The 57,671-nt window shown below is 60.3% G+C and carries 48 protein-coding genes and 1 riboswitch (1 of these 49 running past the window's edge); of the genes, 24 read left to right on the top strand and 24 right to left on the bottom strand.

Going from position 1 to position 57,671, the window contains the following annotated elements; all coding sequences use genetic code 11:
• On the top strand, positions 1-2,062 hold a 2,062-nt coding region (locus tag VFG26_RS00440), incomplete at its 5' end, for an autotransporter outer membrane beta-barrel domain-containing protein (RefSeq protein ID WP_325021088.1).
• Between the two features lie 11 nt (positions 2,063-2,073).
• On the opposite strand, the gene VFG26_RS00445 is transcribed toward VFG26_RS00440, so the two are convergent.
• Positions 2,074-2,568 (bottom strand): invasion associated locus B family protein, encoded by a 495-nt coding sequence (locus tag VFG26_RS00445; protein ID WP_325021090.1) that lies wholly within the window; start codon positions 2,566-2,568, stop codon positions 2,074-2,076.
• A 283-nt stretch (positions 2,569-2,851) separates the two neighbouring features.
• Positions 2,852-3,100, bottom strand: coding sequence for a hypothetical protein (locus VFG26_RS00450; RefSeq protein ID WP_325021092.1), 249 nt, complete (start codon positions 3,098-3,100; stop codon positions 2,852-2,854).
• Between the two features lie 484 nt (positions 3,101-3,584).
• Between VFG26_RS00450 and VFG26_RS00455 the strand changes: the two genes are divergently transcribed.
• The 6 genes from VFG26_RS00455 to VFG26_RS00480 all read left to right on the top strand — a co-directional run bounded on the left by VFG26_RS00455 (position 3,585) and on the right by VFG26_RS00480 (position 11,194).
• The gene (locus VFG26_RS00455; RefSeq protein WP_414653246.1) at positions 3,585-4,712 is read left to right on the top strand and encodes an NAD(P)/FAD-dependent oxidoreductase; all 1,128 of its coding nucleotides are present in this window, start codon (positions 3,585-3,587) and stop codon (positions 4,710-4,712) included.
• A 259-nt stretch (positions 4,713-4,971) separates the two neighbouring features.
• A complete protein-coding gene (locus VFG26_RS00460) occupies positions 4,972-6,048 on the top strand; it encodes an ABC transporter ATP-binding protein (protein ID WP_325021096.1) in 1,077 nt (358 codons plus the stop codon).
• 30 nt (positions 6,049-6,078) lie between these two features.
• Positions 6,079-7,242 carry a spermidine/putrescine ABC transporter substrate-binding protein gene (locus VFG26_RS00465; protein WP_325021098.1) on the top strand — a complete coding sequence of 388 codons (1,164 nt, stop codon included), beginning with the start codon at positions 6,079-6,081 and terminating at the stop codon, positions 7,240-7,242.
• A gap of 99 nt (positions 7,243-7,341) precedes the next feature.
• Positions 7,342-8,208 (top strand): ABC transporter permease, encoded by an 867-nt coding sequence (locus VFG26_RS00470; protein WP_325021100.1) that lies wholly within the window; start codon positions 7,342-7,344, stop codon positions 8,206-8,208.
• The gene (locus tag VFG26_RS00475) at positions 8,208-9,041 is read left to right on the top strand and encodes an ABC transporter permease (protein ID WP_325021103.1); all 834 of its coding nucleotides are present in this window, start codon (positions 8,208-8,210) and stop codon (positions 9,039-9,041) included. The genes VFG26_RS00470 and VFG26_RS00475 overlap by 1 nt, the downstream gene beginning before the upstream one ends.
• 218 nt (positions 9,042-9,259) lie before the next feature.
• Complete coding sequence (locus VFG26_RS00480; protein WP_325021105.1) at positions 9,260-11,194, top strand: DEAD/DEAH box helicase; 1,935 nt, start codon at positions 9,260-9,262, stop codon at positions 11,192-11,194.
• 107 nt (positions 11,195-11,301) lie between these two features.
• On the opposite strand, the gene gdhA is transcribed toward VFG26_RS00480, so the two are convergent.
• Positions 11,302-12,645, bottom strand: a complete 1,344-nt coding sequence (gdhA, locus tag VFG26_RS00485) for an NADP-specific glutamate dehydrogenase (protein ID WP_325021107.1) — start codon at positions 12,643-12,645, stop codon at positions 11,302-11,304.
• A 294-nt stretch (positions 12,646-12,939) separates the two neighbouring features.
• Between gdhA and VFG26_RS00490 the strand changes: the two genes are divergently transcribed.
• Positions 12,940-13,296 (top strand): excalibur calcium-binding domain-containing protein, encoded by a 357-nt coding sequence (locus VFG26_RS00490; protein ID WP_325021108.1) that lies wholly within the window; start codon positions 12,940-12,942, stop codon positions 13,294-13,296.
• 189 nt (positions 13,297-13,485) lie between these two features.
• Here the strand turns inward: VFG26_RS00490 and VFG26_RS00495 are convergent, their stop codons facing one another.
• Positions 13,486-13,686 (bottom strand): hypothetical protein, encoded by a 201-nt coding sequence (locus VFG26_RS00495; protein WP_325021111.1) that lies wholly within the window; start codon positions 13,684-13,686, stop codon positions 13,486-13,488.
• An 89-nt stretch (positions 13,687-13,775) separates the two neighbouring features.
• Between VFG26_RS00495 and VFG26_RS00500 the strand changes: the two genes are divergently transcribed.
• A complete protein-coding gene (locus VFG26_RS00500; protein ID WP_325021113.1) occupies positions 13,776-14,084 on the top strand; it encodes a hypothetical protein in 309 nt (102 codons plus the stop codon).
• Positions 14,085-14,091: 7 nt separating this feature from the next.
• Here VFG26_RS00500 and VFG26_RS00505 read toward each other — a convergent pair whose 3' ends face one another.
• Positions 14,092-14,463, bottom strand: coding sequence for a hypothetical protein (locus VFG26_RS00505; protein WP_325021115.1), 372 nt, complete (start codon positions 14,461-14,463; stop codon positions 14,092-14,094).
• Between the two features lie 476 nt (positions 14,464-14,939).
• Between VFG26_RS00505 and VFG26_RS00510 the strand changes: the two genes are divergently transcribed.
• Positions 14,940-17,288 (top strand): TonB-dependent siderophore receptor, encoded by a 2,349-nt coding sequence (locus VFG26_RS00510; RefSeq protein ID WP_325021117.1) that lies wholly within the window; start codon positions 14,940-14,942, stop codon positions 17,286-17,288.
• Between the two features lie 254 nt (positions 17,289-17,542).
• Positions 17,543-17,806, top strand: coding sequence for an EF-hand domain-containing protein (locus VFG26_RS00515; RefSeq protein WP_325021119.1), 264 nt, complete (start codon positions 17,543-17,545; stop codon positions 17,804-17,806).
• Positions 17,807-17,919: 113 nt separating this feature from the next.
• Here the strand turns inward: VFG26_RS00515 and VFG26_RS00520 are convergent, their stop codons facing one another.
• Positions 17,920-18,288, bottom strand: a complete 369-nt coding sequence (locus tag VFG26_RS00520; protein WP_325021121.1) for a hypothetical protein — start codon at positions 18,286-18,288, stop codon at positions 17,920-17,922.
• Positions 18,289-18,858: 570 nt separating this feature from the next.
• Between VFG26_RS00520 and VFG26_RS00525 the strand changes: the two genes are divergently transcribed.
• The 3 genes from VFG26_RS00525 to VFG26_RS00535 all read left to right on the top strand — a co-directional run bounded on the left by VFG26_RS00525 (position 18,859) and on the right by VFG26_RS00535 (position 25,295).
• Positions 18,859-21,732 (top strand): autotransporter outer membrane beta-barrel domain-containing protein, encoded by a 2,874-nt coding sequence (locus tag VFG26_RS00525; RefSeq protein WP_325021123.1) that lies wholly within the window; start codon positions 18,859-18,861, stop codon positions 21,730-21,732.
• A 755-nt stretch (positions 21,733-22,487) separates the two neighbouring features.
• Complete coding sequence (locus VFG26_RS00530) at positions 22,488-24,863, top strand: TonB-dependent receptor (protein WP_325021125.1); 2,376 nt, start codon at positions 22,488-22,490, stop codon at positions 24,861-24,863.
• 141 nt (positions 24,864-25,004) lie between these two features.
• On the top strand, positions 25,005-25,295 hold the full coding sequence (locus tag VFG26_RS00535) for a hypothetical protein (RefSeq protein WP_325021127.1): 291 nt from the start codon (positions 25,005-25,007) through the stop codon (positions 25,293-25,295).
• A 51-nt stretch (positions 25,296-25,346) separates the two neighbouring features.
• On the opposite strand, the gene VFG26_RS00540 is transcribed toward VFG26_RS00535, so the two are convergent.
• Positions 25,347-26,174 carry an LssY C-terminal domain-containing protein gene (locus VFG26_RS00540; RefSeq protein ID WP_325021129.1) on the bottom strand — a complete coding sequence of 276 codons (828 nt, stop codon included), beginning with the start codon at positions 26,172-26,174 and terminating at the stop codon, positions 25,347-25,349.
• Between the two features lie 74 nt (positions 26,175-26,248).
• Positions 26,249-26,857 (bottom strand): HupE/UreJ family protein, encoded by a 609-nt coding sequence (locus VFG26_RS00545; protein ID WP_325021130.1) that lies wholly within the window; start codon positions 26,855-26,857, stop codon positions 26,249-26,251.
• Between the two features lie 206 nt (positions 26,858-27,063).
• Positions 27,064-27,288: riboswitch (cobalamin riboswitch) on the top strand.
• A gap of 237 nt (positions 27,289-27,525) precedes the next feature.
• On the opposite strand from VFG26_RS00545, the gene VFG26_RS00550 reads away from it, so the two are divergent.
• Positions 27,526-29,562 carry a TonB-dependent receptor plug domain-containing protein gene (locus VFG26_RS00550; protein WP_325021133.1) on the top strand — a complete coding sequence of 679 codons (2,037 nt, stop codon included), beginning with the start codon at positions 27,526-27,528 and terminating at the stop codon, positions 29,560-29,562.
• 84 nt (positions 29,563-29,646) lie between these two features.
• A complete protein-coding gene (locus tag VFG26_RS00555) occupies positions 29,647-30,198 on the top strand; it encodes a hypothetical protein (RefSeq protein ID WP_325021135.1) in 552 nt (183 codons plus the stop codon).
• Positions 30,199-30,201: 3 nt separating this feature from the next.
• Here the strand turns inward: VFG26_RS00555 and VFG26_RS00560 are convergent, their stop codons facing one another.
• From VFG26_RS00560 to VFG26_RS00575, 4 genes are all read right to left on the bottom strand, one after another.
• On the bottom strand, positions 30,202-30,846 hold the full coding sequence (locus tag VFG26_RS00560) for an adenosylcobinamide amidohydrolase (protein WP_325021988.1): 645 nt from the start codon (positions 30,844-30,846) through the stop codon (positions 30,202-30,204).
• Between the two features lie 255 nt (positions 30,847-31,101).
• Positions 31,102-32,010: a glycosyltransferase family 2 protein gene (locus VFG26_RS00565; RefSeq protein ID WP_325021137.1), complete on the bottom strand. Its 909-nt coding sequence runs from the start codon at positions 32,008-32,010 to the stop codon at positions 31,102-31,104.
• Between the two features lie 221 nt (positions 32,011-32,231).
• Positions 32,232-32,891, bottom strand: coding sequence for a hypothetical protein (locus VFG26_RS00570; RefSeq protein ID WP_325021139.1), 660 nt, complete (start codon positions 32,889-32,891; stop codon positions 32,232-32,234).
• Between the two features lie 16 nt (positions 32,892-32,907).
• Positions 32,908-34,308, bottom strand: a complete 1,401-nt coding sequence (locus VFG26_RS00575) for a selenium-binding protein SBP56-related protein (RefSeq protein WP_325021141.1) — start codon at positions 34,306-34,308, stop codon at positions 32,908-32,910.
• 303 nt (positions 34,309-34,611) lie between these two features.
• Between VFG26_RS00575 and VFG26_RS00580 the strand changes: the two genes are divergently transcribed.
• Both VFG26_RS00580 and VFG26_RS00585 read left to right on the top strand, forming a co-directional pair.
• Complete coding sequence (locus VFG26_RS00580) at positions 34,612-34,776, top strand: hypothetical protein (protein ID WP_325021143.1); 165 nt, start codon at positions 34,612-34,614, stop codon at positions 34,774-34,776.
• The gene (locus VFG26_RS00585; RefSeq protein WP_325021145.1) at positions 34,773-36,227 is read left to right on the top strand and encodes an FAD/NAD(P)-binding protein; all 1,455 of its coding nucleotides are present in this window, start codon (positions 34,773-34,775) and stop codon (positions 36,225-36,227) included. The genes VFG26_RS00580 and VFG26_RS00585 overlap by 4 nt, the downstream gene beginning before the upstream one ends.
• Positions 36,228-36,253: 26 nt before the next feature.
• Here the strand turns inward: VFG26_RS00585 and VFG26_RS00590 are convergent, their stop codons facing one another.
• The 3 genes from VFG26_RS00590 to VFG26_RS00600 all read right to left on the bottom strand — a co-directional run bounded on the left by VFG26_RS00590 (position 36,254) and on the right by VFG26_RS00600 (position 38,344).
• Complete coding sequence (locus tag VFG26_RS00590) at positions 36,254-36,595, bottom strand: hypothetical protein (RefSeq protein ID WP_325021146.1); 342 nt, start codon at positions 36,593-36,595, stop codon at positions 36,254-36,256.
• A gap of 171 nt (positions 36,596-36,766) precedes the next feature.
• Positions 36,767-37,297 (bottom strand): MOSC domain-containing protein, encoded by a 531-nt coding sequence (locus VFG26_RS00595; RefSeq protein ID WP_325021148.1) that lies wholly within the window; start codon positions 37,295-37,297, stop codon positions 36,767-36,769.
• A 93-nt stretch (positions 37,298-37,390) separates the two neighbouring features.
• On the bottom strand, positions 37,391-38,344 hold the full coding sequence (locus VFG26_RS00600) for a polysaccharide pyruvyl transferase family protein (RefSeq protein ID WP_325021150.1): 954 nt from the start codon (positions 38,342-38,344) through the stop codon (positions 37,391-37,393).
• Positions 38,345-38,522: 178 nt separating this feature from the next.
• Here VFG26_RS00600 and VFG26_RS00605 point away from each other — a divergent pair, with 178 nt between their 5' ends.
• Entirely contained in the window at positions 38,523-39,368 is an 846-nt protein-coding gene (locus VFG26_RS00605) for a glycosyltransferase family 25 protein (RefSeq protein WP_325021152.1), read from the top strand.
• Between the two features lie 173 nt (positions 39,369-39,541).
• Positions 39,542-42,127: a TonB-dependent receptor gene (locus VFG26_RS00610; protein WP_325021154.1), complete on the top strand. Its 2,586-nt coding sequence runs from the start codon at positions 39,542-39,544 to the stop codon at positions 42,125-42,127.
• Between the two features lie 218 nt (positions 42,128-42,345).
• On the opposite strand, the gene VFG26_RS00615 is transcribed toward VFG26_RS00610, so the two are convergent.
• The gene (locus tag VFG26_RS00615) at positions 42,346-42,717 is read right to left on the bottom strand and encodes a hypothetical protein (RefSeq protein ID WP_325021156.1); all 372 of its coding nucleotides are present in this window, start codon (positions 42,715-42,717) and stop codon (positions 42,346-42,348) included.
• A 297-nt stretch (positions 42,718-43,014) separates the two neighbouring features.
• Between VFG26_RS00615 and VFG26_RS00620 the strand changes: the two genes are divergently transcribed.
• Positions 43,015-43,743: a DUF2076 domain-containing protein gene (locus VFG26_RS00620; RefSeq protein ID WP_325021158.1), complete on the top strand. Its 729-nt coding sequence runs from the start codon at positions 43,015-43,017 to the stop codon at positions 43,741-43,743.
• Positions 43,744-43,770: 27 nt separating this feature from the next.
• Here the strand turns inward: VFG26_RS00620 and VFG26_RS00625 are convergent, their stop codons facing one another.
• The gene (locus tag VFG26_RS00625; RefSeq protein ID WP_325021160.1) at positions 43,771-43,935 is read right to left on the bottom strand and encodes a hypothetical protein; all 165 of its coding nucleotides are present in this window, start codon (positions 43,933-43,935) and stop codon (positions 43,771-43,773) included.
• Positions 43,936-44,214: 279 nt separating this feature from the next.
• Here VFG26_RS00625 and VFG26_RS00630 point away from each other — a divergent pair, with 279 nt between their 5' ends.
• Complete coding sequence (locus VFG26_RS00630) at positions 44,215-44,448, top strand: general stress protein (RefSeq protein WP_325021162.1); 234 nt, start codon at positions 44,215-44,217, stop codon at positions 44,446-44,448.
• Positions 44,449-44,517: 69 nt separating this feature from the next.
• On the opposite strand, the gene VFG26_RS00635 is transcribed toward VFG26_RS00630, so the two are convergent.
• From VFG26_RS00635 to VFG26_RS00665, 7 genes are all read right to left on the bottom strand, one after another.
• Positions 44,518-44,955 (bottom strand): diacylglycerol kinase, encoded by a 438-nt coding sequence (locus VFG26_RS00635; RefSeq protein ID WP_325021164.1) that lies wholly within the window; start codon positions 44,953-44,955, stop codon positions 44,518-44,520.
• A gap of 84 nt (positions 44,956-45,039) precedes the next feature.
• Positions 45,040-46,461 carry a coniferyl aldehyde dehydrogenase gene (locus VFG26_RS00640; protein ID WP_325021166.1) on the bottom strand — a complete coding sequence of 474 codons (1,422 nt, stop codon included), beginning with the start codon at positions 46,459-46,461 and terminating at the stop codon, positions 45,040-45,042.
• A 359-nt stretch (positions 46,462-46,820) separates the two neighbouring features.
• Complete coding sequence (locus tag VFG26_RS00645) at positions 46,821-48,071, bottom strand: response regulator (protein WP_325021168.1); 1,251 nt, start codon at positions 48,069-48,071, stop codon at positions 46,821-46,823.
• A complete protein-coding gene (locus VFG26_RS00650; protein ID WP_325021170.1) occupies positions 48,052-50,691 on the bottom strand; it encodes an ATP-binding protein in 2,640 nt (879 codons plus the stop codon). Before VFG26_RS00650 ends, VFG26_RS00645 begins: the two co-directional genes overlap by 20 nt.
• Complete coding sequence (locus tag VFG26_RS00655; RefSeq protein WP_325021171.1) at positions 50,684-51,958, bottom strand: class I SAM-dependent methyltransferase; 1,275 nt, start codon at positions 51,956-51,958, stop codon at positions 50,684-50,686. The genes VFG26_RS00650 and VFG26_RS00655 overlap by 8 nt, the downstream gene beginning before the upstream one ends.
• 273 nt (positions 51,959-52,231) lie before the next feature.
• A complete protein-coding gene (locus VFG26_RS00660) occupies positions 52,232-53,356 on the bottom strand; it encodes a response regulator (protein WP_325021173.1) in 1,125 nt (374 codons plus the stop codon).
• Between the two features lie 302 nt (positions 53,357-53,658).
• Positions 53,659-55,059 carry a glutamine synthetase family protein gene (locus VFG26_RS00665; protein WP_325021175.1) on the bottom strand — a complete coding sequence of 467 codons (1,401 nt, stop codon included), beginning with the start codon at positions 55,057-55,059 and terminating at the stop codon, positions 53,659-53,661.
• Between the two features lie 500 nt (positions 55,060-55,559).
• On the opposite strand from VFG26_RS00665, the gene VFG26_RS00670 reads away from it, so the two are divergent.
• On the top strand, positions 55,560-56,666 hold the full coding sequence (locus tag VFG26_RS00670; protein WP_325021178.1) for a polyamine ABC transporter substrate-binding protein: 1,107 nt from the start codon (positions 55,560-55,562) through the stop codon (positions 56,664-56,666).
• 115 nt (positions 56,667-56,781) lie between these two features.
• On the top strand, positions 56,782-57,671 hold the 5' portion of the coding sequence (locus VFG26_RS00675; RefSeq protein ID WP_325021180.1) for an ABC transporter ATP-binding protein. It continues 307 nt past the right edge of the window; 890 of the gene's 1,197 nt are visible here — the first part of the coding sequence; the start codon lies at positions 56,782-56,784; the stop codon falls past the right edge of the window.

The following is a 57,671-nucleotide window of genomic DNA, read 5'->3' on the forward strand; positions in this document are numbered from 1 at the left end:
CGATATCACGTCTACGGGTTCCTTCGCTATTTTGGCGTGGACGGGCGGCGCTGGTACGATCGACGTGACGAGCGCAGGCGATATTCAAGCCTATGGCCCAGCCATTTTTGCTTGGGCCCGCGACGGTGACCTGACGATCGATAGCACCGGTAATGTCACGTCCGATTCAAATGCCGGCATTCGCGCAGAAAGTTCAGGTTCCGGTGACATCACGGTGACCAGCGCCGGCAATCTCCAAGCCAAGACATCAGGGATCTACGCCCGCGCCGAGGGCGCGATTACGATCGAAAGCACGGGCGATGTGATATCGGGCCGAGATGGCATCTTCGCCGCGTATGGCGCAACGATCGACGTCAAGCTTTTGGGTGGGACGGTGCACGGCGTCCAGGACGGCGTTGAGTTTGCAGACGGCGGGACCAACACGCTGACCAATTACGCCGCGTTGTCGGGCGGCGCGCTTGCGGTGCGCGGTAGCTCGGGCGACGAGACGGTTCATAACCACGGCACGATCTCCGGCAACATCAATCTCGGAACCGGCCTAAATTCGTTTTTCAACGAGACGGGCGGCGTCTTCCGCGCAGGACAAAGCGTCGACCTCGGCGCCGGCAACACTCTGACGAACCGTGGCGCATTATCGCCCGGCGGCGCGGGTTCGATCGAGACCACGGTGATCACCGGCAATCTCGTCCAAACGGCCGCCGGCATCTTCGTCGTCGACATCGACGATGCAGGACAGGGCGCCGATCGCGTCAGCGTTACCGGCACAGCAGACTTTGCGGGCTTCGTGCGCACCAACTTCATGAGCATCGAGAACGACGCCGGGTCCGTTCTGATTGCCGATGCGGACGCACTCACCAGCACCGCAACTGTCGAAAAGATCCGCGGACTTGAATTCTCACTCGATGTGCTGGGCGAGGGCAGAGAGCTTTGGCTCAACTGGCGGATCTCGCAAATCCTCGAACTCATCTCTGGTCCGATGACGCCGAACCAGGAGGCGACCGCGATTTATCTCACCGCGCTGCAGAGCGCGGGGCCGGACGCTGCACTTAGGGCGTTGCTCGGCGCGTTGCGGGGATTGCCCAACGAGGCAGAGCTCCTCGCGGCGATCGATCGTCTGCACGGCGAGCACTACCTGAGCCAAGTTCACGGCACGGTGCACTCGAACCTGTTGTTCCTCAGCAGCGCGATGAGCTGCCCGACGGTGGACGGCGGCATTGGTCCCGTGACGGAAGGCGAGTGTTATTGGGCCAAGGTCGGCGCGCGGCGGTCGGATTGGGACCGCACCTGGACCAACATTGGCGGCCGCGAGGATGTGGCGAGTGTGTCGGGCGGCCTGCAGGTGGCCATTTCGGAGCACTGGCGGCTCGGCTTTGCTGCTTCCTACGAGAGCACCGACGCATCGACCAACAATGCTGCGTCGTCTGAGGGTGAGCGTGTGCAGGGCGCGGCGCTTCTCAAGACGCACTGGGGGCAGACGACGTTTGCTGGCGCGGCGTTCGGCGGTCACGGCTGGTTCGACACGACGCGGAGGATCGGGCTTGCCGGTATCGCTACGGCCGAGGGCGATCATGAGATCGCATTCGGCGGCGTGCATGCGCGCTTTGCTCATGTTCTGTCGAGCGGCAGCAGCTGGTATCTGCGGCCGATGATCGATCTCAACGCCACCTACCTCGATTTCGGCGGTTTTACCGAGACTGCCGGCGGCGCAGCGGCGCTTTCGGTGAGCGATAACAGCGACTGGGTTCTTTCGGCGAGCCCCGCGATCGAGATCGGTGCGGAATGGCGGCGTGCCGACGGGCTGCTTGTGCGGCCCTTCGCACGGGTCGGCGTCACTTTCTTCGACGATGCCACCTTCGCGCTGACGTCGAGCTTTGTAGGCGCGCCTGAAAGCGTTGCACCTTTCACCGTGCGATCAGAGTTCGATCAGACATATCTCGATATTGGCGCGGGACTGGATGTGCTCGGGCTCGGCGGCATCGACATCAAGCTCAATTACGACGGCCGCTTCTCTGATAAATCCGAGAGCCACGCGGCGGGCATCAAGGCGGGCGTGAGGTTCTAGGATCCGCGTATTCAGAGCTTCTTGGCGGCCTCGTCGAGGCCTTTGAGCGTGACGGGAACTGTGACCTTCTTCTTGTTGAGGTCCTGGAAGGTGACCGCTAGGCTCGCGCCTTTGAGAAGCGAAGCGAATTTCGCCGGCGGCATCGAAGACGCCGCGTAGCAGCCCTGAGCGTCGCAGGTCTGGATGTCGAGTGTCTCACCGGCGGCGCCGTCCACCGTCGTTGTGACGCCAGCAGGATTGAAGATCCCGTGCGGCAGATGGAACAGCAGCGCCATCGCACCGCTGTCATCGGCGCGACGCACCGATATCTGGAGCAGGCGCTGGCGGGTCTTGGCCACAATGATCGTCTGCATGGCTTTGCACGCCATGCCTTCGCCGCTGTCCGCGCACGTCACCGTCCAGCCGGGTGCTTTCTGATTGACATTCGCGCCGGATTGCTCTGGCGCAGCCTTCGCTGCGCCTGGGGTTCCCGCGGCTTTGTTTTGCGCTCGTGCAGGTTCGATCAATAAGATGGGCGCCGCGAAAAGGGCCAAGGCCAAGGATCCCCGCCCGAGCCAAGAAATGGGTTTCAATGTTACGTGGCCCTCATGGTGCTCCCGGCGTCTAACCGGCTTTATGCTGTGTCGGAAGCGATTATACGGCGGGACGGCCGCGTGTCCAAAGATTGTCTCGAAATGGCTGCGCCGAATGCCAGTAGACAGCCAGCGCAGGTCCGCGTTGGCGTTGTTCTAGAAGGTTGACGTGGAGGACGTTTGTTTAGATGCGCCGGCTGATCCGCTGAAACAGCGATTACTTTGGGAGTATGCTGAGCGGTATCACGGCTGCCGCGCCGGGCTCTGATTGAGCAGCGTTCGCGATACACCAATCTATATCTTCTTCCGTCAAATCAAAGAGAGCAACGATCCGCCGTTCGCTTTCTGGCCGGATCATGATGGATTTTTCGCCATCGATCTTACCCCGGTATTCCAGCGGAGTGGCATCCCACGCCGATTGAATGCGACGGCTGCGAAGCAAAGCATTTTCCGATCGCTCGCCCATATCTGCTCCATTCGACGGGGCGCATGGTTCCACGAGATATTGTAGGCAGCAAAAAGAAAGTCTGTACAGGGAAGAAATGCGCAAGCGGAGGTGGGCGGACCTGTAGAAGGGCTTTGCGATTGCGGGTGAACTTGAATCCATTCCAAACGCCACGCGGACGACAACGCCTAGGATGTGGGGATACCCCCCCCCGCTTTATTAACGAAGGTGCGACTCTTTCGTACGGTGGAGAGATCGCCGAGGCTTCGGCGCGATTAGGCGACGCGCTTTCCACTCATCTTGTTGGAGAGGACCTAGCCGTTATGCGTCACAGGGGGCGTCAGCCGCTAGACGGCAATTCGCGTGGTTGCCGCGCGCGATGGAAACGTATTGAAGCAGGCATCTCCTCGACAACCGAACGAAGACAAATTGCGCAGCAGGGTCCGTGAGCACTAGAGCATTCGATCGTTATGACGCAATCATCCTTGGCGCCGGCGCGGCAGGGATGATGTGCGCCCTTACAGCGGGCCAGCGCGGCCGCAAAGTTCTTCTGATCGATCATGCCGGCGAGCCGGGAAAAAAGATTCTGATCTCCGGCGGGGGGCGCTGCAATTTCACCAATCGTGAAACTCCGGCCGAGCGGTATCTGTCGGCCAACACCCACTTCGCCAAGTCGGCGCTGCGGCGCTATCGCCCAGACGACTTCATCGCGATGGTGGATCGGCATCACATCTCGTGGCACGAAAAGAAGCTCGGGCAACTTTTCTGCGACGGGTCGGCCAGGCAGATCGTTGCCATGCTCCTTGATGAGTGCGCCAAAGGGCAGGTCGAGCTGAAGCTTGGACAGAGCGTCCGCGACGTTGAGCACGCCGATGGGGTCTATCGCGTCAGCTTCGGGGATGAGACCGCCGCTGCGCCCGCATTGGTGATCGCAACGGGCGGCCTCTCGATCCCGAAAATGGGTGCAACCGGGTTCGCTTACGATCTTGCCCACAAGTTCGGCCTCACGGTTGTTGCGCCCCGGCCGGCGCTCGTGCCGCTGACGCTGGGGAAAGAGGACACGCTGTTCCAATCCTTGTCGGGTGTCTCGGCCGATGTCGTTACGCGATGCGGCGGCGTCGCATTTCGCGAGGCAGCACTCTTCACCCACAAGGGATTGTCGGGGCCGGCGGTCCTGCAGATTTCTTCGTACTGGACGCCCGGCGAGGAGATCGCGATCGACTTTTTACCGCAGCTCGGATCGTCGTGGCTCATCGAGGCAAAGCGCAGCCATCCTCGTTCCGCGCTGCGTTCCGTGCTAGCGCAGGCGTTGCCCGCGCGTCTGGCGGAAGCTTTGGCTGAGCGCATAGGGCTTGCCGGTGAACTCGCAAATGCGCCCAACCGAGCGCTTGAAGAGATTCAGCGGCGGCTTGCCAGTTGGCGCTTTCGCCCAACCGGCACGGAAGGCTACGCCAAAGCCGAAGTCACGGCCGGCGGGATCAGTACCGGCGAACTCTCTTCGCAGACCATGCAAGCGCGGAATGTGAGTGGCCTTTTCGCCATCGGCGAAGCTGTCGATGTGACCGGCTGGCTTGGCGGCTACAATTTCCAATGGGCTTGGGCCAGCGGCTGGGTGGCCGGTCAAGCTCTGTAGGCTGTTCGAGCCCGCGATGCCTTTGCCAGCGGCCTAAGGACCAGTTGGTTTTCGAGCAGGGGCGACTGGCATTTGCGCCACCTTTATCCGCACGCCTGAACAGCGGGCACATTGATGAATGGTTCGCCCGTTGAGGCGCTGGCGGAAAATTGCAGTTGCGATAATCGGGGTGCTTTGCTTTATCTGTGAGGAAACAAGGTTGACTGCAAAGATCGCACACGGCGCTACTGGGGCTTAAGAAACCGACCGGGAATCCTGTTTGCAAAATGACATCGAGTTCCGTTCGGTCACCAAGAGCTATGGTGCCGTGACGGCGGTTTCGGACGTCGATCTGCAAGTACCGAAGGGAGCCTTTCTCGCGCTTCTCGGTCCTTCGGGCTGTGGGAAAACGACGTGCCTCAGGATGATCGGAGGCTTCGAGCAGCCGACCTCCGGCACGGTGTTGATCAGCGGACGGGAGATGAACGGCATTGCGCCGTACCACCGTCCGGTCAACATGGTGTTTCAGCATTACGCGCTGTTTCCGCACCTCAATGTCGAGCAGAATGTTGCCTACGGCTTGAGGCAGATGCGCCCGCGCCTCGCGGCTTCCGAAATTGCAAGCAAAGTGGCGGGGGCCTTGGAGATGGTGCGCCTCGGCGGCTTCGCCCAACGGCGCGTTCATGAGCTTTCCGGCGGGCAGCAGCAGCGGGTTGCGCTGGCGCGCGCAATCGTCAACAAGCCCGCCGTTCTCTTGCTCGACGAACCCATGGCAGCGCTCGACAGAAAGCTGCGCACCGCCATGCAGATCGAGCTGCAGACGCTGCAGCGTGAACTCGGCATCACCTTCGTTCTGGTCACGCACGACCAGGAGGAAGCGTTGTCGATGGCGGACGCCGTCTGTGTGATGAACGCGGGCCGCATCAGTCAGCTCGGCACGCCGCAGCAGGTCTACGATCATCCTGCCGATCTGTTCGTGGCGGACTTCGTTGGCAAAACCAATCGTGTCGCCGCGCGTCTCGAAGCCGACGGCAAGACTTTGCGGCTCGCCGACGGTTCGGCAATCGACGTCGGCGCACGGCCGGGCCTCGTGAACGGCGACGCGATCCTCGCCATTCGTCCTGAAGCCATGCGCATCGATCTCCATGGCAAGCCAGGCGCCACGGGCTTTCATGGCACGGTGACGAACCGGATATTTCTCGGCTCTGCTGCGGAGTATTCGGTCGCCGTCCCGGGGCTTGGTGATTTTCTGATTACAGCAGACCGCCGCACCTTGCGCGAAGGCGAATTGGCCGAGCCGGGACAGGCGGTCTTTCTCGGCTTCGATCCCACTGCCGCTCATCTTTTTCCGGTTTAAAGCGCCGCCTGACCAAAGGGGAAACACGCCATGACCAAGAAGCACAGGGAAAATCTGCCGATCTCGCCTGACGACTTCATGCACGAGTTCATGCGCTTCAAGCGTGGCTCGGTGACCCGGCGTCACTTTCTGGGCATCACGGGGCTCGGCGTGGCGACAGCGGTGATGTCGCGCATTCCGGGGGCGTTCTCCTCGAGCGCTTATGCGGCTGGCGAACTCGGCACGCAGATGTCGATTGCCACTTGGCCGAACTATCACGACCCGGCGACGTTCGAAAACTTCAAGGCCGCAACTGGCGTCGCGGTCGAGGTCAATGTCTTCGGCTCGAATGAAGAGATGTTGGCCAAGCTGCAAGCCGGTGCGACGGGCTGGTCGCTTTTCGTGCCGACCAACTACACCATTTCGACCTATCACAAGCTCGGGCTCATCGACGAACTGGACATCTCGAAGCTGCCCAACTTCAGTGCTGCTAGCGAAAATCCGCGCTTCACCAAGGAAGGGCAGATCGACGGCAAAACCTATGCGTTGCCGAAGAACTGGGGCACGACCGGGTTCGCAGTCAACACATCCAAGATCAAGACGACGATGAAGACCTGGAAGGACTTCTTCGAGGTTGCTCAGACCGAAGCCAATAACCGTGCCATGGTGCACGATTATCAGCTGACGACGATCGGCAGCGCGCTGGTCGCGCTGGGCTATGGCTTCAATTCGATCAAGCCGGACGAACTCGCCAAGGCGGAAGAGCTGCTCATCAAGGTCAAACCGCATCTCTTCGCGATCAACAGCGACTACCAGCCGGCGATGCGCGCGACCGATGCCTGGATGACCATGTGCTGGACGAACGATGGCGCGCAGCTCAATCGCGACGTGCCGGCCATCGATTACATTCTCGGGACCGATGGCGGTGAGATCTGGACCGATTACTACGCCATTCCGAAAGATGCTCCGAACAAAGCGGCAGGCTATGCGCTGCTCAACTATCTGATGGATCCGCAGAACGCGGTGAAGGAGCATATCGCCAACGGCGCGCCGACCACCGACAATCGCGTGATCTCGCTGCTGCCGAAGGAGATCGTGTCGAACAAGATCGTCTATCCGGATGAAGCCGCTTTGACGCCGCTCGAATTCGGTGCGGCGGTGACGCTGACGGATCCCGCTCGGGCCGAATTGATGGCGCGGTTCAAGTCTGCCTGAGGACGTAGCAGCGCCTTTGAGGGATAGGTCCGGTTCTCGCTATTCTCGCGGGAGCCGGCCAGCCTCAGTTCAAGCACTGTCACGAGAGCACTTATAAAGATGGCACTTTCGGCCGAGAACAAGCGACGATTGGTGACTGCGGCCCTGGTCGGGCCCGCCGCGGTATGGCTGTTTACATTTCTCGTGCTGCCTTTCGCGGCCGTCGTCATCTTTGCATTCGGCGAACGTGCGCCGGAGGGCGGATATCAAGCGGCCTTCACGTTCGCGCAGTTTGCAAATCTTGGCGCGCGCTCGGCAGCATTCGTCAACACGCTGACGCTCGCTCCGCTTGGCGCGCTGACATGTCTGCTGATCGCCTATCCGGTCGCCTATTATCTCGCGATCAAAGCCGATCCGAAATACCGGATGCTGCTTATTTCCCTGATCGTCATACCGTTCTGGACGAGCATGCTCGTGCGCACCTACGCCTGGATGTATTTGCTGGGCGCGCGCGGTATTCCGCATCTCTTTGAACTGGTCGGCATCGATGATGTGCGGTTGCTGAACACGCCGGGCGCGGTCCTGCTCGGCATCGTCTATGGCTATCTGCCGCTGATGATCCTGCCGATCTACGTCAGCCTTGAAAAGCTCGACCGGCGTTTGCTGGATGCTTCGGCCGCTCTTGGCGCCAAGCCGATCTCGACTTTCTTCGGCGTCACGCTGCCGCTATCGCTTCCGGGCGTCATGACCGGCCTGTCGCTCGTCACGATCCTGCTGCTTGGCGAATATCTGATCCCGCAGCTTCTCGGCGGCGGCAAGGTTTTCTTCATCGGCAATGCTTTGGTCGATTTGTTTCTGCAATCGCGGAATTGGCCCTTCGGCTCGGCAATTGCGGTGACGCTGGTCGTGGTGGTCGTCGCCGTGCTTCTCGTTGCCATGCGCATTGCGTGGCGCGTCTCCGGCACCCGGCAGGTGGATCTGATCTGATGCGTGCGTTCGTCTTCGCCCTCTATCTTTTTCTATACGCGCCGATCGCACTCGTGGTGCTTTTCTCTTTCAACTCCGGGCGCAATGCGAGCGAGCTCGTTGGTTTCTCGGCGCAGTGGTATGGCCGGGCGCTCTCCAATCCCTTTCTAATGGATGCGCTTTGGACCAGCCTCATCGTCGCCTTTACCAGCGCCAGTCTTGCCGCGATCTTCGGCACCATGGCTGCGATGGGCCTGGAGCGCCTTGGGCCGCGGACGAGAGCTGTGTTCGATGGGCTTCTGTCGGCGGCTATCGTCGTACCAGGCGTTGTGATCGGCATCGCGACGCTGGTGGCGCTCGTGCAGCTGTTCGGGCTGTTGAACCCCGCGATTGCCGCCATTTGGCCGGGCAGCGATCCGCCGAAGTTTGGCCTTGGCTACGGTTCGATCATCGCCGCGCATGGGCTGTTCACCATGGCTCTGGTGACAATGATCGTGAGGGCACGCTTGGCAAGCCTCGGCCGGGACATTGTGGACGCATCGAGTGACCTCTATGCGACCCCGTTCACCACGTTCCGGGAAATCGTGCTGCCGCAGATTTTCCCGTCGATTGCCGCAGGGTTCCTGCTCGCCTTCACGTTCTCCTTCGATGATTTCATTATCGCCTTCTTCGTGGCGGGGTCCAAAACCACGCTGCCGATTTATGTCTTCGCCTCGATCCGGCGCGGCATCACGCCCGAGATCAATGCGATTGCCACTATCGTTCTCGTTGCCTCGCTCGTTCTCATCGTCATCGCCCGGGTCCTGACGCGTGAGAAGAAGGTCAAGGCTGGAGAAATGGGCGCGACAGCCTGAGGCGGGGCGGGGAGGACAGGCCTGAGCCGCCGGTTCTGCACCACCGCCGCCGTGGCAGCTTCCGTTCCTCGGCCCGGCCTACATGAGAAGCGCGCCAACCTGCCAGCTGGCGGAAACGCCCAATACCGGCTAGGCAACCTCGATCACGATATTTTTGGCGACGCTCGCCTGACACTCGAATAGAGCCCGGCGGCTTCCATCATTTGAAAAGACCCATCATGACCTTCCCGTCGGTTCATCCCGCGCTCGGGCGCGCCATCGTTGCGCGCGGCTACTCGGCGCCGACCGCTGTACAACTCGCGGTTCTCGACCCCAGCATGGCGGGGCGTGACTTGCTCGTCTCTGCCCAGACCGGCTCCGGCAAAACGGTAGCCTTCGGTCTCGCCATGGCGCCGACGCTGCTTGGAGACGCGGAGCGTTTCGCCCAGGCAGCCGAGCCGCTGGCCTTGATCATTGCGCCCACGCGCGAGCTTGCGATGCAGGTGCAGCGGGAGCTCGACTGGCTCTATGCCGATACCGGAGCCAAGATCGTTACCTGCGTCGGCGGCATGGACGCGCGCGCGGAAGCCCGTCAGCTCGGCTTCGGGGCTCATATCGTGGTCGGCACGCCCGGGCGCCTGCGGGACCATTTGGAACGCCGCCGGCTCGACCTCACGAAGCTCGCAGCTGTCGTGCTCGACGAAGCCGACGAGATGCTGGACCTCGGCTTCCGCGAGGATCTCGAGTTCATTCTCGATGCGACTCCGGAAGGCCGCCAGACGCTGCTGTTCTCCGCCACCATGCCGCGCGAGATCGAAGCGCTGGCGCGGCGCTACCAGCGCGAGGCCGTCCGCATCGAAACGGCAAAGCGCAACGAGCAGCACGCCGACATCGAGTATCGCGCCATTCGCGTCGTGCCGGGCGACGTCGAAAACGCCATCGTCAACGTGCTCCGGTTTCATGATGCCAGCGCCGCGATCGTATTCTGCTCGACGCGTGAAGCGGTGAAGCGGACGCACGCGCGCCTGTCGGAGCGCGGCTTCTCCGCCGAGGCGCTATCGGGAGAGTTGACGCAGAACGAGCGCACGCATGCTCTGCAGGCGCTGCGCGATGGGCGCGCTCGTGTTCTCGTTGCGACCGACGTGGCCGCGCGCGGGCTCGACTTGCCGGCGCTCACGCTCGTCATTCACGCCGATCTGCCCAACGATGCCGAGACGCTGCTTCACCGTTCGGGCCGCACGGGCCGGGCCGGCAAGAAGGGGCTCTGCGTATTGATCGTTCCATTCAACCGGCGGCGCAAGGCCGAAGCCTTGCTGGCAGGCGCTAAGCTCAAGGTTACATGGGGCGCTGCACCGACGGTCGAGGAGATCCGCGCGCGCGATCAGGAACGCTTCCTCGCCAGTTCCATCTTCACCGACCCCGCGACGGAGGAGGACCTGAAGCTTGCGCAATCGCTTCAGGCGAGCCGTACGGCGGACGAGATTGCCCTTGCTCTGGTCCGCATCCATCGCGCCCAGCTTCCGGCGCCGGAAGACCTGACCGAGGATACCGGTCCGCCGCCACGTCGCGATGATCGTACCCGCGCGTCCCGAGACCAGGCGGGCACGCGGGGGCCGGACAGCCGCTCGCCGCGCGCCGTTCGCGATCACGGCCGCGAGATGGTGTGGTTCCGTGTCGATATCGGGCGTGAGCGTAATGCCGAACCGCGCTGGCTGCTGCCTCTGCTCTGCCGCGCGGGCAATGTGACGAAGTCCGAGATCGGGTCCATCAAGATCTTCGATCGCGATACGCGCTTCCAGGTCGCCGCTGAAGTCGCAGACACGTTTGCGGATGCCGCGCGTTCCATGAAGCCCAATGAGGGGCGGATCTCGCGCATCGGCGCGTCCATGGGAGATGATGCCGGCCAGCGAGAGTCTTCGCCTTGGAAGCGCAAAGATCATGAGGCTAACGACGCGAGTTCGTCAGACGCGCCGGGGGAATCCCGCGGCAAGGCACCATGGCGGGATCGAAACAAAGAGAAGTTCCGCGCCAATCCGCATCGCAAGCGTGACGGAGCGCGCGCTCATTCCAACGGCGCTGAACCACAAACCGGTTCGCCGAAGTTCACTGGTGCGAACAAGCCCGGCTCGAAGCCTTTTCATAAGAAGAAGCAGCGCTCCGGGGCGAAGCCTTAAGTTTGAAGGCAGGGCAGGCGGGCCAGCCGCGCTGAACCGCCGGGCGGCGAGTTTCCTCGCCACTCGTGGATGTTGAAGACGCTTGCGCAAAGTTCGAGCGCGTTCGTTTAGATCACACCAAGCGCGCGTACGGCTTCGGCGACGCGCGTGAAGCCCGCGATGTTGGCACCGAGCACATAGTTGCCGGGCGCGCCGTACTCATCCGCCGTCCGCGCGCACCTGTCGTGGATGCCGTGCATGATTTCTCTGAGACGCGCTTCCGTCGTCTCGAAGCTCCATGAATCCCGCGATGCATTCTGCTGCATCTCGAGCGCGCTGGTTGCGACGCCACCGGCATTCGCAGCCTTGCCCGGCCCGAACAGCACGTTGGCATCGAGGAACGCGCGGACCGCCTCGGGCGTGCAGGGCATGTTGGCGCCTTCGCCGATTGCGATCATGCCGTTCTTGATCAGCGTCTTCGCATCCTGGCCGGTGAGTTCGTTCTGCGTGGCGGACGGCATGGCGATATCTACGGGCACATCCCAGACGCGGCCGTTGGGAATGTAGATCGCGTCTGAGCCGCGGAGCTTCGCATAGTCGGCAATGCGGCCGCGGCGGCGTTCTTTGACTTCCTTCAGCGTTTCGAGATCGATGCCCTTCTCTTCGACGACATAGCCGTTCGAGTCGGAGCACGCGATCACGCGCCCGCCGAGGGCGGCGACCTTCTGCATCGTGTAGATGGCGACATTGCCGGAGCCGGATACGGAGACCCGCTTGCCGTCGAAGCTTTGATTGCGCGTGCGCAGCATGTAATCGACGAAATAGACGGCGCCGAAGCCTGTCGCTTCCGTGCGGACGCGCGAGCCGCCCCAGACGAGGCCCTTGCCGGTGAGGACGCCCGACTCGTAGCGGTTGGTGATGCGCTTATATTGTCCGAACATGTAGCCCAGTTCGCGCTGGCCAACGCCGATGTCGCCAGCGGGGACGTCGGTATGCTCGCCGATGTGGCGTGCAAGCTCCGTCATGAAGGACTGGCAGAAGCGCATGATCTCGTTGTCCGAGCGGCCTTTCGGGTCGAAGTCGGATCCGCCTTTGCCGCCGCCGATCGGCATGCCGGTCAAGGCGTTCTTGAACGTCTGCTCGAAGCCGAGAAACTTGATGGTGCCGAGCATGACGCTCGGATGGAAGCGTAAGCCGCCCTTGAAGGGGCCGAGTGCTGAATTGAACTGCACGCGGAAGCCACGGTTGATCTGCACGCGATTTTTGTCGTCGACCCAGGGGACGCGGAAGATAATCTGGCGCTCGGGCTCGCAGAGGCGTTCGATCAGTGCGCCATCGGCATATTCGGGATGCTTGGCGACGACGGCGCCGAGGCTATCCAGCACCTCGCGCACGGCCTGATGAAATTCACTCTCCCCCGGATTGCGCCGCAGGACTTCTGCATAGATTGGTTCGAGCTTTTCATCGAGCATGGGAATTCCCTTCCAGTGCGCGCGGCTGTTCGCGAGGCGCGCAGCGCGTTTTTTGGTTGTTCTCTTTCTGGGAGACGCGGTGCAGTTGTTTTTGCTGCATAATTGTGCAGGCGTGGTTCGAGTGCCACAGCGTGGCGGGGAGTACAAGCCCTCGGAATACGCAAATTGCCGCTGTTTCGGGCAGGGTAGACGGGGCACCGGGTGGTGGCCGAATGGACCGGGCAGGCCGGCTTAACGTGGTGCTTACAATCCGATCGGTACGCTTTTGCCGCGCGTTAAACATCGGGCGGTGCCATGACGTTGGACGATCATCATCGCGAGGGACGAGAAGCTGCCTGGAGGGGAAACCGGAGGTCGCTCGGTCTCGAGGCCGATGGAAAAGCCGGTGGCCTGCGAGTTCGTCTCAGGCGTGCGGTTCGTCCGCTCTGGCCATGGCTCCTCCTGGGGTGTGTGGGCGGCAGCCTTCTCGCAATTGCCTCGGCATCTCCATGGCCGCTTGACGTCACGGTTCGACATTTCCTCGCGTCATCAAACTGCAAGACAGCGCGAGCGGTTGGCTTAGCCCCCGCCGTGCGAGGCGAGCCCGGCTATTGGCCTCGCAACGATGCTGACGATGATGGCATTGCGTGCGAGCCTTGGCCCAGGCCGTAGCCGTCCATTGCGTGCTTACTCGCGTCTGGCAACGCAAAACTCCGTAGGCGGAGGTTTTTTCGAAAATTGCGTGGAAAGCGCGTGACGGCGATCGGGTTTTCGCGAATACTCGGCCGTGTTCATTGATGTGATTTCTACGCCGTTCCGGCGACGATGTTTTGCCTGAGCTCATTTAATTCACGGGACATTTCATTCAATAGTTGTTTCGAGGAGTGGGTTCCTATGCCCGATGATGAAAATTGGATGCCTGTTTTCGCGCTTATTGCCCGCCGACAAACGAGACATGCCGCGCATCCCGATTTCAAAGGCACGTTGCCGCCCGACGAGTCCGAAGACGTTTTGCAGCGGATCGGCACGGCTCACATTGAAGGGGGCGGTTATTTCATTCAATTGACGGCGCTGCCGCTCAATGGGCAGCTGCTCGTGCGTCCGCCCCGTTCAGAGGATCAACGCGAGTTTCTGTTGACGGAGCGGAACCCATGATCATTCAGCATTATCGCTTTCTGTGGCGGCATGCGGGGCGCGGCTTCACGTACATCGTCAACTGGCCGATCATTCGGCGTGACTCGTACGTTGTGGTCACTGTCGCTGAGGCAAGGATCAGCGCGGCTGTTCCTGACCGCTTCGTCGGGCGCGCGATACCAATTCTCGCTGGGAACGTGACGCCCCAAGACGGGCGGTTGCAGTTCGTCGCCTGGTGGGAGCACGACTACGGGGATTTTCCGTATTTGGATATCTGGACCGATATCACAGTGTTTGATCCGGCGGATCCGGCGGGGACTGGGTGAGCTTGTCTCAGGTTTTATTGATCGAAGACGTTGCCACCTCGCAGCTGTATTTGAACTCCCACTGGGGGTTCACAAGAAGGTAGCCATCCATGATTTTGCAGTTGCGGCCCGTCTGCTTGAGATATGCTAGCGCCGCCTCTTCGAAGATTGGTTTCGGTGATGCCGTCGCTGTTGGATTTAGCAGGAGCCCACCTGTAAATCCTTGAGCCGCGGCGGATGCAAGGCTTGACGTTATCATCATCCGGTTTTCGGTTGGCTTATCGAAGACGCGGAACGTATCGTATTGCGTGGAGACCTGTTGGACTGGAACGCCGTTATAGGCTTGAGTGATGTAACTGAAGCTCGCACATCCGCTCGTGGCAACGCCTGCTGTTGCCATAGTGAGGAACAACCGCCAGCCCGATATTCTCATCCGACACCGCATGTGTTGCCCAGCCGATTCTGACGACAGTCATTCTGGGTACGGATGATTCAATGTCGATAGGAACGATTGATTCGCGCGGGGATATGCACATCTGTAGGGAAGAACAGATCCCACAGAGCAGATTGCAGGACCAATCGTGGCGGCTTCTGATTCGTTGGGGCCAAAGGTCGTGATTCGGTTGCCGAGTTTGCGCGGTTTGCTGATTGCCCGCTTCAAAATTCCGGTCAGGCCTCTCTATAGCACCAGCATCGCTGCTGCTATACCGGAGCGAATAGTCGTCTGAGCGATGCGCATGCACAAAAGATTTGAGATAAGTATACTAAGACAGTAGACATTCTGTGAACGGCGTGTAGGCTTGTGCTCTGATTGGCGTCGGAGCGTTCAGCTGCGGTGTCGATTTGGTAATTTGATATCGACGCCGGGGGGCTCGAGTGCGCACGTCTACATCAGTTGCCGCTATTTCTGCGGCGGGCTTGCTATTTTCTTCTTCCGTAGCCATCGCGCAGACCGCAGAGCCCGCTCCAGAACAGGCAGCGCCGGCTCCGGTGCAAGCGGAACCGGCTCAAGCCCCGGCCGCCTCAACATCGCTGCCGGAAGTGACTGTCGAATCGACCGAGCAGCCCAAGAGCCCGCCGAAGAAGAAGGTCGCGAAGCAGAAAGCGACCACCACCACGGCGGTCACTGCAACGTCGCCTCCGGCGCAGCAGCCAACCGCGCCCGGCATCCAGAACGTCAACGTGAAAGGCGCATACGCGCCGGTCGCCAACTACAACGCGACGGACTCGGCGACGGGAACGAAGACCGATACACCGCTCTCCGAAATTCCGCAGTCGATCTCGGTCGTCGGCGCCGAGCAAATTCGCGACACGGGCTCGCAAACCGAGCAGGAGGCGTTGCGTTACGTTCCGGGCGTCGTCGCAGACTCCTACGGCGTCGATGGCCGGTCGGATGGCAGTTTCATCCGAGGCGTGGAGGCCACCACTTACCTCGATGGCCTGCGGCGGTCTTTCAGCTATTATACGAGCACCTACCGCATTGATCCGTACTTCCTGGAGCGTCTGGAAGTTCTGCGCGGGCCTGCATCCGTTCTCTATGGTCAGGCATCGGTCGGCGGCATCATCAATTCCGTATCGAAGCGGCCGCAAACGGAGAGAGGTGGCGAAGTCAGCGTCGAGTATGGCAGCTTCGACTTCAAGCAGGTCAAATTCGATACGACAGGCGCGATCACGTCGGATAAGCGATGGTCATACCGTTTGACCGGTGTCGCTCGCGATGCCGACACGCAGGTCGATTACGTCGATAACGACCGCTATGCGATCCAGCCGGCGATCACGTTCCGTCCAGACAGCAATACGACGATTACGGCGCTCACCCACTTTCAGAAAGATCGTTCCGGGTCTACCTCGCAATTCCTCCCACACATCGGCACGATTTTTCCGAACGTCAACGGCCGGCGCATTCCGCAAAACCGGTTCGTGGGCGAACCGGGCGACCATTACGACACGGACGCCGCGTCCGCGACCCTGCTGGTCGAGCACAAGTTCAACGAGGTCTTCAAGTTCAACCACGCGTCCAGCTATACGAACGTGCATAACGATTACGCGAGCACGTACTCCGGGCACTTCTACAGGCCGCCAGGGTTCCCCTATCTGGATCCCGACCAGACCGAGATGGTGCGGATCAAGTCTGCGAGTGTCACGGATACCGACGTCTTCACCCAGGACACGAACCTGCAGGCCAAGTTCGCGACGGGTTGGATCTCTCACAAGGTGATTGGCGGGGTCGACTACTCCAACTTCAGATCCAGCTCAAGGATGGGCTCGGCTCTGAACACGACCCCCTTTGATGTCTACAACCCGATATATGGCCAGCCGGAAGGGCTCGAGGGCGTTGGTTGCGGCGGTGGAGCTTATGGTCCTCTGCCTGAACTTCCGATCTGCGATCAGCCGGATCTGAAGACGACGCAAACGGGCCTCTACGTACAGGATCAACTGCGGCTCGGTAACTGGCTCGCCATTCTCGGCGCGCGCAAGGACTGGATCGATACGGGTTCTGGTCCCGCGGCCCAGAGCGACGACAATGTCTCGTACCGCGCGGGCCTGATGTACGAGTTCGCGTTCGGACTGACGCCGTACGTCAGCTACGGCGAATCTTTCGTCCCCGTGCTCGCAAGGCTCGCAAATAACCAGCCGGCAGATCCGCAGCAGGGCCGTATGTATGAAGTCGGCTTCAAGTATCAGCCGCCGGGCGCTAACTTCTCCATCAACGGCGCGCTCTTCGATATCAAGGAGAGCAATCATCTCGTCATCTCCGATGACGGTCTGACCTACGTCCAGAACGGCGCCATCACGAGCAGGGGCGGCGAGATCGAATTCACCGGTCAGTTGACGAAGAACCTCAAGGCTGTCGCCGGCTATTCTTATACGCAGGCGCAGTATGACGACGGCACCGTATTGGACGGCAACCAGATCGAGTCCAGACCGAAGCACATGGCATCGCTGTGGGGCGTGTGGGAGTTCGATCAGCCTTATTTGAAGGGATGGTCGGCTGGCGCGGGCGTACGATACATCGGCGCCAACTGGGATTCGACCAATACCTTGAAGGTGCCGGACGTGACGCTCTTCGATGGGATGATCGCATACGAGGAAGAAAACTGGCGCTGGCAGATCACCGCGCAGAACATCGGTGATAAAGAGGTGATTTCGACCTGTCTGTCGCGCGGCGATTGCTGGCTCGGTCAGGCTCGCACGATCATCACCGGCTTTACCTACAAGTTTTAATCACGCTCGATAACGTCTCTTGCCGCGCTATCCCGGCAGGAGACGCTTTGCCGTCGGTTTGGAGATTTTCTCTGAGGGCCAGCGCGATTGGCTCATAGCGCGAACAGCGCCCAATTTTACCCAAATCGTTCGCGCCGTTTCTCGAAAGCGGCAATCACATTTCGACGCTGCTAATGCGGAGCAGGTGCCGCGGCATCTACTTAGCGAATGTGCGCCCCAGGCATTGGAGGGCGTCATCTAGGTAGGAGAGTTCCATGGGCAGATCCCTCATTGTTTGGTTCTTCATCGTTCTATCGTGCACCGTCGGCGCGATCACTTGGGCGCAAGCGCAGACGCCGCTGGGTGAAGATGAGTGTGCTGACGTTTGGAAGAAAGCCGGAGGGGGACGCGATCTCGGTCCGGATCAGGCGAAGCCGTTCATCAAAAACTTCGTGCAGCTCGACGTCGACAAGAACGGCTCGATCGATTGGGAGGAGTTCAAGGCCGGCTGTGCGAATGGCTTGGTCACGAAAGGGTAGAAGAATGGCGGAGACGCGAACCGCCTAGACTGATCATCCGGCGAAACCTCTCGGCATGTGCGAATGCCGAGAGGCTTGGAAGTGGGCTAAGGTCGTGCCTTGCGTGATGGGCATTAACGGCGGTCGTCGAAGTCGCCGAGCCGGTTGAAGCAATCCTGCAGGCGCTGGGCCCGGAACTGCTGCTCGCGTGCGATGTCCGAGCGCGAGGCCCAACGGCACCACATGAAGTGAGGACCGACGTCGGTGCCCCACTGCGGGCCACGGAAGCCGCAGCGGTTGCGAATGTTGCTGTCTGCCTGCACGGCTGAGATCCGCGCATAGAGTTCGCAGCTCGCCCGCTTGCCTTCGACGTCGCCGCGCCGGTCGTCCTTGCCGAAACGGAAGGTGAAGCCGCGATCATCGAAGCGGAGCGTTTGGGCTGCCGCCGGAACCACCGTTCCGAGAAGAACTGCCGCCATGAGCCCCAATACAACGTTTCGCATGTACTATCCTTTTTATAACTGTGCTCAGTCCCGGTAGCGATGGATTATGGCTTTTCGTGCTGCAACCAGCGTGTGCTGACAAAGCAAGTCCCGCCGTCCTGGCCACCGCTCCTGGGCCGACCGGGACATCCGGTATCAAAAGTTAAGAAATCGGCAGCGCCGCGCCCCTTTTGGCGAGTTCGGAATTGCGTCGTGGCGAATACGCAACATCAACAGCATTTTGAACGCAAGCGTATCGTCTGGGAAATACTCCCATATTCCGCAGTGCTCACTTCGATAACAGTGCCTGGGAAGGCTCGTGTAGCGAGCTTTCTCTTCTTCCTGACGGGTTGCCCGCAGGTGAACAAAAAGAACCCGGCTGAAGCTGGAGGGGAGTGGAGTTGAGTAGAGTTCCGCGCATGCGACGCCCAGAAGCGTTGTCCAAAAAGATCTTCAGTCCAGCGTAGCAAACGAAGTCCTGGCGCCAGTCTTCCCGTCTGCAATCTGGCGCTCGGCTTCGACCTTCCTGAGCCAATCAAGCCAATAATCAAAAGAAAACTTCCAAACCCGATTTGGAAGGGGGGAAAACTTATGCGTTCATCGAACCACGCTTTGGGCCATCCCACTGCGCGACTTCTGCTTGCCTCGCTAGCCGCCGCGCTCAGCATGGGCGTGTCTCACCAGGCTCTGGCTGCTTGCTCCAACAGCGGTACTGCGGGCATCGTCTTGGATTGTTCCGGAGATGACGCCGCCATAACCTCGGCCGTTGCAGCTGCTCCGGCATCGAGCATCGCAACAGCAAACCCGATCGCCGGGGTACGCATTACAGAAGACGCAACGCTCGAGGTTGGAGCCGACGTTTCGTCGCGTATTTCAGCGGCTTTGCTGTCAGCGACGAACAATAATTACGGTGTTTACGGCATATGGGGCCAGGTGGCGGGAGACCCCCCAACTCCGCCGACCTCAGCTGAAGTATTCACCGTCAACGTGCTGGCGGGCACGACAGTCAGCGCGTCACATGCCGGCCGCGGACTGGCCGCCGGCATCTATGCCCAGGGTGATGTCGAGCAGTTCACCGTCAACAATTTCGGTACGATCTCCGTCGAGCGTGGACCGCAGACGATCAACTCGATCAACGCGGCCGGTGCGGTAACGGTCGATCCTAATGGCGATCCGGCGCTGCGCGGCACACTCGGCATTGCCGCCGGTATCTATAACAACGAAGAAGAAGTCGAGAACGAGATCATCAGCAATTTCGGGACGATTAGAGCGACGGGGCAGTTGACCGCCGGCATCTATTCTCGGGCCAACGCGCTTTTGATCGAGAACTACGGGACGATCGAAGCCACTCCTGGCAGCGGTATCGTGAATGCTGCGATTGCGACGTACGATGGCCGCATTCAGGGCAACGGCCCCGAGGGTGAGGATCCCCCGACCCACCGTGTCGTGACATACGGCAAGTCCTTCATCGACAACTATGGCACGGTTCAGGGCGACATTCAGGTTATCGAGCAGACCAACCTAGCGTTCATGGGTTCGCTTCTCGCGGGAACCGATCTGGCGCTGAGCGCGCAGACGAACCGCCGAGACAGTGAGATCTTCAACGCCGCAACGATCAATGGCAACATCTGGCTCGGAGCAGGCAATCACGTCTTCACGAACACCGGCACGGTCACGGGTAATCTCGTGGTCGATCAGCGCCGTGAAATTACCCCTCCGACAAATCCGGGCACGCTTCCGTTCGCGATCGGCGTCTCGCAGCGTCCGACTGCCGGCGACGACGACGATGACGATGATGATGACGTCGATCCGTCAAACACCTTTTCCAGTTACGCCGATTTCGTTGCTGTCGTTCCGGATCACCACTTTGAATTCGACAACGCGGGCGTCTTCAACGGTAACGTGACCGTGTTCACCAACCTGGCGGGGACGGCGAGTTCGATCGAGCTCAGGCCGCATATTACCGGCAGCGGTACAGGGTCTACGACTGCTGATCCCTCCGAGAACAGCGGCTTCATCAACGGAACGTTGGCAATTGGCACAGGACTTTGGCCGACTGTGACGGCCAGCACGATCGCGACGACGACCACGCTCACTCCGGTTATCGATTCGACTGTTCGTGACGGAGAAAGCTTTCTCGTCGCCAAGCATCTTACCGGCACGGATCTGCCAACTCTGATCGAAGACTCCTACTTGGTCGATTGGGAGGCCTACCAGGTCGGCGGTTCAGCGAGCGGAAATGCGCTTGCGATCCGGGCTTCCGTGAAAAACGCGTTCGACATCGAGGGTATCTCGAATCCTGCCGCGGCGACCCTCAATGGGCTCATTGCTGCCGGCAGTGACGACAGCGACGTGCTCGGTGCCCTGGGCGGTGCGGTTCAATCGCTTTCCGACGAAGACGACGTGAGAACGGCCGGCAGTCAGCTCGCGCCTGAAACGAACTTCGCTACTCAGCAGGCTGCGATCACGCTCAACTCCGCAATCGGCCAGCACATCGATACGCGGTTAGCATCTGTTGGCGGAACGGGCAGCTCGCCTGGCTATGTGCCAGGGCCTTCGGGACTCGGCATTAAGCAGAGTGATCCGAACAGGTCTAATCTCGGCGGGCTCAAGGATGGAGATGATGATTTCGTCGCTCCGCGGAGTGGTGCGCTCTGGGGTCAAGCCTTCGGTGTGGGCATGAACCAGGGCGAGAGAAGTCTCGTCGATGGTTACGATGCACGGCTCTATGGCATCCTCACCGGTTACGACAACTGGATTGCGCCGGGCGTCCGGATCGGCGTTGCAGGCGGCTATGCCAATACCCGCATCTATGGTGAAGGCGACACGTCGCGCAACAGCACGGACATCGACAGCTATCTCGTGCAGGCTTACGGCGCGATCAAGAATCCGGGCTGGTATGTGTCGGGCCGCACGGGTTTCACCTGGCACGACTACGATACACGGCGAGTGTTGACGGTGCCGTTCGAGGATAGCGCGGAGGCCAGCCACGACGGCCGCCAGTTCAACGCCTCGATCGAACTCGGCGCGCCGATGCACTTTGCGAGTGCGATCGTGACCCCGATTGGGTCGCTGACCTATTCGAACCTGCACCAGGATGGATATACCGAGGACAGCGACGGAGGTATGGCTCTGCGCATCAACAGCCAGAGCAACGACTCGCTCGTGTCGGCGCTCGGTATCAAGGCGCTCATTCCGATCGCCGCTGACACGGTGATCGAGGGCCGTGCCGCCTGGCTGCACGAGTTCTCGGATACGGCTCAGGTCGTCACGGCGGCGTTCGCGGCAGGCGGCGGTACGTTCACTGCCGCGGGGCCGGACGTTGGCCGGGATACCGCTGCGCTGGGTGCCGGTATCCTGGCGCAGTTCAATCCGGGTTCGACGTTCGAGCTCAATTATGACGCCAACATCCGCGAGGATTATCTGGCGCACATCGGCTCTGCTCGCGTCAAACTGGACTTCTGATGCTCAGCGGTGGCGATCACGGGCTAGCCCGGCGATCGCCACCGCTTGCTCCATTGGCGAACGATTTTGACCGCCCAGAAATTTGCCGCGTATTGAACGGGCGACACTCAGTTTAGAGATTTCCCGCCGCCCGACAGATAAATTCCGGTTTCGAAGGCTCTCCTGCACGTGGAAGAGATTTCTGATGCACCAGGGCCGCCAGGTGCGGGCAAACCGTCGGTTTACTGATTAATTCTCGGTCAGACCCATTGCCCGGCGCGGCCAGAATCGCTCCTGTCGTTTGATGTTCGCATCAATGCCGGAGTGGCGTCGATATGCTTGCATCTTCGCGGATTTGGCTGGGAGCCAGAGCTCCGGCGGTGGCGATGGTCCTGCTGATTTCGGTGAGCGGGTTTGTCCCGGTGGTGGCGCAGGGTGCTGGAAGCAGCGCGACGCCGCCTGCGAAGTCGCCAAGTCCGCCAGCGCCAGCTCAGGGTCCGAGTTCGCCTGAGCCAGCCCCGACGCCAACGCCATCTCCTAGCGCGGCTCCAACGCCCCCGGTCACAACTGCGCCGCCGTCTCCGCCGGCAGCTCCTCAGCAAACGCCTGCGCAGGCTCCTCCAAGCACCACGCTTCCCGAAGTTGACGTTATCCAGGCGCGTCCGCAGCCCCCGGCAAAAGTAAAGAAGGAATTGCAAGCCAAGCGGCGGGCACCGGCGGCTCCATCGGCGGCAGCACCGTCCGAAGCCAAGGGACCCGTGAAAGAGGCACCCGCCGTGCAGCCGAGTGCACTTCCGGCGGCGCCTCCCATCCCATCGCCGTCCGCGCCTCAGTTCGCGGTCGCGCCGCCATCGGACGATGTGAAGATGTCGCCGCTCGGGGGCGCGGTTCCGATCGGCAAGGTGCCGAGCAGCGTCAGCACTGTTTCGTCATCTGAAATCGCACGCACGCGGAGTGATTACGCGGCGAGCGTTCTAGCCAACTATGTGCCCGGCATCATCGTGAGTGACTACCAGGGCAATGGTTTTCAGACGAACGTCGATTACCGCGGCTTCAATTCCTCGCCGGTCGATGGCGTGCCGCAGGGGCTTGCGGTTTATCAGAATGGCGTCCGTATCAACGAGTCTTTCGGCGATACCGTCAATTACGATTTCATCACACCGATCGCGATCGCCAACATGACGGTGATGAGCGGCAACCCCGTCTTCGGCCTCAATGCAATCGGCGGGTCCATCTCGATCGATATGAAAAACGGGTTCAACTATCACGGCTTCGAGGCGGACACGCGTTTTGGATCGTTTGGGCGCGTGCAAGGATCGATCCAAGACGGCAGGCAATTCGGCAACTGGGCGACATACATCGCTATGGATGCCATTCGCGACGAGGGCTTCCGCGAGAAGGGCACATCCGACATCCGCCGTTTGTATGCCGACCTTGGCGTCAAAGGTGACGGATCGGAATTCCACTTGAACTTTACGGGCGCCGACAACTCGGTCGGCGTTGCCGCAGCGTCGCCGGTGGAGCTTTTGGATGAAGGCTGGGGCAGGGTTTTCACTACGCCGCAATCGACGACGAACGAGATGGAAATGGTGTCGCTCAATGGCAGCGTGCAGGCGACGGATACGCTGCAAATATCGGGCGTTTCCTACTACCGCCACTTCAAGCAGAAGCATATCGACGGCAATATTTCTGATGCGGAGCCCTGCGCGGTCAATCCACCCGGTCCGCCGGTGACGGGTGCTTGCCTCGATAATCTCGATGGCACGAGCATTCTTCTGCGGGATACGGGCGGCAATCTGATAACCGTTCCCGGCGATGAAGGGCTTGGTGAAATCGACCGCACGTTTGTGGATACGAATAGCTTCGGTGCGGCGCTGCAGGGCGTCGATAAATCGAAACTGTTCGATCGCAATAATCAGTTTCTGCTGGGCGGCAGCATCGACCATGGCGAGGTGGCGTTTTCTTCATCGGCCCAGCTTGGCACCTTGCAGCCGAACTTCGTGGTTGCGGGCGGCGGTCCATTCGTGGGACCGTTCGGCGATATCTGCACGCAGGAGGACGATGGCTCGTGCACGCCGACGGGAGCCACCGATCTCTCCGATATTCGCCCGGTCGACATATCGACGACGAACACCTACTACGGGCTCTATTTTCTCGACACGTTCGATGCGACCGACCGGCTGACTTTGACAGCGGGCGGCCGTTTCAACGTCGCGAACATTCAGATTCACGACGAGACGGGGTTGGCGCCAAACCTCAATAGCGACGACACCTACTTCCACTTCAATCCGGTCGCAGGCGGCACGTATAAGCTGCTTGATGGCGTTTCGCTTTACGGCAGCTTCTCGGAAGCGAACCGCGCGCCGGTCGCCGCCGAACTTGCGTGTGCGGATCCGGACAATCCCTGTCTCTTGCCGAGCTTTCTCACGTCCGATCCGCCGCTGAAGCAGGTCGTTTCATACACGTGGGAGGTGGGGCTGAAGGGCAGCAGCGCGGATGCGCTTGCGCGGCAGAAGATGACGTGGAGCCTGGGTTATTTCCATACACTGAATACCGACGACATCATCAACGTCGCGTCGCCGATCATCGGCCGCAGCTCGTTCACGAATGCGGGTGACACATTGCGGGAAGGGGTCGAGGCGCAGATCAATTATTGGCAAGGGCCGCTCTTCGCGTATGCGGGCTATAACTTCGTCGAAGCGACGTTCCAAAGCAATCTGACGCTGCAATCGCCGTTCAACCCATTCGCCGATGAAGACGGGAATATCTTCGTGCATCCGGGGGACCGGTTGCCGGGCGTGCCGATGCACAAGTTCAAGGCGGGCGTCGATTACAGCGTCACGCCGCGATGGCGGATGGGGGCGGACCTGATCGCTGCGAGCAATCAGATCTTCTTCGGCGATGAATCCAATCAGAATGCGCCGCTGGGCGGCTATGCCAAGGTCAACCTCCACACGTCGTACGATGTGACGGATAACATTCAGATCTATGGTCTGGTCGACAACGCCTTCAACGCGCATTACGGCGTCTACGGGACCTTCTTCGATGTGGATGACGCCAACGAAGCGGCGGGAACCAATTTCACCGATCCGCGGACGATCGTGCCGGCTGCGCCAATTGCGGCTTATGGCGGACTTAAGGTGACGTTTTGATCATAAATTCAAATCTTCTTTGCGCAATGTTCGGCAGCTTTTGGCAACGCACGCGCGGATACGATCTCACTTAGAATGACGAGACCAGCCGATTAATGCGCGGCGCGCGGCGTCAGCGTGCAATGTTTCTTGGAGATGCTTATGGATCTCACCAGCAAGCCTGTGCTTTTAGCCATTTTGATTTTTGCGGCGCCGATGGCAGCTGCGCCGCTTCAGGCGCAATCGCCGCAAGCTGACGAGAAGGAGCAGCTTGGCAATTCGCCATCTCCTGACGTCCTTCCTGACGCTTCGCAGCAGGGGCCGAGCCAGTCCATCCAGCAGCAGGAAAAGGAACAGCTTGGCAATTCGCCGGGGCCGAACGTCAGTCCTGGTGTGACGACGCCGGGGCCGGGCGAGTCCATCAACAAGCAAGAGCAGAACCAGCTGCGTTAGTGGGCAAAGCGTGCCCGCTTCCGGACAGCGAACGAGCTTCTTGCTCTTTGCTTATTGCGGTCGCGCTTCGATTTCGGCGACCGCGATATCGCCGTCGGTGACGTAGTGATTGACGCGCTTTGTCACCAGCTCATCGCCGGTCCTGTAGTTCGTGACTTTGCCGATAACGCCGCTCTTGCTCAGTTCTTCGATGAGGTAATTGCGTTCGGCGCCCGTGTCTGAGTCGGTCGCATGCGTAATCTGATAGGTCATGCGGGTCAAAGACAGACCCGTATCTTTGGTGGCGGCGCCGACCCAGAGTACGTGCTCATCTTCCGCCGGGCGCTGGTCGTTCAGCCAGAAGGCCGGTGAACTCCAGTCTGCCTCGGTGCCAGCGAGATCCTGAGCCCAGAAGCGCACATGGTGGCGCTTGCGCGGACTGTTATCGATGCATCTCTGAAAGCCGATGTCTTGGGCGCGGCCGAAGAGGTAGAGCGTACTAAAGGGCGCTGTCGGGTACGGCCTATTGAGGACGAACGCGCGAACCATCCGCCACGAGCTTGCGAGACTGAGACGGTCGGCTTCGCACCATCCCGCGGTGGCGAAGGCCGAGCGGAGGTCGGCGGCGGTGCCGGTTAGCGCGAGGTTCACGGGATCGCCGGGCAAGCCGTCTCCGGTGATCGTGTAGCTCGGCACGCGCTTGCGCTGGAGAATTTTCAGCCCCATGCGGACGGCGCGCGGAAGGATGAGATAGGCGCCGATGATGTAAGTGATCGTGAGAGCGAAGATCCACGGCAGCCTGCGGTCGACCAATTCGAAGACATCGACGATCAACCAGACGCTCAACACGCCGAGGCCGAAGATCGCTATCCGCTGCAAGGTGCGAATTGCCAGGCGCATACTCGTTCTCGAACCGCTCGTGTAGCGTTGGGCCCCCGCTGGCGCTGTTCCTCACGCGAGCGGCGAAGAGACGGTCAAAAGCTCGATGCGGTGAGCGCAACTCCCGCGGCGGCAACCAGGCCACCGGCGACGCGCAGCGCCTTGTGCGCATGGGGTGATGGCGATCTGTTCGCCGCCATGGCTGCCATCATGCCCGTCATGTGAAGGGCGGCAGTCGCGGCGATGAAACCCAGTGCATATTGGAGCGCCGATGCATTCACCGGCATTTCGGCTCCATGCGCGTAGCCGTGGAAGACCGCAAACGATGCGACGATCAAAGCTGCGGAGGCGGCAGGCAGTTTCGCTTGCATGGCAATGAGTAAGCCAACGACCAGCACGGATGAAGCAATCGCCGGTTCGACCATCGGCAATTGCACGCCGGCAAACGGGAGCGTGCCGCCAGCGATCATGGCGACGACGAAGCTTGCTGGAACGGCCCAGAGCGCGCGCCCGCCGAGACGAACGGCCAATAGTCCCACCGCGACCATCGCCAACACATGATCAAGTCCGGTCAGCGGATGGAGCAGGCCGGTGATGAAGGCCGTCGCATTTGCGGACTCAACATGTCCAGGATGCGCCCACGCGGGCGACGAGATCAGGGACGCGACAACGCCAATGCAGGATAATAGCCGCAGCTTCTTCATGTGGTCCGCCCCTTCGATTGACAATCCGCCGTCCAAGCATTGCGAGTTTGCGCATCCATTGATGCTTGGACAAGTCCTTTTCGCGTGGGTTTCGCTGCGGCCTAGATAGAGGGCCGGGCGGGGGCTGGGTGCGGCTCTGAGGTGTGGCGCGCGGTCGCTCCACAGCACGGCGATGTTCGGCGTTGACTCGTGTTCATCGAATATGTGTTTATGACAATTGTGATGGTTCCATTTGGGTGAAGCCGCCCGGGTGGTGAAAATGGGAACACGGTGCGACGCTTTCCGCGTCAATGCCGGGACTGCCCCCGCAACTGTAAGCGGCGAGTCCGCTCCGAATAAGCCACTGACGGTCTCAGATCGAGATCCTCGGGAAGGCCGGAGAGGACGCCCGAGCCGCAAGTCAGGAGACCTGCCAGCACAAGCTGCCCATCTTCCGCGCGTGGGGCGCGGCAGGACGGACACCCGTAGTGGCGGCTGATGTGTCAACCGGTGGATAGCCCGCCGGGGTCATGCAGGTCGTTCGCTGAGTGGATAGATTTCTGCACGCGTACGTCAGCTTGGTTGCGATCCTTTGTCGGATCGGAATCGAGAACGTGCGTGCTGGTCCGCTGAGCCGCTGTGTGCCCCGAGTGGCAATCCGCCCTCATCGTCGTTCGACGGGGGTCATCATGCTACGCGACTACAAGCGCCGCACTTTGCGCGCGACGCTCTTCTGCACATTGTCATCGTTCGCAGCGATAGACGCGAACGCTCAGCAGCCGATATCGGCTGAGCTTCCCGAGGTCACCGTGGCTTCGGAGCCTGAGGCCAAGCCGCGCAAAAAGAAGGCGCCGGCTGCCGCCCAGCAGAGTTCGACGCCGCAGAATTCGGATGGTGGTGCAAGCGGGACGGCGCGCGGCGCGGATCATTCGGATATCGCCGTGTCACCCACGGGGATTGCCTCACCGGTGGAGCAGATTGCAAGCTCCGTCACGGTCATCACGTCCAAGGAAATCGAAGCGCAGCAGCGCCGCACGCTGCCGGATGTGCTGAAGAGCGTGCCCGGCCTCAACATCGTGCAAATGGGTGGCCCGGGCGGACAGACCTCGATCTTCATGCGGGGCACGAACTCCAACCACACGAAGGTGTTCATCGACGGCATCGACGTCAGCGATCCGAGCAGCGCCAACCGGTCCTTCAATCTCGGGCAGATGCTGACGACGGATATCGAGCGCGTCGAAGTTCTGCGCGGGCCGCAGAGCGGGCTTTACGGCGCGGACGCCGTGGGCGGTGTCATCTCCGTTTATACGAAGACGGGCAAGGGACCGCCGAAGGTGACCGGGATGGTCGAAGGCGGCTCGTTCGGCACGTTCAATCAAGCCGCGAGGATCAGCGGTGGCGCCGATCGCTACAACTATTCGTTCAGCGTCTCGCACTTCCGGGCCGATGATACGCCCGTTACCCCGTTCGATCTGCTGCTGCCTGGGGAGGCGCGCCACAGCAACCGGTATGACAACTGGACGTATTCGACCAAGATCGGCGTCGACGTGACGAAGGATGTGACGGTCAATTTCGTCAGCCGCTATACGGACGCGAGGCTCTACTACACTGGCGACGATTTCAATTTTCCGAGCCACCCCAATCCGTTTCTGACGCGCTCCGACTTCGACCAGTTTTATACGCGCGGCGAGGCCGTGTGGAAGACGTTCGGCGGGCAGCTGACGCACACGTTCGGCATCAATTACGCCAATCTGCAGACGGACAATTACGACATTATAGCGGGCAGCAACTTCGCCGACGGCGAACGGGTGAAATTCGATTGGCGCAGCGTTTGGCGAATCGCGCCGGGCTATACGCTCCTGACCGGGGCCGAGCAGCAGACCGAAGAACTCGACAGCGATGGGCTTCTCGTCGACGAGTGGAACCGCGCTGCGTTCGCGGAACTGCAATCAGAGATTTTCCGCAACTTCTTCCTCGTTGCCAATGTGCGGTATGACGACAACGAGAACTTCGGCGGGCACACGACGTGGCGCGTCGCACCGGCTTACGTGATTGAAGCGACCGGAACGAAGCTCAAGGCCAGCGCCGGCACCGCCTTCAAGGCGCCGACGCTCAATCAGCGCTTCCAGGATTTCCCGCCCTATTACTTTGGCAATCGCGATTTGAAGCCTGAGGAAAGTCTGGGGCTCGATGCCGGCTTCGAGCAGGCAGTGTTCGGCGGCCAGGCTCAGTTCGGCGCGACCTACTTCTACAACGACATCACCAATCTCATCGTCACCAACGCGGACTTCACCACCAACATCAATGTCGGGAAGGCGAAGACGTCGGGCGTCGAGGTGTTCGCGTCAGCGGACATCACCGAGAGCCTGCGGATCAGGGCCGACTACACGTATACGGAGGCGACCGACGAAGACACGCATACGCAACTCCTCCGCCGTCCGCGTCACAAGGCGAGCCTATCGGCGGGCTGGACGGCGACAGACCGGCTCTTGCTGACGCCGTCGCTGGTCTATGTCGGCGAGGCGGAGGACGTCGATCGCTCTGACTACGAGGAGGTGACCTTGCCGGGCTTCCTGCTCGTCAACGTTGCAGCCGACTACAAGCTGCGGGAGGGCGTGAGCCTCTTCGGCCGCATCGATAACCTGTTCGACAAGCATTACGAGAATCCCAATGGCTTCGAGGGGACGGGGATCGGCGCCTACGCCGGGCTGCGGTTCACCAATTGAATTTTCGGGGCGAGGGGCTGGGCCAAGGCCCCTCTCGCCTTGGTTTGCTTCTGTGCTACCAACTGACACCAGAGGAGACATCATATGACCATGAAGACGTTCACCAACGAAACCGCCGTGGCGGGGCTCTGGATCGCCTCGATCGCCGCTCTCAGCATCGGCGGCAGCCTGGCCTTCGCCTGCGCCGCGCCGCTCGCGGCCATTGCTGCGTTTGCCGGCACTAAGATGAAGAGCGGCGAGGGCATGACGCTGGTCGCTGCCGCTTGGCTGTCGAACCAGATCGTCGGCTTTGGCGTCCTCGGCTATCCAATGACCGCGGAGACGTTTGCTTGGGGCGCGGCCTTGGGGCTTGCAACCATCGTTGCATTCGTTGCTGCGCGTGCGGTTTCCGTTTCGACCGGAACGTCGGCTGCTGCTCTTGCCGGTGCTTTCGTTGCCGCCTTCGCGGCCTATCAGGCATCGCTCTACGCAGCCGGTCTCGTGCTCGGCGGCGTGCATGAAGCCTTCTCGCTGGCCGTCATCCAGCACGTGCTTGCAGTCAACGTGGTCGGCTTTGTTGGCTTCGCTCTGCTGCATCGCGCGGCTGAGGCGTTCTCGCTGATCCGCCCCCGTGCCGCTGCGGCTCTCGCGGCCTAAGCGCTAACTCTCGACGCCGACGGCGAGCCGCATGTCCTGCGTATCCTGCAGCCATGTGGCTATGCCGTCGCGCATGGAGCGGTAGACGGCCGCTCCGATCGCTTCGCCGATGGCAGTATGCAAACCGGCGAAGCGCACCGTATCTCCCGGCGGCGCGGCCACGACGATGCAATCGGTCCCCGTGCCGGTGATCGCGACGCCCGAGCGGCGTACGCCTGAATCCAAAATCGCCGTCGTACGCGCTTCAGCCACTATCGTTATCGCCTCGATCATTGCCGCGTCCGATAGGGGAAGGGATGCATGAACCATCGTGTTAATGGTGCCGAGCCCGGCCCGTGGCCTTGCAAAGCGCTCACCAACTCTCTCGCCATTCGATAGCCCGACGGTGCTGACGCACGTCGCGATGGCATCTTCTACCGCGACGTCAGCCACGTGATGGCGTCCGACGTCGCGCGAAGTTATCAGAGTGACGGCGTCATCCAGATTCGCCTTCGCAATGCGCCCCGCGATGACTTGCTCGGCATCCGCGCCGGCGGGCAGATCGGCGTCGCGAATTTCAATCCAGGCAACTTGGCGCGCGTGCTGAATGCCGGGCTTCGTCAGCGACCAGCTCAGCATTTTTTGAGGCGCGCCGAAGGTCGCGATCAACAGGCGCTGTTTGTGGACGAGCGTGAAAGGGAGGCTCGATGAACTTACGGCACAGTTCTCTGTCTGCGCCGATGTTTCCGTTGACGCGAATTCCAGCCGCCGCATCTATGAGAGTGCCCCCGGTTATGTATGGCGCTTGCGCAAAAGGGAGGCCGCGCAAGCTACATCGCACGCAATGCGCACACAGATTTAGCCGCGCTTTCGCGGCCTGCCAAGTTCGGAGCAGCATCCTTGCCGGCGCGAAATGACCCGGCTTTATTTTATTTTTGCGCGTGCCCTCTTGGTGGCGACAACCGGTTTCGGTCTGCCTTTGCTGTAGCCGTAGAGCACGCCGTTGGCCCATGAGAGTTTGAGGCGCGCGCCTTCGAGGTCTCCGGTGGTGACACACCACGCAGCGCCCAATGTGGTGCGCGCGACTTTTCCCAAGATGTAGGGAAGCGGGTAGCGGTGCTTGCGCATGAGGTAGCCGAAGCCGCGTGCGTGGGCCGTTGCGCGGCGTGTGCGTTCAGTCAGCGGCGCTGCGGTATCGACGGGATCGTGAAAGATCATGAGCTTCGGGAAATACCAACTGGCGACGCCGCTTTCGAGTGCGCGCAGGAGAAAGTCCGTCTCTTCTCCCGATTGGAAATCCGTTGGCGCACCGGGGCCAAGCGCCTCGTCAAATCTCAGAGCTTGCGCAGCCGCGCGCTCGATGAAGACGGTTGCGGCGTTTCCGGCTTCAAAAATGTTTTCGCGCGTGATCTGGGCTTCGCCCGGCAAGTTTGCGGTGAGGGGATGGCCCGCGGCGTCGACGAATTGTCCCGTGATCGCACTCAGCTTCGGGTTTCTCCGGAATGTGTCGATCACCTCTTCCACGACTGTCGGCTCGAACCAGACATCATCGTGGGGAAAGCCGATGTAGCGGCCGGAACTTGCAGAAAGTCCTATGTTTCGCGCTCGCGAAAGTCCGGGGCGCGAGCGCAGGTGCGTGATGCGAAGTTCGGGAAATTCGTGGATCGAAGGGTCTAGAACGCCGACCGGATTTTGATCGACGATAATAACTTCGAAATTCCTGGAGGTTTGCGCCGCAAGTGAATTCAGCAGCCGTTCGAGCGAACTCGCCCGGCCCAGAGTGCACACGAGGAGCGTGAGAAAAATTCGTGGTGGTTCATCGTTTGCCATCATCAGCTTTCCCATACGGGCTGGCAAAGACATGTGTCTGGTAGACCTGCCTGAACCTAACTCAACTATGCTTCATTGGCAGCTGCCATAACGAGGGAAGGTGGCTGAACGTGCTGCTCGTCATCAAAGGATTTGATGATGCGCGGTAAAAGGCAGTCAACCTTAAGGATCGGTTCTAGGCCGTTCCGCCGAACGTGGCGCGTGCCGGCGCTTCTTCTGCGCAATCAAAGAGAACCGGCCGCCGCAACAACGCCGACGGCGACGAGGCTGCCGGCCCAAAGCGCATCAACATTGATCCAGGCCTTGGAGAGAATGCGCACGCCGAAATAGCGATACGTGAGCCAAGCTGCCAGACCGCCGGTCGCAAGCAGCGCCGTTGCGTGGGCGGCCGCCACGAGAACGGCCAAGCATAGGTTGTTCGCGATGACCGGCATCGCTGAGCTGTGATCGCTGAATGGTGATGGTTGGGATGTACACAGCCCCAGATACATCGGCACCAGCATGAGACCTGCGCCGTGCGCGGTGGCGACTGCGAACGACCAGAGGCCGAGTTCGCTCGGCGGAATGCGTGCGAGAAACCGGGGATGACGGCGATAGACAAGAAGCAGAAGGCCGGCGCAGATAACGATGACCGCCGCCGCAAGACGTATTTCATGGCTCCAGTACTGCAGGGCCGTCAGCATTCCGAAGGGCAATAGTATGACGGTCATTGCCAGGAAGTGACCGCCGGCGAGGGGACCGAGCGCCGACAGAAGCGCCGACTGCCGCCGCTCCATCAGGCCCGCAGCGACGGCGAGCGGCCAGCCCATCCCCGGGTTGATCCCGTGATAGACGCCGCTTGCTAGAACGGCGAGCCAAAGCCCGATGTTCAAACCTTCAGTCATGGCCTTCGGTCATCGCTCAGGCCGACGAATAGCAGAAGCTATCCGTCGAGCAGTCGCCGCCTTCGAGCCGGACCTGGTGCGTGCGATAGCCTCCCGGCACATCGACGCGGAAGGCTTTGTCGAACGCCATGCCGCCAGCTGGATCGACGTTGACGATCATCAAAGCTCCCGGAACGCCTTCCGGATAGAACTGGTCATCCCATGTCGAATAGAGCGAGTTCGTTACGTAGACGCGCTTTCCATCGCGGCTGATTTCCAGCATCTGCGGGCCGCCAGCGAAGGGCGATCCGTCGGGCCGCGGCGTGCGGCGGGCAATGCCGCCGGCGTGGACGCTGCCGGCGAGTTTCGGCTTGCGCGGATCGGTGACGTCGTATTGGCGAAGCTCTCCCGTCCCCCAGCAGGCGACGTAGAGATATTTGTCGTCGAGCGAGAGATCGATATCGGTGACGAGCGGCGGCACGGCGCCGAAGCCCTTAAGGAGCGGCGGCAGCAACTCGGTATCCGCAGGTTCCGCGGGGATGGTCGCTGTCTTCTCGATGCGGAATTCGGCGCCTTCGCGCCACCAGGTCCAGATCGATCCTTCGAGGTTGGTGGTGTCGACGACGACGCCGAGGAAGCCATATTCGCGCGCGGGATCGTGCGCGGGGCGCACCTCGAGCGCCATCTGATGCTGAGCGCCGAGATCGATGGTTTGCACGTTGCGGCGTGCGCGCAAATTCCAGAAATGGATGTGATGGCCGTATTTGTTGGCGAGAAGATCTTCCGGAACGATACCGTTTTCGAATTGCGGCGGCAGGCCCCATTCGCTGCTGACCATATAATCGCGCGGCAGGTTCCACCAGAAATCATAATGCAACCGCTGCGGGCCGCGATCGATTTCCCAGCGGCCGAGCACGTCGAACGTTTCGCAATCGAGAATGAAAATGCCGGGCGGTCCGTCGGTGCCGTCGGCGCCTCCGCCGCCCAGCGTGCTGACGTAGATTCCGTCCGGTCCGCAATGGACCGTGTGTGGGCGCGAATAACCTGTCTTGTGGAGAATTTCTTCCGGCTCGATGATCTTGTGAATTTTCGCCTGCGTTGGATGCGGTTTGGTGTCGATCACATAGAGACGAGAGGAACGCAGCCCGGGGATGATGAGGTAGCGCCTTTCGATGAAGGCGTGACCGGAGAGCGGCGAGAGCGCCGACGAGCAGGCGTTCCAACCGAAGTGGTGAAACTCGTCGCCTTTGTTCGGCATCGTTACGGTGTGGACGATCTTGCCGTATTGAGATGACGACGGGTCCACATCGACGATGGCGAGCGCATCGGGCTGCGAGAAGTCGCCGCTGAGCAGAAGCGTGTAGGCGAACTTCTCAGGTGGCGCTTCGCTGGCGAGTTTTGGGGAAGCGTGGAAGGTCGGATCGGGTCTTTGGATCATTGCTTCCTCCGTTGACCGCTGGCGCTACGTGATGCCCAGCACATACGCATTCTCCGTCATCAGGAAGCGCGCGAACAGGTATCTTCGCAATTTTGTTCGGCTCTTGACGGATCGGCCAACGATAAAATTTCGCAGTCACCCCGGCGAGCCGTGAAGGGGCAGGGGCGCAACGTCTTCCAAACGCCTTAGCCTTCATAACTATTGCGGAAATTCTTCGTTAGGCCTCTGCAATGGTGGTGTTACGTTCTGCTTTCCCGAGAGATCAGAGAGTCTGGCTTAGAGCATTGAAATGCCGGTATCGGCATGAATTCTCGCGCTGTCGTCGCTCGTCTCCGCCATGAGGTATTCTACAGGTTGCCGGAATTGAATTTGCTGCCATTGCCTATCGCCGACCGCAAGCTGACGGCGAAACGTGCTTTCAACGCCGTGCTGCTCGCAGAGATCGCCGTGTGCGGCTTGCTCACATGAGCGGAGTTCCGAGACAAGTCACGGTCGCGATCGCTGGCGGCGGCTTTTCCGGCGCAGCGGTTGCCTATCATTTAGCGCTTCGCTGCTTGGCCGTTCGCATCGTCGTCTTCGAGCCGCGTCCTCATCTCGGCGCTGGGCTCGCCTATGGCGGAAGCGATCCGCAGCACCGCATCAACGTGCCCGCGCAAAAGATGAGCCTCATCCCGAGCGACGAAGCGCATTTTCGCCGGTGGATCGACGCGACGAACGCGACAGCCGGGGATGCGGACGCGGCGAGTAGCGAGGGCGATCTTTATCCGGGCCGGCAGGTATTCGGCAGCTATATGGAGCAGCAGCTGCGGCCGCTCCTCGCGCAAGGGGCCATCGAACATGTCCGGGAGCCGGTTACGGCGGTAACGAAGGATGGTGAGCGTTGGCTGGTACGTGGTGAGAACACCAGTGTTTCTGCCGATATTCTCCTGATCGCCACGACCCACCCGCCGCCAAGAGTGCCGGCCGTTATCGCGAATGCTTTGGGAGGGGATAGGCGATTGATCGCCGATGCGACGGCGCCGGAAGCGTTGGCGAATATCGAGCCCGGGGCAAACGTGCTGATCGTGGGGACGGGGCTCACGATGGCGGACGTCATTGCGACGCTCGACGCGCAGGGGCACCGGGGTCCGATCACGGCAATATCGCGCCGCGGCTTGCGCTCGCGTGGGCAAGCCCCAAGCCCTGTCGATCCATTCGGCATCTTCAACGAGCCGCTTCCGAAAACGGCGCCTGAGTTGTTGCGGCGGGTGCGTACGGCGGTGGCCGAGGCCGAAGGGCAAGGCGTGACGTGGCACGCTGTGCTCGATGCCGTGCGGGCGCAGGCGCGCTATTTCTGGCCGGCACTCCCGATCAAAGAGCGGCAGCGGATCGTCAGGCACTTGCGCGCCCACTGGGATGTGCATCGGTTTCGTATCGCGCCGCAGCCCGAAGCCGTAATCGATCGCCGTATCGCCGAGGGGTCATTGCTCATCGTCGCCGCGGGCGTCGATCAGGTTCTGAGCAGCCCGGATCATCTCGAGGTCGTTCTTCGTTTGCGGCGGACGCGCGAACGTATCGTTCGAACGTTCGATTACATCGTCACAACGACCGGGCCGGCGCATGGGGAGATCCTGTCATCGCAGACCTATCTCGCAGGACTGAAAGCGGCCGGGCACTTGGTGGAAGATCCCACGCACCTTGGCATCGCCTGCGATAGGGCCGCGCGTGCTCTTTCTTCCAGCGGCACGGCCGACGCCCGGTTGTTCATCGCAGGCCCGCTCGCGCGCGGGACCGTCGGCGAGCTCATGGGCGTGCCCGAGGTCAGCGAGTTTTGCGCTGTGCTCGCGGGAGAAGTGGCCGCTGAAGTAACCCGGTTGCAGAACGCGACCGGCGAAATGAGCGCCCGTTTGGGTCGTCAGCCATTAGCGGCTGACGGCTAGAACGCGCGCTGTGCCGCGATCGCGGATCAGGGGAGAAACGGGCAGTACAGAGGGCGGAAGCTCACGTCGCCGTCTTCGACGGCGAAGCCACGCCAGACCGGCAGATCGTTCGTGGGACTGCGTTCTTTCACGCAGCCGTGGACCGCAAGCGACGTCCACGATTGGACGCGTTCTTTGGCGACGCGCATGTCGGAGAAGACGGCGCTTGCCGGATTGGCGAGGCGGTTGCGGACTTGCTGCTTCGCTGCCGTGACCAGCCGGTCCTCGTGAGAGGGGATGAAGATGTAGGCGAATGCGGCGGCGGCAACGCCACCGCCGAGAAGCCAAGCCAAGCGCTGGGATTGCAAGTTTACGCGAGAAGAAGACACGAATTTTTCCAAGGGTTTAGAGACAGTCGTGGAGAACTTCACGACAGCAGCTGAGCGATTAAACGCCGGTAAAATAATGTGTTGAGTTTGGAAGCGTCGGCAAATTTGCAGGGCGAAGCGCGCCATGAACGCCGCTTGCCTAGCATTTGCAGCTCAAAAGTAAGACTTCAATCAGGAAGCTGGCTGCTGCTCCTGAGGGTTGCGTTCGATGCTGTCGCCGATCCGAATTGTGCCGCCCTCGACGATCCGCGCTGTGAGACCGCCCCGGCCGCGAACGGCGTTATAACCGCCAGGCCCGAGGTTCGCTTCCATTTGGCTGCAAGGGGCGCAATCGCCTGTTGCCTCAAGTAGGGTCGTGCCAATGCGGAAGCGTGAACCTTTCAAGGCTAGCAAATTGATGCCGCTGGTGACGAGGTTGCGCCGGAGAAGTTCGGGCGCGACGGTCTCCCTGCCGAGGAAGGAGGCAATCGCCGCGATGTCTTCGGCAGCGATCAGCGTGACCTGCCGCGGGCCGTTGCGTTGCGTGCGGTAACGGTCGCCTTCGATCCCCTGTTGCGCAACGAGGCTGGCCTCGCCCGGCATGATCATTGGCGCGCTGCGTGCGGGCCGCAGCCCGATCCAAACCAGTTTGCCCGGCGCCATGGGGCCGGCGAGGAGCTTTGCCAACATCGACTGCGGTGGCGGTGAACTCGGAGCTTTCATGGGAGCGACACCTCCGGGGTCAACGAAGCAGCACGCGGCGCAGCTGCCGCCAAGTGGCGCCAACTGCGCGAAGCTTGTCGAGACATAAGTTAGTCAGGATCGGGCAAGGCCCGTCAATCGCCGTGCGTGCTTTGCCAATCGCGCGAGCAGCGGCTTTCGCGAGGATGGCTGGTCAGCGATGTTCGCGCCGCCCGATTGTGTGAACGTGATGGAGGGAAAGCGCGCGAGGCTGTGAGCGTAGATTTCGCGGTTTTTGTTGTAGGAATTGTCGAGCAGCTCGCAACTTTTGCCAAGAAGCGCGCAACCGACTGCCACATGCAGCCGGTCGGTCACGACATGCTGCGTGACGGAGAGCGTTTTCAAGAAGCACCAGGCGCGGAGCTTTGAGATTTCCGCTTCGCCGACTCCGCCAAACGCGCGCGACAGATCAAGGTCGCTCTTCTGATTTGGCGAACGCGCTTCGCGATCTGTGCGCATGAGGCGCGCGACCGGCATGCCGGCAAGTTGGCCGAGGCTTACGCCGGCGCGCTCTAGGCCGGATCGAAGCAACGGCATTCCCGATGCATTGCACTTGGGGTCATCAAGGAACTCGCCGGCATCGCAGTGAAAAGCCATATCGTGACCGAGGCGGCAGTCGATCCTCGGATTGACGGCCGTGACGTGGTCCAGAGATCTCCTCTCGCGGCACCAGATCGTGGTGCGCGAATCGAGGCTTTCCAGTAGGGGGGCGTTGCCGCGGAGCGTATGTGGCAGGATGACGATCCGTGCGGCGGTGGAGCGGCATGCTGCAATCGATTGCTGCATGCCCTGATAGATGCCGACGAGATTCCCGCCGCCGGCCATGAAGACCACGCGGTCTTTGAAGTCCGCCTGGTCGTCCACAAGGCGCACATCGATGCCGGCTTTCGCCATTGCGGTGAGCGTAGACGCGAGAATGAGGCAGTCGCCATCGTTGCCCTCGTTGCGCACGAGAAAAACTTCCGTCCCGGCGAACTCTGCGAAAAACCGTTCAATATCCGCGCGGAGTTCAGGCAGTAGATCCGTCATCGAATTCCCGTTCAGTCACCGGTTGGTTACAGGCTTACGACCGGCCGGCATGCCCGGTTTTTTTCGCCCACTTATCGGTCGCTAGGTCAGGTTACCCCATGGCCAACAGGAGCGGTGATATGAAGGCCGGGATAACATCGCAACGGGTATAGCGACGCGGCGGCTGCTGCTGCATGGAGTGGTTGTCGAGTCTTCTTCGCGAGCGATCATGGACCAATATCGTACCCACCTCATGCCGGCCTTCTATATCAATCTGGACGAGGACATGGATAGGCGCGCGTTGCTCGAAGCCGAGCTTTCGCGCGCAGGCATTCAGGCTGAACGTGTGGCGGCGGTTCTCGGCCGTGCGGTGCCGGATTGGCTGCAGAGCTTCTATGATGAACGCTTGGCGCCCGGTGAGGTCGGATGTTCGGCGAGTCATCTGGTCATCTGCACAAACATCATCGAACGGCAGCTCCCTTACGCCTTGGTTCTCGAAGATGACGCGCGGCTCGCCAGCGATATGAAGGCGGTTATTCAGCGAGCCGTGGAATTGGCTCCGCAGGGTTGGGATATCATTCGATTAATTGAAACATCGAAGGATCGCGTCCAAGTATTGGCGGCAGTTGGAGAAGGCCGCAACCTCGTTCGTTATCTAAGAATTCCGCGCAGTACGACGGGAATGATCGTGAGCGCTTCGGGCGCAAGGAAACTTTTGTCACGCCGCCTCATCAAAGAGCCCATCGATGTAGAAATACGCTGGCCCTGGCAGCTCGGTCTCGATGTGTACGGAATTGATCCCCCGGTTGTTGAGCAAGCGAGTGAAAAGAGCCTGCCGACGACCATTCCCCATCGCAGCATGCCGCGGAAATACAATCAGCTCCGCCGTATGATTTTCAACATCCGGAAAATGGGGTTGTCCGAGTATTTGGCCTGCCGCTTCGGCTTAGGCCGCCGGGCAAACACACGGATCTTTCCTGCAGCGGGCGGGAATTTTTCCCGATTCCGCAACTTCGTTGCTCCAATGTCACTTATGCTCATCTAATGGCCGCATCGGGAAAAACTCGGGGCGACCAATCTATTGACCCTTCTTCCTAAACTCCGTTCCTTGTCCTGGGCAGTAGTCAGAGTCGTGATTACTGGGACGGGGTAAGCGCCGGACGTGACGCAGGGCAGCGTCAAGGAAAGCGCCAACAATAAAATAGGGGAAGTCAGGGGATGACTCGTGAGTTACTTGCTTCGGCAGCAGCCGTAGCGCTTTTGATCGGGGATTGGAGTCCTGCGCTTGCGCAGGATGCGGGTGGTACAACTCAGAGTCCTCCAGCGGCAGGCGAGAACCTTCCCGAAGTTCAAGTTATTCAGGAACAGCAGAAGGCGAAGCCGAAGCCCGTTACACAGAAGAAAAAGCCGCAACCTGCGGCTCCGGTTGCGGCGAGCGCGCCCCCGGCCGCCGTTGCAACTCCGGTGGAGGCGAATTTCGCCGAGCCCGTCGAGTCGAGCGTCGTGAAGATGTCGCCGATGGGCGGCAGCGAAATTCCGGTCAACAAGGTTCCGGGTAGCGTCTACCAGATGAACTCTTCCGATCTGAAAAGAGACGGAACAGTCATCGTTCAGGAAGCGCTTCAGACGCAGATTCCGGGTGTGATCATCGGGGATCTTCAGGGCAACCAGTTCCAGACGAACATCCAATACCGCGGCTTTGAAGCCTCGCCAGTGAACGGCGTCGCGCAGGGCCTCGCCGTCTATCAGAATGGCGTGCGGATCAACGAAGCCTTCGGCGACATCGTCAACTGGGACTTCCTGCCGTCGAACGCGATCAACAACGTCGCCCTCGTGACCGGCAATCCCGTGTTCGGTCTCAACGCGCTGGGTGGCGCTATTGTCCTCGATATGAAGGACGGCTTCAATTATCAGGGCGTGGAGATCGACACGCGCTTTGGTTCGTTCGGCCGCAAGCAGGTCTCGACCGAAGCCGGATATCGGAGCGGCAACTGGGGCATCTACGGCGCGTTCGAAGCCATCAATGATGATGGGTTCCGTGATTTCTCCGAGGCTGAAGTTCGCCGTGGCTATTTCGACCTTGGCGTCAAAGGCGACGGCGCGGAGTTCCACTTCAACTTCACGGGCGCGGACAACCATGTCGGCGTGACGGCGGCAGCGCCTGAGCAGCTTCTCGACATCAGCCGGCGCTTGACCTTTACCTCGCCGCAGACGTCCGACAACGAGATGCAGATGTACTCGTTGAACGGTAAAGTGCAGGCGACCAATACGCTGACCATCTCAGGCGCCACGTACTATCGCCACTTCAACCAGAAACATGCGGACGGGAACCTGTTCGAGGACCCGGGTGCGTGCGAGGATGACGCCAGTACGCTGTGCTCGGATGGGGAGCCGGTGTTCGTGTTCGATCCGGCCAATCCGGGGCAGCGTATCGCATTCAACCCCGACGTCGGCTACGGCTCGATCGACCAGACGTCGCAGAATGCTGATGGCTTCGGCATCAGCCTTCAGGCCACCGAGAGGGCCAGACTCTTCGGTCACGAAAACCAGTTCGTCGTTGGTGTCAGCTATGATCGTGGCAAAGTAGCCTATTCGGCGAAAAGCGAACTTGGCTACATGCAGCCGAAGTTCGTCGTCGACGGGACGGGCATCATCTTGGACGGCGAAGAGCTCTTCCCGCGTTCACTGACGACGACCAACGATTATTTCGGAGCGTTCTTTGCTGATACCTTCAATATTACCGATAAGCTCGCACTGACTGTCGGCGGCCGTTACAACTTTGCGCGCATCGAGATCGAGAACACAGGCGATTCCGAAAATGACGAAATGGAGAAGCTCAACGGTGTCAACAAGTACAACCGTTTCAATCCGACAGCCGGTTTGACCTATACGTTCAATCCGGGTCTCAACTGGTACGGTGGCTATTCCGAAGCGAACCGCGCGCCGACGCCTGCGGAAATCGCATGCTCCGACCCTGAAAATCCCTGCATCATCGAGAGCTTCCTGACGGCGGATCCGCCGTTGAAGCAAGTCGTCTCGCGCACGTGGGAAACGGGTCTCCGTGGCACGATCAACAACTGGAACGGTTCGCAGTGGGATTGGGGTCTCGGCCTCTTCCGCACCGAGAACTCCGACGACATCATGAGCGCTGCCTCGACGGAGACGGGCCGTGGCTACTTCCAGAACATCGGCACAACGCTGCGTCAGGGTGTGACGGCGAACATCGCCTACCGTTCGCAGCGCCTCTTCGCTTACGGTAACTACACCTACACGGACGCTACGTTCCAATCGAACATCCCGTACTTCCCGGCGCCCAACCATCCTGACGGTCCTGGCGTCTTCCCGTGCGGGGATGATGATGATGGTGGCGGTGATGGTGACGACGATGAAGAACTCCAGTGCACCTTTGTCCGCAAGGGCGACCGCCTCTCGGGTATCCCGGCGCACACTTTCAAGGCTGGCTTCGACTATTGGATGACGCCTAAGTGGAAAGTGGGTGCCGACGTGGTGGCTGCAAGCTCGCAGTTCTTCTTCGAAGATCAGGCGAACCTCTCGCGTCCGCTTCCGGGCTACGCCAAGGTCAACCTGCACACGTCCTACGACATCACCGAGAACATCCAGATCTACGGATTGTTCGAGAACCTGTTCGACAAGCGTTACTCGCTGTACGGCACCTACTTCAGCGTCGATGAAGCCAACGATCTGTCAGATCAGACGGGCGTCGAGTTCGACGAGGACAATCCGCGCACCGTCGTGCCGGGGATGCCATTCGCGGCCTACGGCGGCATCAAGGTCAAGTTTTAAGTCTTGGGTCCTCACCCCGGAAATGCGAAAAGCGGCCCTTGCGGCCGCTTTTTGTGTTTCAGGGGTTCACATTGTTGATCATGGGCACCAGCGCAGAGCAAACGCTCACGACGAGTACAAAGAGAAACCCTATCGCGACCTTGTCCATGAGAACCTCCAGCCTGTTGGTCTGACAGGACAGGGTAGCACTACTCTGCCGGAAAAGTTCCGGCTGAAGCTTAGGCCGCGTTGGCGGCTCTAGGCTCGAACCCGGACGATGCGGAAAGAGCGGCGAGGCGTTCGCTCGCCTGGGGCGTCGCTGCCGAGTGTGCAGGAAGCGCCGGGCCGATGGGTGCTTCCGGAAAGATCAGGGCATGCAAGGACGCAGTCCCATCTTCTGAGAGATCCAGAAGCCGGCGGACGCGCGTTTCTATATCGTTGAGCGATCCGGATGCGCCCTGCGAGAGTTCAAGCACCGCCATGGCGATTGCGGCTCGAAGTCTGTCGTTAGGATCGAGGGTCTGGCGCTTGCGGTCGACTTCGTCACGCAGGCGGAGATACAGATCTACAAGAACACTGCCGGGCAGGCCGCCCCAATCTTCGTTGCTCAAGGGCAAATCCTCACTCTGATACACCCACGTGGGCGAGCGGAAACGCGTGAGCCTGAGTTTTTGTTGCATTGCGTTGGCTCGCAGGCGCGCCCCTTGCGGGATCGGCCGTTCCTGACGGCTCCGCTTCGATCGCTGGTCTCGCAGGCCAATCTTTCCGCGGCTCTTTCCGCGGCTGGAGGCGGCGCAGCTCCCTGGAGGACTAAAAATTAATCTTGGGGCCCATGGCGTTCCACAATCCGGTTCCTACATCCGTCGCCAGAAGTTTCGTTGAAAAGCAAGGCAAGGGAGATTGGCCTCATGAACGCGGAAGAGAAGCAGCTCATAGAGGATCTGTTTGCGCGGCTCCGCAATTTCGGCGGCGTTGAGAAGGATCCCGAAGCCTTAATGCTCATTCAGGATCTGGTACGGCGCTCTCCGGATGCGCCTTACTATCTGGCGCAGACCGTCATCGTTCAACAGCAGGCCGTGGAACGGGCAGAGGTCCGTATTCGGGAGCTTGAAGACGCCCTGCGGCAACAGCAGCAGCAAGCGCCTCAGTATACGGGGCGCGGCGGCAGTTTCCTCGGAGGCGGATCGTCCGTCCCGCAAAGCGGGTCGCGGGACGCGCCGCCGTCGCAGCCGGGAGCGCCGGACGCGCCACGGCCTAGCTTTGGCCAAGCCGTTCAAGCCGGTCCGCAGCCCACCCAGTCCAACAGCCCTTGGGGTGCCGCGGCTGGTCAGGGTCGAGGCGGCGGCGGCTTCCTGCAGTCGGCCCTGTCGACGGCTGCCGGCGTGGCGGGCGGCGTGTTCCTCGCCAACAGCATCAGCAGCCTCTTCGGCGGCGGCAGCAGCGCGCAGGCCGGCACCGGCGCGGCGGATCAAAAGACCGCCGATCAGCTCCAGGATCAAGCGCAGGATGCTGAGGATGATCGCGATCAGGCGCAGCGCGACTTGGCTGACGCCGATCGCTCACAGGACGAGATGCAGGACGCCATGGACGATAGTGGCGACGACTACTGGGGCAGCGGCGACGACTTCGATATCTAGCTGTGCCGGCGCCGGCACAGGCGCCGCTCAACTGAAGTAATAAATACCGAGCCCCGCGATGGGGAGAAGAACGGCCGCGGCGAGGCCTGTCACAAAGACAGCGCGTTGCCACGGCTGCTTGAGGATGACTTCCCCCTGGGTCACTTGTTCCGGCGTGTAGATCCGTGGACGATTGCGATCGTTTTCTGCCATTTGCTTCCTTTGTAGACGTCGGCTCCTCGAGGTCTTCGAGAGTTTAACGGCCTCAGGGCAAGACGGTTGCGCGGCTTCTTTTCTGCGAAGCTCCGCTCGCGGATCATCCTTGCGAAATCGTCATGATCGCCGTTTAAGAATTCGCGGAACCGACCCGGCGAAGAGGTGTTCCTTTCACGTTGCCGCCGTCACCAGAGCGTGGCCGTGTTGTTAGCAACGATCACCTCGTCTCGATCGTTCGAGGCGCAAATTCCACTTCAAATAATAAGGTACGTCCACATGGCTCAAGAGGACAGAACATCAAAACGCGGCTTTGCATCCATGGATGCCGAGAAGCAGCGTGAGATCGCCCGTAAGGGCGGCGCAAGCGTTCCGGACCATGAGCGGAGCTTTTCGCGGAATCACGAGCTCGCATCTCAGGCCGGCCGTAAAGGCGGACATGAGAGCGGCGGAAATTTTCGGAATGATCCTCAGCGGGCGGCTGAAGCCGGCCGTAAGGGCGGTCAGCATTAATAGCGAAAAATCACTCAATCCTTGCGCAATTGGGGCCAGACGCGTTCATCGCATCTGGCCTTTTCCTTATCAGGTGGCGCGGGCCGCATTGGGTCCGTCGGCATACTGACCAGCCGTCAGCCAGTTTGGATTGAACCAGCGATCTGCTGGGCCGTCATAGGGCAACCGCGTAATGTCCCAATGGCTGACGTATCGCGCGTAGATGTCCCAAACCGGCGGGCCGCCTCCGATGTACACGACGCGGCCGGCGAACTGCTTGAGCGTTTCCTCAGGATCCATGTGCGAGCGTAAGACGAAGAGCGTGCGGTCCTTGCGCGCAAACTCCGGAACTGCGCCGATGGTCTTGGGGCCTGCCATCAAGACATGGCCTCGCGTGATATCGAAAAACCGCGCGACGTCGGCCACGTATTCAGGGTCGCGATTGCCTTCCCACGGCAGCTGTCCATTGAGGCCAAGCTGACCGGATTGCCCGATCGCGCAAATGACCCTGACCACTGTCTCCTGCATTCGAATTCCTTTTTCTGGTACTTCAGTTCCGCTGCGCCTCGAGGGATCAAGCGCGGCCGAATACATGCGATTTGGCAGGTAAAGTCATCTTTGAAAATAGCGGATGACCATATCTGTCGTCTTGTTGAAGGGCGGGTGCAGGATGCGGGCAAAATTCCACCTGCTCTGCTGGAAGACTCCCTTGGCGTGGCTCAGCGACTTGAAGCCCTCGTGACCATGGTAGGCGCCCATGCCCGACAGTCCGACGCCGCCGAATGGTAGATCGTCTTGGACGTAGTGCATCAAGGTATCGTTGATCGTTACGTTTCCGGAGGTCGTGCGCATCAGAATTTTTTGCTGATCTTCGCTGTTCTTGCCGAAGTAATAGAGCGCCAGAGGATGGGGCTTGCGATTGACGTAGCCGATCGCATCGTCGAGGTTCCGATAGGTCATCACAGGCAGTGCTGGCCCGAAGACCTCCTCCTGCATGATGGCCATGTCATCGGTGACGTTGAGCACAATGGCAGGAGCAAATTTGCGCGAATCTGAATTGCCAGCATCGGAGACTTCGATGATTTTTGCGCCCTTGTGCCTAGCATCATCGATGAGCTTCTGCAGGCGATTGTAGTGCTTCGCGTTGATGATGGACGTGTAGTTCCGGTCCGCCGCGCCACGCGGATAAAATTTTCGCGCAGTTGCATCGAAGGCTGCCACGAAGGCGGCGGCATCCTTTTCGTGCACGAAGGCGTAGTCGGGCGCGATGCAAGTTTGCCCGGCGTTTGCTAGCTTGCCGAAGGCAATGCTTGTCGCTGCCGCCTCAATATCGGCATCGGGTCCGATCAAGGCGGGTGACTTGCCGCCGAGTTCGAGTGTCAGCGGAACGAGATTGCCGGCTGCTTCCTTCATCACGGAGCGACCGACGCTGGTGCTGCCGGTGAAAATGAGATGATCGAAGGGCAGGCGTGCGAACGCTGCACCGGCTTCTGGTCCGCCGGTGACCACGGCTACCTGGTCCTCCGGAAAAAGCTCGCGCAGCATCGACCGGAGAAGCTCGCTGGTTGCGGGCGTCATTTCGGATGGCTTCAGCATGGCGCGATTGCCGGCGGCGATGGCGGTGGCGAGCGGGATGAGCGCGAGCGATACCGGGTAGTTCCAAGGCGAGATGATGCCGATGACACCGAGTGGCTGATAGACGACTTTGGTGCGTCCAGGGCGGAAGTGCAGGGCGACGCGGCGGCGCTCGGGGCGCATCCATTTCGTCAAATTGCGGCGGAGATAGTTGATCGTCTGGACGATCGGGTTGATCTCCATGATCCGCGTTTCGTAGGGAGCCCGGTAGCCGAAATCCTTGCTCACGGCAGCTTCGATGGCGGTCTGGCGCGCCAATAGCGCCTGCTTCAGCTTGGCCAAGTCCGCTCGCCGTGCCGCCGCTGACGGTGGCCCGTCGTTTAAAAACGCTGCGCGCTGCTTGCTGAAGATGCCGGTAAAGAGAAAGCCATCATCCTTCACCCATACATGAGCCGTCATCCGATTATCTCCTGACGCGGGCAGGCGTTAACGAAGGCTGGAAGCAAGCGCGATGTCCTCCCCGTCAACACATGTCATTCCCGGCAATTTGGTTCCTTTTCGTGGCGACCTGTTCCTAGGGGCCATACCTTCGCAGCAATCTCAAGCGGGGTGCGGGGAAAACGCACAGGAGCTATGTGCGGGCGAAAAAGGACAGCATTTCTAAGGTGCCGCCGTGGCGGGGCGACAAATGCATTAAGAGCGCAGCCATGCGCCATCGGCCACTTGAACGCCGCCGGGATGGTTGCCTATTTTGAAGAGCTTAGGCTTGCCGCGGGAAGAACTCGCGGCTTAACCTATGATGGTCGCCCCGTGGTCGTTCAGGCCGCCATTTCGAGCGTGCCCAGCACCCACTTCTCATATTCGTCGCTCAGATCCTGCAGCCACTGCTTCGGCAGTGCATTGATCTTGCGGGCGCCGGGGCGAGTGCGCGTGGGCAGTGTGACGTGGACTTCCTTGTAGCCGTTCTCCATTGGCGGCGAACTGATGGTGCCACCCATGTGGCCGATGGCGAGCGTTGCTTTCAAGTAATCACTCGCCCGCTTCGGGGCCGTATGCAGCGGCGCTGTAAACAGCACGCAATCCTGCATCGAACGGTGGGGTTCGCAATTGCGGACTTCGAGATGGATGGCGACGTCGTCGTGATCGCCGCTGGCCGCATCTTGCGAGACGTTGACGAGCAGGGTGCTGCCCGTCGCGGCCCACTGGCTCATAGGTCCGAGAAGGCGTGTCATGATCTCGCTTATCGCTGACGGATCGGCGAAAACAATCATCGGTCGCGGAGGGGCATTGATCACGACCTGGTTGGCGCCGAGGTCCTTGTTGATGGCGTCGGCGCAGTCCTTGAGCGTTGCGATCAGATCAACTTCGCCAGCCTGCCTGTCGGCGAGCAGCGGCGGCTTCGTCAGTTCCGTGGAAAGATCGACGGCGCGCTGGGTTTCTTCAACCGGAATGCGCCAGTGATCGCGAATTCGCAGCTGCGACCAGACCTTCTGCGCCGATGGGCGCCAGGAGGTCTCGGCGATCGCGTCTTTCAAGTACTGATACATCGTGAGCGGCGCGTTGTTGTAGGGCAGCAAGCCGGACAACATCGCGAGGTCGTTCATGCGATCGCGCAACAGGGTACGATGCAGCGCGCTGAGCTTATCGCGCAGAAGCATGTCGTATTCGTTTTTTAGAAGGTAGAACGTGATCGCCTGCTCGATTTCGGCTTCGAGCACGCGCAGGTCCCAAGGCTTCGAAATATAGCGAAGGATCTCGCCTTTGTTGACCGCATCGATGGCGCTGTCGAGATCGGCGTAGGCCGTCGTCAGCATGCGAATGATATCGGGGCGCTCGTTACGGATGCGGTTCAAAAGGCTGACGCCGCTGCGTCCGGGCATGCGCTGGTCCGAGATGACGAGCGCGATATTGTGATTGCCGGAGAGAATAAGGGATTCGGCTTCGTCGGCGCTTGTCGCCGTCAACACGTCATACTTCGTGCCGAAGGCCTTTTTGAAGTATTTGACGGCCTGCGGCTCGTCGTCGACGATCAGGATCTCGACGGGCTGATCAGTACGAAAGGACTCCATGGAAGACCTGGTTCTCTTTGTCCGACGCGATCGGGAGGTTGAAACGGAACTCCGTCCACTCTCCAAGACTACTCTTAACACTCAGTGAACCACCGTGGTTGGCGATGATGCGATGGCTGACCGCGAGGCCGAGCCCCATGCCTTCGCCCACGTCTTTTGTCGAGAAAAACGGGTCGAAAATCTGATTTTGGATCTTGGGATCGATGCCCGTACCATTGTCTCTTACTGAGACAATCAGTTCCTCGCCTTCAATAACCGACGTGATGGTGATCTCTGGTTTGCGTTCCTCTTCAATCGCGCGGACCGCCGCGACGGCGTTGACGATGAGGTTGACGAGCACCTGAGCGATGGTCGACTGCGAGCCGACGACCGTCCCGTTGGGGGCATCGTGTCTCGTGATCGTGATGCCCTTCTGGACGTGCGCGGTGAAGCGCAGCGCATGGTCGATGGCCGCTTCCATTTGAAATGGGCGCGGATGCTCGGGCCGGTGCGGAGCGGTGAAACCTCTGAGGTCGGTGACGACGCGGTGAATGCGCTCATAGCCGGCCTGGATATCCTTCAGGGTGTCGGCCGTATCGGGGTCGGCCTGGACAGTCGGATCCCGGGCGGCGAGTTGGAGCGCTGTTCCCATGAAGTTCAGCGGATTGCCGATTTCGTGCAAGAGGCCGGCGGCCATCGTGCCGAGCGCGCTGAGGCGAGCATTTTGGACGAGGGCCGCCTCGGTCTCACGAAGCTGCTGCAGGCTTTGCTTGAGTTCGGCGTTCGTCCGATGCAGATCGGCTTCGAGCTGGGCGGCTCTGATCAGGTTGATGATGCGCGAGCGCACTTCCAAGCCGCTGAACGGCTTGATGAGGAAGTCATCGGCGCCATGTTTCAAAGCTGTGATCTTGGCATCTTCGTCGGCTCTAGCGGTCAAAATGATGATTTTGATGGACCGCGTCTCGGCTCTTTCCTTGAGTGAGCGGCAGACTTCAAGCCCCGTAACGCCCGGTAACATGACGTCGAGCAGGATGAGATCGGGCTTTTGTTCTCTGGCCTTCTCGAGCGCGGTAATGCCGTCGGGCGCTTCGATGATGCGATAGTTCTCGCGGAGCATGGAGACCAGATAGCGGCGCATATCCGGTTCATCATCGACCACGAGGAGGAGAGGGAGATCGCGGCGATCGTCTTGCTGCTGAAGATCGCCGGTTTTCGCAACTACCGGCGTTGCGTCGTCGCCGACCAAGATGGCCCGGGCCGAGGCTTTCCGATCGAACGCGCGCAGCGGATCGTCGGCTAATCCATCCGGCTTTTCATCCGAATTTCTCATATCGATTTGCGTAACCTGTAGGGCATGAGGAAAACGTAAAACGAAAGTGGTGCCGCGGCCTGAATCGCTCGTTGCTGTGACGTCACCGCCGTGGCGCGTGATCAGTTCGCGGACGAGGGCGAGGCCAAGGCCCAAGCCTTGGTGCCGGCGCGTAGCGGAGCCATCGACTTGGTAGAAACGATCGAAAATATGGGGGAGCTGCTCGGCCGGGATGCCAATGCCGGTGTCGGAAATCTTGATCGTCACCATGTCGCCTTCACGCCCGGCCGAGATATCGATGCGGCCGCCGGGTGGCGTGAACTTGATCGCATTGGCGATGACGTTGCTGATGATCTTTTCGAGCGCGTCGGGATCGGCATCGATCAGCAGGTCGCCTTCGGGTTCAGCTAGCTCGAGGTTGACGCCCTTCAGCGACGCGAGATGCTTCATTGAAGAGGTGGTGTGCTTCATGAAGTGCGCCATGTCGACGGGCTTCTTGGACAGCGTGGCGCGCCCTTCCTCCAGACGAATGAGGCTCAAAATGTCGTTCACGAGCCGCAGGAGGCGCAGCGCGTTGTTCTCGATGACCCCGAGGAGTTGATCCGCTGATGGGCTGATGGCTGCCACTTCATTTTTCAGCCGTTCAACGGGCGCCAAGATGAGCGTCAGAGGTGTTCTCAATTCATGGCTGACGTTGGCGAAGAACTGCGATTTCAGGCGATCGAGGGCGGAGAGTTCCTGGTGCTGGGAAGCAAGCTTGAACTTCAAGCGGAATTCGTTGAAGCGGCGGCGATAATTGAAGTGCACGGCCGTCACTGAAATGATGCACGTCAAGACAAGGAAGTAGAGGTTGTTCAGCAGTGTTTTCGTCGTCGCTGCAGCGTCAGGCGCCTGCAGGCATGCGATGATGTAGATGCCCAGCGTCGATATACACAGGAGTGCGGCTTCGAACGGCTGCATCGGCGCCAGCACGCCCACGGCAAAAAGTATGAGGAAGAGCCCGTTGTAGTAGGTGGAGTTCGCGCCGTCGGTGATGCCGATCATCACCGAGATCGAAGCGACGGCGATGAGCAGGCCCGCCATTGTCAGGTAGCGAACGTGGGCGGCGGTCTTGTCCCAGAAGTGCAAGGCGTAGATGACGGCAATCAGCCCCGCAGCAGCGAAGCGGATGACCGTCAAAGTCGTGAGCTGATCGTAATAGCTGATGCGATCGAGGGCGTAACCCGCCGGGATCAGAACGATGCCAAGGATGCACGCGACCTTCGACTGCCGCAGCCGAAGCTCTTGCTCTTCAGCCTCGAAGGCGCGCCGAAGGTCGTTCTTGTCATCCATGCCGTAAGACGGTGGGTTTATCTATCTCAAGAAAGACGTTGATACCCGTCTCATCTGTATAAATCTTTAGCGGCCCAAGATCTGGAGCGAGGCGAACCATATCGGACTCGTCCCGCAGGACCAGGTGCCACTCCATAATATGTTCCATCAAACCTTTCACAGGGTTTGACGAATGGACGTTCGTCACGATGACGCGGCCGCCGGGTTCGCACCATTGGTGGAAGAGGCGTACCAGTTTGGTGCAGACGCGATCAGACAAGTAATCAAAGAGGCCTGCGCAGTAGATGATGTCGTAGGTCTTGGCCGCCTCAGGGAGTTCGATGGCTTGGCGCAGCAGATCCTGGACGGTCTTCAGGATGTAGGTGACGTTCGGCCCTTCTTCGTTGCCAGCTGTGGCGGCTTCGATCTGGCGTTTCGCGTAGGCTAGCGTTTCGGCATTGAAGTCGAGAAGATCGAAGGTGAAGCGGTGCGCTTCCTTGTTCTTGGACAGGAAGAGCTGGAGTTCCTGCACCGGCCCGCAGCCGACGTTCAAAATTCGGACCTGCTTGTTCGCTGCAGCCGCTTCCTCGGCAGCCTTGTCGAGCATTTTGCCAAGCATATAGATGCGGTTGCGGTGCGCTTCGGGGGGGCCCCCGTTCAGCAGCCAATCGTTGATGATCTGGCCGTAGGTGGTCTTTCCACGACGCTCCTTGCGGAACATCATGTTCACCATCTCATAGTCGCCAGCGTAGCCCAGAGGCTTGGAATAGACTCGGTTGAAGAATGGGGAAGCCATCATCAACGGCAAAAGATCCCGTTGCGCCAGTTGCTTATGATTCTCGACCTCATCGACCTCGAGTTCGCGGCAGGCTTCCTCTAGTTCGAGAAAAAGCTGCGTTAGACGCGGCATCACCGGCGCCTTGATCTCTTCATAGTGGGCAGTGTCGAGCAAGCCGTGGCTGCCTGAGGGTTCGCCCTCGACCGCCAAATCGACCTGGTCCAGCCAGAAGCTAAGATCGCTCAGAAACGACCTGAGGTCGGCAACTTTGAGCTGGTAGTTGGGCTGGAGCTTGTTGGCACGGTCCCATTCCTCGACGAAGCGGCCGACTTCGGCTCCAAGACCGGCCGGGTCGGAGATGATCGTATCGACCGAGGACCACTGGTTGACCAGCGTTGCCGAGACGACAACCAGAATGCTGGTCGCGACAATGCCGGTTACGACCGCATCGCCTTGATAGACGAGGTTCTTGCCGCGCCGCACCTTGAGGTCGCTTAGGACCTCGCTCATCTGGACGGGAGAGAAGGGATTATAGATTTCAAAAACGATATTCCGCCGTGAGAGCTTGCTCAGCGTCCCGCGAAAAACCGTGCCCTGACTACTCCTAAAAGAAACTGTGCGATCAATATCCCGTTCGATGCGCAAGGGGACTGCTCCATAACTGAACGACGCCCAAAGTGGATAACAAAGATTATCACAGTGGTTCAGTTTGGCGCGGTGGAATTTAGAAAGGGTTTAGATGAATCTAGTTCATCTAAGGTCTTAGAAGTTACACTGGCCGGATTATGCCTTAGGAAGGCACATTGTGAGCGTCGATTTGCCCAAGGCTTTGTCAGTAGACGACAAAAGTTCGCCTCCGAAGGCCCATAAGGCGCAGCGGACTGTTCGCCAAGTCTCATTATTCTCCAAAGCGGGGGCTCCGCGATCCGATGTCGCGGAGGTGATCCGGACTTCATTATGACCGGCTGCGGAAACTAATTCTATCGATGGGAAAGTGCCGGGGTTACTCGCGGAGGGCCGTGTACCGCCACGCAGCAAATTGGTGAGAACGAATTTCATAATTTCGCGCGGCATAGCGTAGGGGAAGTCTTGGCCGGCGGGTGGCTGGACGAGGGCATCTCCAGATGCGGGGACGAGGGCCTGCTCGGTGACTTCGCAGATCGTGTCTGCCATGGACGACGTCGGGGTCACGGCGGGATCGGCAAGGCTGCGGGCGAGGTTGCCGATCGAGTTTGCAAGTGACCGGCAATGCTCTACGTCGCGGCGTATCTGTGCCGCAGATGCTGCGATTTTGCCCAGGCGGAGCCTCGAGGCCCAGGCTCCAAGAAAGGACGTCGCGACGGAAGGCGAGGGATCCAGCGCGCCCGGCTGGCTGAATTCAGCGAGAAGCCCGGCCTCCTTATCCAGCGATTTCAGGGGTGCATCGAGGCCATTGGCGAGAATGGCCAGCAGCGCGAGGTTGGCGCTTTCGGCATCGCCACCGGCGCTCGGACCGATTACCGGTTCGGCCAGGGCGGCCGCCGACCTCTCGGCATGGAGAGCGTCCTCCATGGCCGCGCATAATTCATCGAGGTCCCAGGGTTTGGGCACGAAGCGGTAGATCGCTGCCGCGTTGATCGCCTGTTGAAGATTTTCGGTATCAGCGTAGGCGCTCGTCAGTACGCGGATCGTTGAGGGCCACGATTTACGAACCTCGCTCAGAAATGACACGCCGCTCTCCCGCGGCATGCGTTCGTCGCTCACGACGACGGAGATATCGTTGCCGGACTTCGCCAGGATTTCCATTGCCGCTTCGGGGCTACTGGCGGTCACGACGTTTGCGTATTTTCCGACCGAGCTTTTGAAATATTTCAGCGAAAGCGGCTCGTCATCGACGAAGAGAATCGTTTCGCTTTTTCTGTCAGCCAAGGTTTCCGCCTTCGTCATCGAAAGAATCCGCGTCCTGTCCGAGATGCGAAATGCATGCTCGAGGCGCGGGGTCGCCCGCCCGCGTGGCTACTTTTGCTCTGGCCTATTTGAAATCAATCCAAGATTGGCTGAAAATTCGAACTTGTTTGGGAGCAGTATTAAGAATTTATGACCGAAGCAGGCATTTAGGGACGAAAATGCCCGCATCTGGGGACTGCGTTTCAATAACAGCAGGCCGCTTGAATATACGAAGTGCGCTGATAGTAGACCGGCGGGCGCCAAGACCGCCGGTCCAAGATGCCTTAGACGCTGAGCAACAGATGCTCGCGCTCCCATGGGCTGATGACGCGCATGAATTCTTCAAACTCGCTGCGTTTCAAGGCCAGATACACGTGGCAGAAGCGTTTGCCCAAAATGTCGTGCAGCGCTGAGTTCTCCTCGAAATCGGTCAGGGCTTCGAGAAGGCCGCGGGGGAGCTGATGGTCGTTGCGATAAGCATTACCTACGACTGCCTGCCGGGGCTCCAGGTCATTCTTCATGCCGAGATAACCGCAGGCGAGGCTGGCTGCGAGCGCAACGTAAGGATTTGAATCGGCGCCGGCGAGCCGGTTTTCAACGCGACGCGCCGAGGTCGGAGAAATCGGCACGCGCAATCCAGCGGAGCGATTGTCGTAACCCCATTCAACGTTGATCGGTGCGGCGCCGTTCGGCACGAGGCGGCGGTAGGAATTGACGTAGGGTGCGATCAGACACATCGCAGCGGGCAAGTAAGCCTGCTGGCCGGCAAGGAAGTTGAAGAACAGCTTGCTCGGCTCGCCATTCGCCTGCGTGAAGATGTTCTTGCCGGTCTTTGCGTCGACGACGCTCTGATGGACGTGCATGGCGCTACCCGGCTCGTTGGCCAAGGGCTTCGCCATGAATGTCGCGTAGCAGTTCTGAGCAAAAGCCGCCTCGCGGATCGTCCGCTTGAAGAGGAAAACCTGGTCGGCGAGATCGACCGGGTCGCCGTGCAGCAGATTGATTTCAAGCTGCGCCGCGCCGCCCTCCTGGATGATCGTATCGATCTTCAGATACTGCCGCTCGGCGAATTCATAGATGTCATCGACGATCTTGTCGTACTCGTCGACCGCGCCGAGGCTGTAAGCTTGGCGGCCCGCGCCTGGGCGGCCAGACCGGCCCATCGGCGGCTCAAGCGGATAGTCGGGATCGGGGTTGGTCTTCGTCAGATAGAATTCGAGCTCGGGCGCGACGACGGGCACCCAGCCTTCCTTCGCGTAAAGATCGACGACGCGTTTCAGCACGTTGCGGGGCGCGATCTCGACCGGGTCGCCGCTCTGCCATTGGGCGTCGTGGATGACCTGTGCCGTCGGGCTCGAGGCCCAGGGGGCAGGTCGGATCGTCGAGAGATCCGGCACCATCATCAGGTCGCTTTCGGCGTAGAGTTCTTGCCCGTCCTCTTCAAAGCCGACGTAGTCGCCCGTTATCGTTTGGTGGAAGATCGAGATCGGTAAGTGAACAGGCCCGAGCTTAACGAATTTCTCGGCCGGCATGGTCTTACCGCGCGCCACGCCAGCGATGTCGGGCACGGCACAGTCGACTTCCTCGATGCGGTGCTGGCGCAGCCAATCGCGCAGCATTTCGGGCGTGGAGCCGACACCGAAGTCGCCGTCTTCGCTTAGGATTCGTGCGGTCGGGGTATTCATAAGGACACCTGGGTGATTGCTTTGGTCGTTTTGGTCTTGGCGGCGCGCTGGCCGGAGCGATGGATGGAATGCTTCATGTTTGCCGAGACGCCGGGCCGGGTACGCGGCCGGTCAAGGCTATGCTCCTTGCCTCTAGCGAGACGTCAGACACGATGGATGCGAGTTCGAAGGTGCAACAGACTTAACCTGCCGGGTGAGGGGACCTCAATAGCCGCGACGAAGCATGGGTCTATCCGCCTTCGTTAAGTCTCAAAAAGCCATTGCCTAAGGCGGCAGCGTGCTGACCTGAGAACGCGCAGTTTAGTTTGCGGATTATAGGCTTTTGCGTGCCCGGCCGCCCCTAACATTTTCCAATTAAGTCCGTTGTGCTTCGAAATTTAAGCGAGCAGTATGGTGGATGTTGAGCAAAGCGCGGAGTTAGCGGCGGTTTGCTACGTTACGGAATTAACCGCAACGCCATCGCCGCCTCCGCCGCTGTACCGGGTCTGGAGGGTTTCTGAATGAGGGTTGGAAAAGTGGTGCGTCGCGCCGCGTGTTCTGTCGTGCTTGCTATGGCGCTGGTGGCGCCGATGGCGCAGGCGGCAGAGAAGGTCGTCAAAGTCTACAACTGGTCGGACTACATCGATCCTGAGATCCTCACGGATTTCACGAAAGAAACGGGCATCAAGGTCGTCTACGACGTTTTCGACAGCAACGAAGTTCTTGAGACGAAGCTGCTGGCCGGCGGTAGCGGCTACGACATCGTCGTGCCGACGGGATCGTTCCTGTCACGGCAGATCAAAGCGGGCGTCTTTCAGAAACTCGACAAGTCCAAGATCCCGAACTTCGCCAACGCATGGCCTGACGTTTACAATCGCGTCGCTCAGTATGATCCAGGCAACGAGTACGCGATGAACTGGATGTGGGGCACAACGGGCGTCGGCTACAACGAAGCCAAGATCAAAGAGCGTATGCCGGATGCACCCGTCGACTCTCTCGACATGATCTTCAAGCCCGAGATTGCCGCCAAGTTCAAGGATTGCGGGATCTATGTGCTCGATTCACCGGAAGACGTTCTGCCGGTGGTGCTGAACTATCTCGGACTCGATCCCAACACCACGAAGGAGGAGGACTTCAAGAAGGCCGAAGAGGTGATGATGAAGATCCGGCCTTACATCAAGAAGTTCCACTCGTCCGAATACATCAACGCGCTGGCCAACGGCGACGCGTGCATGGCGCTGGGCTGGTCGGGCGATATTCTTCAGGCGGGCACGCGCGCGGAGGAAGCCAAGAACGGGCAGGTGATCAAGTACAACATCCCCAAGGAAGGCACGCAGATGTGGTTCGACATGATGGCGATCCCTGCGGACGCCAAGGATGTCGAAGAAGCCCATATCTTCCTCAACTATCTCAACCGGCCCGAGGTGATGGCCAAGGCGTCGAACTACATCCAGTACGCCAACGGCAACCTCGCCTCGCAGAAGGATATCGATGAGAGCGTCCTGAAGAATCCGGCGGTCTATCCGGACCCTGAGACATTCAAGAAGCTGTACGTCAAAACCGCTTGGGACAACAAAACTCAGCGGATCGTCACACGAACGTGGACACGCATTACGACTGGGCAATAACCAAGAACCGCGCCAGTAAAATCCTGGCGCGGTTTTTTCTTTCATGCTTCGCTCTCCCGCAGGGAGCGCTCTTCCGAACTTAAGCCACTCTGCAAACTGCTCTAGGACCTCGATCATGAGTGTTGTGACTGCACGCGATTCACAGGCGAACAATGCCTCTTCGCAGCGTGCGGGACGTCGAACCGCCGCACCGCAGTCGGGCTTTGCGCCTTGGAAAAATCCGAACCTGCCGCCGATCGTTCGCTTCGAGGGCATCACGAAGCGGTTCGACGATTTCGTCGCAGTGAACGATGTGACGCTCGACATCTATGAGCGTGAGTTCTTCGCGCTTCTGGGTCCTTCGGGCTGCGGAAAGAGCACGCTTCTGAGAATGCTGGCGGGTTTCGAGCGGCCGACGCAGGGCAAAACAATCGTGGCGGGCCAGGACATTACGGACCTGCCGCCCTATCAGCGCCCCGTCAACATGATGTTCCAGTCCTACGCGCTTTTCCCGCACATGACGGTTGAGGCCAACATCGGCTTTGGCTTGCGCCAGGAGGGGATGCCCAAGAAGAACATCGCCGAGCGCGTCGACGAAGCGATGGGCATGCTGGAGCTCCGGCCGTTCGCCAAACGCAAGCCGAACCAGCTGTCCGGCGGGCAGCAGCAGCGCGTGGCGCTGGCGCGTGCGATCGCCAAGAAGCCGCGCATCGTACTGCTCGACGAGCCGCTCGGCGCGCTCGACAAGAAGCTGCGCCAGCAGGCACAGTTCGAGCTGATGCACATTCAGGAGACGACGGGCACGACCTTCATCATCGTCACGCACGATCAGGAAGAAGCGATGACGGTCGCAAGCCGCATTGCCGTCATGGAGAAGGGCGTGCTCGTTCAGGTCGCGACCCCCGGGGATATCTATGAAAATCCGAAGACGCGCTACATCGCCGGCTTCATCGGCGACGTGAACATTTTCGAGGGGACGGTCGCTGCGATTAACGAAGGCTGCATCGAGATCAACGCGAAGGACGG

The sequence above is a fragment of the Hyphomicrobium sp. genome, assembly GCF_035687085.1.
Classification (GTDB): Bacteria; Pseudomonadota; Alphaproteobacteria; order Rhizobiales; family Hyphomicrobiaceae; genus Hyphomicrobium_B.

Excerpts from the sequence above, each read along its gene's own strand:
- VFG26_RS00640 (WP_325021166.1), bottom strand. The coding sequence starts at position 46,461 with ATGACGGCTCATGTATGGGTGAAGGATGATGGCTTTCTCTTTACCGGC.
- VFG26_RS00645 (WP_325021168.1), bottom strand. The coding sequence starts at position 48,071 with ATGGAGTCCTTTCGTACTGATCAGCCCGTCGAGATCCTGATCGTCGAC.
- VFG26_RS00655 (WP_325021171.1), bottom strand. The coding sequence starts at position 51,958 with ATGAGCGAGGTCCTAAGCGACCTCAAGGTGCGGCGCGGCAAGAACCTC.
- VFG26_RS00535 (WP_325021127.1), top strand. The coding sequence starts at position 25,005 with ATGGATCTCACCAGCAAGCCTGTGCTTTTAGCCATTTTGATTTTTGCG.
- gdhA (WP_325021107.1), bottom strand. The coding sequence starts at position 12,645 with ATGCTCGATGAAAAGCTCGAACCAATCTATGCAGAAGTCCTGCGGCGC.
- VFG26_RS00610 (WP_325021154.1), top strand. The coding sequence starts at position 39,542 with ATGACTCGTGAGTTACTTGCTTCGGCAGCAGCCGTAGCGCTTTTGATC.
- VFG26_RS00515 (WP_325021119.1), top strand. The coding sequence starts at position 17,543 with ATGGGCAGATCCCTCATTGTTTGGTTCTTCATCGTTCTATCGTGCACC.
- VFG26_RS00595 (WP_325021148.1), bottom strand. The coding sequence starts at position 37,297 with ATGAAAGCTCCGAGTTCACCGCCACCGCAGTCGATGTTGGCAAAGCTC.
- VFG26_RS00555 (WP_325021135.1), top strand. The coding sequence starts at position 29,647 with ATGACCATGAAGACGTTCACCAACGAAACCGCCGTGGCGGGGCTCTGG.
- VFG26_RS00630 (WP_325021162.1), top strand. The coding sequence starts at position 44,215 with ATGGCTCAAGAGGACAGAACATCAAAACGCGGCTTTGCATCCATGGAT.
- VFG26_RS00620 (WP_325021158.1), top strand. The coding sequence starts at position 43,015 with ATGAACGCGGAAGAGAAGCAGCTCATAGAGGATCTGTTTGCGCGGCTC.
- VFG26_RS00665 (WP_325021175.1), bottom strand. The coding sequence starts at position 55,059 with ATGAATACCCCGACCGCACGAATCCTAAGCGAAGACGGCGACTTCGGT.
- VFG26_RS00450 (WP_325021092.1), bottom strand. The coding sequence starts at position 3,100 with ATGGGCGAGCGATCGGAAAATGCTTTGCTTCGCAGCCGTCGCATTCAA.
- VFG26_RS00565 (WP_325021137.1), bottom strand. The coding sequence starts at position 32,010 with ATGATGGCAAACGATGAACCACCACGAATTTTTCTCACGCTCCTCGTG.
- VFG26_RS00465 (WP_325021098.1), top strand. The coding sequence starts at position 6,079 with ATGACCAAGAAGCACAGGGAAAATCTGCCGATCTCGCCTGACGACTTC.
- VFG26_RS00625 (WP_325021160.1), bottom strand. The coding sequence starts at position 43,935 with ATGGCAGAAAACGATCGCAATCGTCCACGGATCTACACGCCGGAACAA.
- VFG26_RS00570 (WP_325021139.1), bottom strand. The coding sequence starts at position 32,891 with ATGACTGAAGGTTTGAACATCGGGCTTTGGCTCGCCGTTCTAGCAAGC.
- VFG26_RS00520 (WP_325021121.1), bottom strand. The coding sequence starts at position 18,288 with ATGCGAAACGTTGTATTGGGGCTCATGGCGGCAGTTCTTCTCGGAACG.
- VFG26_RS00650 (WP_325021170.1), bottom strand. The coding sequence starts at position 50,691 with ATGGATGACAAGAACGACCTTCGGCGCGCCTTCGAGGCTGAAGAGCAA.
- VFG26_RS00540 (WP_325021129.1), bottom strand. The coding sequence starts at position 26,174 with ATGCGCCTGGCAATTCGCACCTTGCAGCGGATAGCGATCTTCGGCCTC.
- VFG26_RS00545 (WP_325021130.1), bottom strand. The coding sequence starts at position 26,857 with ATGAAGAAGCTGCGGCTATTATCCTGCATTGGCGTTGTCGCGTCCCTG.
- VFG26_RS00670 (WP_325021178.1), top strand. The coding sequence starts at position 55,560 with ATGAGGGTTGGAAAAGTGGTGCGTCGCGCCGCGTGTTCTGTCGTGCTT.
- VFG26_RS00575 (WP_325021141.1), bottom strand. The coding sequence starts at position 34,308 with ATGATCCAAAGACCCGATCCGACCTTCCACGCTTCCCCAAAACTCGCC.
- VFG26_RS00480 (WP_325021105.1), top strand. The coding sequence starts at position 9,260 with ATGACCTTCCCGTCGGTTCATCCCGCGCTCGGGCGCGCCATCGTTGCG.
- VFG26_RS00455 (WP_414653246.1), top strand. The coding sequence starts at position 3,585 with ATGATGTGCGCCCTTACAGCGGGCCAGCGCGGCCGCAAAGTTCTTCTG.
- VFG26_RS00585 (WP_325021145.1), top strand. The coding sequence starts at position 34,773 with ATGAGCGGAGTTCCGAGACAAGTCACGGTCGCGATCGCTGGCGGCGGC.
- VFG26_RS00490 (WP_325021108.1), top strand. The coding sequence starts at position 12,940 with ATGACGTTGGACGATCATCATCGCGAGGGACGAGAAGCTGCCTGGAGG.
- VFG26_RS00505 (WP_325021115.1), bottom strand. The coding sequence starts at position 14,463 with ATGGCAACAGCAGGCGTTGCCACGAGCGGATGTGCGAGCTTCAGTTAC.
- VFG26_RS00580 (WP_325021143.1), top strand. The coding sequence starts at position 34,612 with ATGAATTCTCGCGCTGTCGTCGCTCGTCTCCGCCATGAGGTATTCTAC.
- VFG26_RS00600 (WP_325021150.1), bottom strand. The coding sequence starts at position 38,344 with ATGACGGATCTACTGCCTGAACTCCGCGCGGATATTGAACGGTTTTTC.
- VFG26_RS00475 (WP_325021103.1), top strand. The coding sequence starts at position 8,208 with ATGCGTGCGTTCGTCTTCGCCCTCTATCTTTTTCTATACGCGCCGATC.
- VFG26_RS00470 (WP_325021100.1), top strand. The coding sequence starts at position 7,342 with ATGGCACTTTCGGCCGAGAACAAGCGACGATTGGTGACTGCGGCCCTG.
- VFG26_RS00500 (WP_325021113.1), top strand. The coding sequence starts at position 13,776 with ATGATCATTCAGCATTATCGCTTTCTGTGGCGGCATGCGGGGCGCGGC.
- VFG26_RS00635 (WP_325021164.1), bottom strand. The coding sequence starts at position 44,955 with ATGCAGGAGACAGTGGTCAGGGTCATTTGCGCGATCGGGCAATCCGGT.
- VFG26_RS00550 (WP_325021133.1), top strand. The coding sequence starts at position 27,526 with ATGCTACGCGACTACAAGCGCCGCACTTTGCGCGCGACGCTCTTCTGC.
- VFG26_RS00525 (WP_325021123.1), top strand. The coding sequence starts at position 18,859 with ATGCGTTCATCGAACCACGCTTTGGGCCATCCCACTGCGCGACTTCTG.